We start from the raw sequence: 57671 nt of genomic DNA, 5'->3' as shown, positions 1-57671 counted from the left end.
TGACCCGCGAGTCGGTGTCGCCGAGATGCAGGCAGAACGCGTCGACCACCGACGCGCCGAGCGTGGAGACCCGCGCCCAGCGAATGTCGGCACCGTGGCGCTCGAGCACGCTCGCCAGCCGGCACAGCAGGCCGAGCCGGTCCTCGGCCCTCAGTTCGAGGATCACCTGGCCGTCCACCGGGGTGTCGAACCAGATGATCCGCGGCGGCGCCTGCGCGTACTGGACGGGCACGCCCTCGGCGCCCCGCTCGAGCGCCTGCTCGGCCAGCGACTGCTGCTCCTTCGCCTCGAGCATCGCGACCAGGTCGAGCTCGCCGGAGATTGCCCGGATCAGTTCCTGGCGCAGCAGCCCGGCCTGCGGCGGCGCACCGAACCGGGGCGCAACGGTGAACGAGTTCACCGCGGCCCCCTCGTGGCTGCCGAGGGAGGCCGAGAGCACGCGCAGCGAATGCAGCGCCAGCACGCCCGCGGCGTCCGAGAGCAGGCCCGGGGTGTCCGGTGCGACCACGGTGACGGTGTAGGTGTGCGCGCCCTCCGCGGGCTGCAACAGCACGTGCACGCCCCCGTCCGCCGCCAGCGCCGCGTGCTCCGGGTCGATCGGGTCAGGAGTCGGCAGTTGCTCGCCCGCCATCACCATCCGGCAGCGCCGGACCAGTTCCCGGATCAGCGACGACTTCCAGTCCCCCCACACACCAGGACCGGTGGCCAGCGAATCGGCCTCGGCGAGCGCATAGAGGAGTTCGAGCAGCACCGTGTCACCGCCGAGAGCCTCCGCGACCATCCGGACCGTCGCCGGGTCGTCCAGGTCGCGGCGGGTGGCGGTTTCCGGCAGCAGCAGGTGGTAGCGCACCATCGCGCTGAGCACGGCCACGTCCGAGGGCCACAGCCCGAGCCGATTGCCGATCTGATTTGCGAGCTCGGCGCCGACCAGGCTGTGATCGCCGCCGCGGCCCTTCCCGATGTCGTGCAGGAGTGCGCCGAGCACCAGCAGGTCCGGCCGCGAGACCCGGGTGGTGAACCCGCTGGCGTAGGCGGCGGTCTCGACGAGGTGCCGATCCACCGTCCACGTGTGCACCGCGTCGCGCGGCGGCAGGTCGCGGATCGCGCCCCATTCCGGCAGCAACCGACCCCAGAGGCCGGTGCGGTCGAGCGCCTCGATCACCGCGATCGTGTTCCTGCCGGATCCGAGCAGCACCAGCAGATCGTCGAGGGCCTCCTTCGGCCACGGCTCCCGCAGCTCGGGCGCGCTGTCCGAGAGCCGGTTCAACGTCGAGGCCGACATCGGCATGCCGGTCTGCGCGGCCGCGGCCGCCACCCGCATGATCAGCCCCGGGTCCTTGTTCGGCTTGGCATCGCGCGCCAGCACCACCTCACCCGCGTGCTCGACCACGCCCTCGTCCAGAGGTCGCCGCACCGGCACCCTGCGCAGCCGCGAGAGGCCGCGGCGCGGCAACGCGTTGCCCGCCGTCCGCAGCCCGACGTCGACGGAGTAGCTGATGGTGCGGGCCGAGTCGCTGAGCATCCGGGCCAGGTCGAAGCGGTCCCCTATCCGCAGGGCCGCGCCGATCTCGTCGGCGTCCTGGGCCCGGAGCTGGTCGCGGGCGCGTCCGGCCACCCGGTGCAGTTCGGTCCGCACGTCCAGCAGCCGCTCGTGCGCGAACGCCAGTCCGCCGCCAGGTGTCTGTGGGCCGAGGCCCGGCACCGCGTCGGTCAACTGCGCGATCGCCAGCGCGCTCAGCAGCTGGATGTCGCGCAGCCCGCCGCGGCCGTTCTTGATGTCCGGTTCGGCCCGGTGCGCGATCTCGCCGCTGCGTGCCCACCGCCTGCGGGCCTGCTCCACGAGTTCGTCGAAACGCGAACGGATCCCGGTGCGCCACTGCCGCCGCACCCCGCCGATCAGCAGGTTGCTCAGCTCCACATCGCCCGCGATGTGCCGGGCCTCGAGGAGACCGAGGGCGGCGGTGAGGTCCGACGACGCCACCTGCAGCGCCTGCGGGACGGTCCGCACGCTGTGGTCGAGCTTGATGTGCGCGTCCCACAACGGATACCAGAGCCGGTCGGCCACCTCGGAGACGACCGAAGGGTCCAGGTCGTCGTGCAGCAGCACCAGGTCCAGGTCGGAGTACGGCAGCAGCTCGCGGCGGCCCAGCCCGCCGACGGCGACGATCGCGAATCCGCTGTCCGGCTTGATGCCGAGCTCTGCCCCCTTGGTGGTCAGCCAGAATTCGTGCAGGTCCACCAGCGCTTGCCGGAGGGCGACCGTGTCGAGGCGGCGGCTCCGGGAACCACCGTCCAGCAACTGCTTCCGGGCACGGACCAGATCGTCGGCGGCAACAATGCCACCGGACGCGGGTGGCCCCGACCCCGCCGACGTCGCGGCGGGATCGGGGCCACCAGATCCGGACCCTGTTGGGTCAGAGCGCATCCGCGCCCCGTTCACCCGTACGTACGCGGATGACGGATTCGACGGGCGATACCCACACCTTGCCGTCTCCGATCTTCCCGGTACGAGCGGCCTCGACGATGACCTCGACGACCTTGTCCACGGCGGCGTCGTCGACGACGACCTCGACGCGCACCTTGGGCACGAAGTCGACCGAGTACTCGGCACCGCGGTACACCTCGGTGTGGCCCTTCTGACGGCCGTAGCCCTGGACCTCACTGACGGTCATTCCGAGCACCCCGGCCTGCTCCAGGCCGGTCTTGACGTCCTCGAGGGTGAACGGTTTGACGATTGCGGTGATCAGCTTCATATTTCTCATGCCTCCCTGACGGTCGAGCGCCCCGGTACCGAGCTTCCGCCGAGCGCGGCGAAATCGTATGCGTTCTCAGCGTGTTCTGCTTCGTCCACGCCGAGCGACTCGGCCTCATCGCTGGCCCGGAGGCCGATCGTGTACTTGACGATGAGCGCGACGATCGTCGTGGCGACGAGCGAGTACAGCAGAACCGCACCCGCACCGACAGCCTGACGCCACAGCTGGTCGAAGCCCCCACCATAGAACAGTCCCTTGACGCCCGCGGGCGCCTCCTCCGTCGCGACGAAGCCGATCAGCAGGGTGCCGACCAGACCACCGACGAGGTGGACACCGACGACGTCGAGCGAATCGTCGTAGCCGAAGCGGTACTTCAGGCCGACCGCGAGGGCGCAGAGGACGCCCGCGGCCACGCCGACGGCCAGCGCGCCGAGCACGTTCACCGAAGAGCAGGCGGGGGTGATGGCGACCAGACCTGCGACGATGCCGGAGGCGGCGCCGAGGGTGGTGGCGTGCCCGTCACGGATCCGCTCGACCAGCAGCCAGGACAGCATTGCGGCGCAGGTGGCGATCACCGTGGTGAGGAAGGTGGCACCGGCGATCCCGTTGGAGCCCACCGCGGATCCCGCGTTGAAGCCGAACCAGCCGAACCACAGCAGCGCCGCGCCGAGCATCACGAACGGCAGGTTGTGCGGACGGAAGGGCGTTCCCGGCCATCCCCGACGCTTGCCGAGGACGATGGCGAGGACCAGGCCGGCGATGCCGGCGTTGATGTGGACCGCGGTACCACCCGCGAAGTCGATTGCCTTGAGCTGGTTGGCGATCCAGCCGCCCTTCTCCGCGGTCACGCCGTCGAAGGCGAAGACCCAGTGCGCCACCGGGAAGTACACGATGGTGGCCCACAGGCCCGCGAACAGGAGCCAGGGGCCGAACCGGAGTCGGTCGGCGACCGCGCCCGAGATCAGGGCGACGGTGATGATCGCGAACATCGCCTGGAAGGCGACGAACACGGTTGCCGGGATGGTGCCGACCAGCGGGATGGCCACGCCTGCGCCGGTGTCGGCGTCGGCCAGGTAGGCGCCGCCGAAGATGCCCTTCAGGCCGAAGTACTGGAAGGGGTCACCGAAGAGGCCGCCCTTGTCCTCGCCGAAGGCCACCGAGTAGCCGTACAGGACCCAGAGGATGCCCACGACGCCCATCGCGCCGATGCTCATCATGATCATGTTCAGAACGCTCTTGGCCCGGACCATGCCGCCGTAGAAGAATGCGAGCCCCGGCGTCATCAGCAACACGAGCGCGGCGCTCATCAGCATCCACGCGGTGTCTCCGGTGTCCGGCGCCCCGATTGTGGGAAATTCCACGTTGAGCCTCCTCCTTCTGTCGTCCCGCTCCTTGCGGCTTTCGACTTGGTGTGAAGACTGCTGATCCGGTGTTTCAGCTGTGGCGCTGTCGTGTTTCGCTCGAGTGAACGCATCGGGGGAATGTGTTGCTTCTGCGTTTCACGAACCTGTCGCCCAAGTGAATCTCCCTGTGCGGAGGCCGAGCCGGGCGAGCCCGGGCCGCTTCGTTACTCATTCGTTAGGCGTCCTCCGACGGTCACGGGGGCGCCGAGAGGGCGCCCCCGTGACCCCCCCTCACTCCCCGGCGAGCAGCTGCTCGAGTCGGGCCATGCAGAACCCGCTGATGCTGACGTTGTCACCGAGGTTCAGGTGGGTGGACAGGCGCAGCAGCGGCACCGAGAGCAGCACCGCGCCGAGCACCTCGTTGAACAGCAGGTTCTGTACCTTCCAGCCGGTCAACTCTTCGTAGCGGGCGACGGTCTCCTCCCGCGTCGGGGTGCCGGGCAGGGTCGGATGCCCCTCGTTCTCGCTGCACGCCCAGTCCAGGAACAGCACCCAGGCCAGGTCGGCCTCATGGTCACCCAGGTACGCCATCTCCCAGTCGAGTACACCCGCGACCGACAGCTCCGGCGTGTACAGGATGTTCGACATGCGGGCATCACCCCAGACCAGCGTCACGTGCTCCGGCTCGTAGAGGTTGGCCTTGAGCCAGGCAAGGGCCCTCTCCATCACCGGGGGCAGTTCCGGCGCCGCCCAGCGCACGGCCCAGTCGAGGTAGTTCACGATCTGCTCGACCGGCTTGTCCCCGAACTTCGGCATCGCCAGGAACCCGAGCCGAAGCTCCTCGGGATCGAGCAGATGCACCTGCGCCATCGTCTCGATGCACTCCCACCACATCTTCGCCCGACCCTGCTCGTCGGCCTCGAAGTAATTGCCTGCAGTGTGGTACGACGGGAAGTCGCTGGGCGCCTCGGCATTGCCGATGCGGTCCATCACGTAGTACGGCGTGCCGAGCGGGTTGTCGTCCGCGTCGATCCACCGGACGCTGGGGACCGGGAGATCGGTCGGCGCGAGCCGCTCCGAGACCAGGTACTGGCGCCGCAGGTCGTAATCCGGGAACAGCGAGATCTCGGGCGGCCGTCGGAAGACGTACCCGGCCGATTCGTGCTCGGCGCCCTCGAGGTCGAACAGGTAGGTCTCGGTGGAGAACCCGCGTTCGGTGCGCTTCCAGTCGACGATTTTCGCGTTCTGTGCGCCCGGAATACGCTGCTGGACAATCGGTTCGAGGGCGGCCGCCAGCTCCTCCTGCGCGACCCGCTCAGCCATTGTTCTTGCCGGCTCGGTTGGCGCTCCAGTCGGTGTAGCCGTAGCGCGGGTTCACTCCCATGAACACCATCTCCACAAGGCCGTGTCCGACCTTGTCACCCATCCGGACCTCGACGAGCGTCTCGCTGAGCATGCTCACCTTGCGGATCTCGTCGACGTCGGTGATGTCGACGTCGAAGCTGTCGCTGAAGTCCTTGCCGCGGTACATGCCCGACGCGTAGCCGTTGTATTCGTCGTACCCGGCCAGACCCGGCCAGAAGTCGCACACCGGCTTGACCTCGATGACGTCGGTCGTGCGATCCGAGCGGTGCACGGTGAACGTGCCGGACTTGACGACGCGGAGGTCGTCGCGGAAGTCCAGGTCGTGCTCGACGTCGATGATCGGCAGCGGCTCCTTGCCGGAGTCGATCGGGAAGAGCACCTCGCCCTCGAACTGCCAACGCTCCCCCGTGTGGGTCTCGCGCTGTGCGAAGTGCACCACCTCGTCGTCGAACTGGAAGATGCCCATGTAATAGAGGACGCCGGCAGGCACCTCGGAGGGCTGCATGTTCCCGCCCTCGGGCAGGCTGCCGCCGCCGCCGCCGTGGCGCACGCCCCACGAGTGATCCCGGCCGAACCACCAGTTCTCGGGGTCGATCTCGATGCGCTCGCCGTCGATCTCGATCCAGCCGGTGATGGTGCCGTTCTGGTAGAACCGGCGCGCATCCTCGCGGACCCGGCCGCGGCTGCGGTGGAAGGCCGCGGTCTGCTCGTAGACCGGGAAGTCGCCGCTGAAGTCGAGCTGCAGGCTCAGGCCGTGCTCGTTGGACTCGACGGTGGAGCGCACCTTGCGCAGCGGCTCGACGATCTCGTACGTGTACGGGCCGACGCTGAACGCGTTCAGTGCCCCGGTCTGGGGGTTCAGCTCGGTGGACAGGCGGACGACGCGGGCCTGCTCGCCCTTGCGGGTGACCATGGCGTAGGCGTCGAGAACGTTGCGGTTCGGGTACTTCGCCATGCCGGTCATGATGCTGATCTCGCCGGACTTGTCGAAGCCGTACATCACGATGCGCTCGGTCCAGCGCAGGTCGCTCTGCGAGACGTGGTCGAGCGTGGTCGGGAGCTGGTGGATGAGCAGTTCGTCGTGCGGGGTGATCATGGCGAGCCCTTCGTGAATCGGATGATTCCCGAAATATAATACGGAGCATGTCGCATCGTAATGATTTCGGCGAAATCTCTCCGGTACTGTCCGCCGATGTGAGCGAACAGAGGGATCGGCAGGTTCAGCAACCGGGCGCGGGCAGGCCCCGCGACCCCGAGGTCGACAGGTCGATCCTCCAGGCCACCCGCGAGCTGCTGACGGAAACGGGCTACCAGAAGACCACCATCTCGGCGATCTCCCGGCGCGCAAAGGTTGGCACCGCCGCCATCTACCGACGCTGGGCGACCAGGGAATCGATCGTCGAGGACGCGATCTTCGGCATGCAGGACGTGGACCTGCCCACCGCGACCGGCGACCTGCACGCCGACCTGCTCGCGTGGACCAGGATGTTCCTCGACCGGATCGCGGAACCAGCGACCCGGTCGGCGATCCCCGGCCTGCTCTCGGCCTATCACCACCACGAGGGCGTCTACGAACGGCTCGTCGGCCGCGCCGAGCTGCCCGCCAGGGAGGCGATGACCGAGCTGCTCGCCTCGGCCGCGCCGGAGCGCACGGCCGAGGCCACGCAGGTCACCGCGAACGCGGTCTTCGACCTGCTGATGTCGGCCACGACCATGCGCGGGCTCACGGTCGGGCTGATCGACGCGGAGTCGTTCTGCGCCCGGACCGCGGACGCGTTGACGGTGCTCGCCGAGTCCGGGGTCTGACCCCTCGGGTCAGCCCAGCAGCGCGTCCACGAAGGCGCCCGGCTCGAACGGCGCGAGGTCGTCCGCGCCCTCCCCCAGCCCGACGAGCTTCACCGGCACCCCCAGCTCGTGCTGCACCTGGAAGACGATGCCGCCCTTCGCCGTGCCGTCGAGCTTGGTCAGCACCACTCCGGTGATGTCAACGACCTCCGCGAACACCCGGGCCTGCATCAGGCCGTTCTGGCCGACGGTGGCGTCGAGCACCAACAGCACCTCGTCGACGACGGCGCGCTTCTCCACCACGCGCTTGACCTTGCCGAGCTCGTCCATCAGCCCGGTCTTGGTGTGCAGCCGGCCTGCGGTGTCGACGATCACCACGTCCACACCGGTCTCGATGCCCTTGGTCACCGAGTCGAACGCGATCGCGGCGGGGTCACCGCCCTCGGGACCACGCACCACCTCGGCGCCCACCCGCTCGGCCCAGGTCTGCAGCTGGTCGGCGGCGGCCGCGCGGAAGGTGTCGGCGGCGCCGAGCAACACCCGGCGACCGTCCGCGACGAGCACACGCGCCAGCTTGCCGGTGCTCGTGGTCTTGCCGGTGCCGTTGACTCCGACGACCAGCAGGACGCCGGGGGTCGAATCGTGGGGCAGCGCCTTGATAGAGCGGTCGAACTCGGGGTGCAGGGCCTCGATCAGGACGGTGCGCAGCAGGGCTCGGGCGTCGGCCTCGGACTTGACGCTGCCCGCCGCCAGCTCGGAGCGCAGTCGGGTCATGATCTGCTCGGTGGTGGCGCTACCGAGGTCCGCGATCAGCAGAGTGTCCTCGATCTCCTCCCACGAGTCCTCGTCCAGGTCGCCGCCGCCGAGCAGACCCAGCAGGCTCTTGCCGACCGCGGACTGCGAGCGCGAGAGCCGGCCGCGCAGCCGGTCGAGCCGTCCCGCGGTCGGTTCGATCTCCTCCACCGGGGCGGGAACGGCAGGGGCCGGAGCGGCCGCAGGCGCCTCCTCGACGGGGGCCGGCTCGACCGGGGCGGGCGCGGCGGGGGCCGGCGGAGCGGGAGCGACCTCCGGAGCCTCCTCGACGGGGGCTTCCTCGACGGGGGCCGGCGGGGGCTCGACCGGCGCAGCCTCGACGGGCGGCGCGGGCTCGACGGGCGCAGTCTCGACGGGCGGCACCTCCGTGACCGGTTCCTCGACCGGCGGCGTCACCGGCGGCGCCTGCGGCGGGGTCGGCCGGGACACGGGTGGCGCGGTGGCCGTCGCACCCTGGCTGAAGCTGATCCCGCTCGCGGGCTTGTACCCGCCCGAACGGTCCTTCGTCTCCCCCAGTTCACCGGGCGCCGGCTGGGTGGGCTGCAGGCTGACCCGCCGCCTCCGGTACAGCGCCCAGCCCACGACGAGCGCGACGAGAAGGACGGCCACGACGGCCGCGATTGCGATCCAAGCTCCGGTAGTCACGCCCCCCATCCTTTCAGGCACCGATCCGGCGCAGAGAGGCGACGGGAGATCACCCGGTCAGCGAGCGATCGACGCCCCGCGCATCACTCCGCGACCGGCTGGGGAACGGCCAGGTTCTGCCCCCGCATGCGCTGCGAGATGACCTGCGTGATGCCGTCGCCGCGCATGCTGACGCCGTACAGCGCGTCGGCCACCTCCATGGTCGGCTTCTGGTGCGTGATGACGATCAGCTGCGACTTCTCGCGCAGCTGCTCGAACAGGCCGATCAGGCGCCGGAGGTTGGTGTCGTCGAGGGCGGCCTCCACCTCGTCCATCACATAGAAGGGGGACGGACGGGCGCGGAAGATCGCCACCAGCATCGCCACCGCGGTCAGCGACTTCTCGCCACCAGAGAGCAGCGAGAGGCGCTTGACCTTCTTGCCGGGCGGACGCGCCTCGACCTCGATGCCGGTGGTGAGCATGTCGGACGGGTCGGTCAGCACCAGCCTGCCCTCGCCGCCGGGGAACAGTTTCGCGAAGACCCCGACGAACTCGCGCTCGACGTCCTCCCATGCCTCGGTGAACACCTGCAGGATCCGGGTGTCGACGTCGGCGACCACCCCGAGCAGGTCCTTGCGCGCGGTCTTGACGTCCTCGAGCTGGGTGGACAGGAAGTTGTAGCGCTCCTCGAGGGCCGCGAACTCCTCCAGCGCAAGCGGATTGACCTTGCCCAGGGTCGCGAGGTCCCTCTCGGCCCGCTTGGCCCGCCGCTCCTGGGTGTCCCGGTCGTAGGGCATCGGCGCGGGCGCCACCACCTGTTCGCCCCGCTCGCGGGCCTGCTCGTATTCGGCCATCTCCAGGGCGGACGGCGGCAGCGGCACGTCGGGCCCGTACTCCGCGACGAGGTCGTCGAGGCCGATGCCGTGCTGCTCGGAGATGGTCTGCTCGAGCTGCTCGATGCGCAGCGCGGCCTGCGCCCTGGCGACCTCGTCGCGGTGCACGGCGTCGGTGAGCGCGGTCAGCTGGCCGGTGTACTGCCGCACCCGCTCCTTGACCGTCTCCAGTTGCTGTGTGCGTTCGGTGCGTTGCCGGGTCAACTCATCGCGGTGTGCCACGGCGGCCGCGACCACCTCCTCCAGGTGAGCCGCCACCCGCCTGCCGGACTCCGCGACGGCGGCGGCGACCGCGGCCGCGTTCTGCCGCGCGGCCATGGCCCGTTCGGCGCGGGCCCTGGCCTCGCGTTCCACCTGCGCCGCGCGCCGAAGCGAATCCGCCTTGCCGCGAACGGATTCCGCCCGTTCCTCGGCTGTCCGCAGTGTCAGGCGCGCTTCCATCTCCACGGACCGCACCTCGGCCAGCGCCGCGGCCGCGGCCTCGCGCTCGCCACTGCTGGGGTCCCCGGCCGCCGGATCGCTGTCCAGCGACTGCTCCTGCTGGGCCAGCGCGAGGCGCTCCTCCAGCTCTCGCAGCGACGCGACCGCGTCCTCGCGGCCCGTCTCCGCCGCGGTGCGTTGGCCCGCCAGCCGCTCGGACTCGGCATGCGCGGCGCGGGCCACCTGGCCGAGCCTGCCGAGCTGCTCGTAGATCGCGGACAGGGCGGCGTCGGACTCGTTGAGCGCGGCCAGGGTCTGCTCGGCGGACTCGGCGCGGTGCTCGCGTTCGGTGGTGGCCCCCGACAACGCGGCGGAGAGCTCGTCCGCGCGGCGCTCGGCGTCCGCGAGGCCCGCCGTCGACGCGTCGATGGCCGACTGCACCTCGAGGGTGGAGGGTCGCCGATCGGAGCCGCCGGTCATCCAGCCGGATCCGAGGAGGTCACCGTCCCTGGTGACCGCCCGCAGGCCGGGTCGTCCGGCGACGAGGTCCGCGGCCTCCTCCAGGGTGTCCACGACGGCCACCTCGCCGAGCAGCGCGCTCAGCGCCCCGCGCAGGTTGTCGGGGTGTTCGACCAGGTCGAGGGCGCGCTGCGCGGATCCGGGCAGCGCGGCGTCGTCCCGCGGCGACGCCTGGGTGCCGTCCCCGACCACCAGTGCGGCCCTGCCGCCGTCGGCCTCCTTCAGTGCGGCGACGGCCGACCGAGCGGCGGCCACCGTCTGTGCCGCGATGGCGTCGGCGGCGGGCCCGAGCGCGGCGGCGATCGCGACCTCGTAGCCATGCCGGATGCGGAGCATCCCGGCGAGCGGGCCGATCAATCCCTCACCGGAGCGATGTTCGATCAGCCAGGCGGCGCCGTCCTTCTGCTGCAGTCCGATCGACAGCGCCTCGATCCTGGCCCGCAGCGACGCGACCTCCTGGCCCGCGGCGCGCTCGGCGTCCTGCAGTTCGGTGACCCGGGCGGTGGCGGCTTCAAGCGCGGCGACGGCGCGTTCGTTCTGGGTGTCGAGCCCGAGTTCGCCCTCGTCGAGATCGCCGATCTGCGCCTGCACGCCTTCGAATTCCGCCTGCGCCGCATCGCCGCGGGCGCGCGCGTCCTCGATCGCCAGCGTCAGCCGCGCCACCTCGGCGTCGACGGAGTCCGCGCGGCTGCGGAGGGTGTCCACCTGACCGGAGAGCCGGGCCAGGCCCTCGCGACGGTCCGCGATGGCCCGGACGGCGGCCATGTGCGCCCGCTCGGCGGCGGCGGAGGCCTCCTCGTACTCGGTCAGCGTGTCCTTCGCGGCATCGAGGGTGGCCCTGGCCATCTCGACCGCGGCCACCAGCTCCGCCTCCTCCGCCGCGACGCGTTCGGCCTGCGCCTCGAGCTGGTCGGGGTCCTGCCCGCGGCTCGAGGTGGGTGCGCTGTCGAGGTGGCGGGCACGTTCGGCGGCGATCCTGATCGTGGCGTTGACCCGCTCGGCCAGCGCGGAGAGCTGAAACCACGTCTGCCCGGCTGCCTCGGCGCTCGGGGTCAGCCTGGCCAGGGCCTGCTCGTGGGCGCCGAGCTCCGCGGACGCCGCCTCGAGCTCGGTCTGGACGTGCTCCTGCTGGGCTCGGGCCATCGCCTCGTCCTGGGACTGCGATGCCAGCTCGGCCCGCCGGGTGACCAGGTCGTCGGCCACCAACCGAAGCCGGGCGTCGCGCAGGTCGGCCTGCACGGTCTGCGCGCGGCGCGCGACCTCGGCCTGCCTGCTCAGCGGCTTGAGCTGACGACGCAGTTCGGTCGTGAGGTCGGTCAGGCGGGCGAGGTTGGCCTGCATGGAGTCCAGCTTGCGGACGGCCTTTTCCTTGCGCTTGCGGTGCTTGAGGACGCCCGCGGCCTCCTCGATGAACGCGCGGCGGTCCTCCGGGCGGGACTCCAGGATGGCGGCCAGGCGGCCCTGACCGACGATGACGTGCATCTCCCGGCCGATACCGGAGTCGCTGAGCAGCTCCTGGACGTCCATCAACCGGCACGAGGTGCCGTTGATCTCGTACTCGCCCGCGCCGTCGCGGAACATCCGCCGGGTGATCGAGACCTCGGAGTACTCGATCGGCAGCGCGCCGTCGGAGTTGTCGATGGTGAGCGTCACCTCGGCGCGGCCGAGCGGGGGCCGGCCGGAGGTGCCGGCGAAGATGACGTCTTCCATCTTGCCGCCGCGCAGCGCCTTCGCGCCCTGCTCGCCCATCACCCAGGTGAGGGCGTCGAGAATGTTCGACTTGCCGGACCCGTTCGGTCCCACCACGCAGGTGATGCCCGGTTCGAACCGCAGAGTCGTCGCGGACGCGAAGGACTTGAACCCCTTCAGCGTCAGACTCTTGAGATGCATGGCGAATGACGTTACTGCACCGCACCGACCGAATCGGCCATTGAACGCCGTGCCGGGGCGAAGACCTGGGCCTTCGCCCGCGGCAGGGGTGAGGCCCTACCCCGATGCGCCCTGGGCCGGGGAACCAACGGTGAACCTGGCGCCGAACGGGTCGGTGATCTCCCCGGTCCGCCCGTAGGGCATGTCGGTCGGGTCGTCCGCGGCGCCTCCCGCCGCTCGCGCGGCGGCCACGGCCACGTCGGCATCGGTGACCTGGAACAGCGTGCCCCAGGCCGATGCGGGTGCCGCCGGGTCGCCCATGATGCCGCCGATCTCGTGCCCGTCCGGCCTGCGCAGAAACGTGAAGTCCATGCCCGGCAGGTCCTCGTTCCCGTCCAGCGTGAAGTCGAACACCGCGGCGTAGAAGTCGCGCGCCGGGCCGGGGTCCGGCGTCACCAGATCGTTGCGCAGCAGCGTGTTCGGCTCGTTCACCAACTCGCAGCCGACGTGTGCCTGCCCCTGCCACAGCCCGAACTGTCCGCCCGAGGGGTCTCGCACGATCGCCATCCGACCCTGCCCCATCACGTCCATCGGATCGACCAGCACGACACCGCCCGCGTCCCTGGATCGCGCGACGGTGACATCCAGGTCGTCGGTGGCCAGGTAGACGTTCCACCAGAACTCGGTCGCGTTCTCGTCGGGGTTCGGCATCAGCGCGGCGACCTTCTTCCCCCGCAACAGACACATCGTGTACCGCCCGGCCTCTTCGGGGCCGATGTCGAATTCCCAGCCGAAGACCTGCCCGTAGAACGACATCGCCCGATCCAGGTCGGGGATGCCCAGGTCGATCCAGGTGGGGGTGCCAAGCGGTTGGTTCGTCGTGACGGCGCTCATCGCTACTCCTCAACTGTCGGGTACGCCGTCGACGCTAGCCTTCGGCGCCGACACGGACCCTGCATTACTCTCCCCCGAGTGATCGATGATGTGACCAGTTCCAAGGGGCTCAGGGCGGGGGCCCTGAGCCTGACCTCCAGCGTGGTGATCGGGGTGGCCTCCGCCGGCCCCGCCTACAGCATCGCCGCCACCCTCGGCCTCGTCGTCGCGGCTGTCGGGCTGCAGGCCCCGGTGGTCGCGTTGCTCGCGTTCGTCCCGATCCTGTTCGCCGCGTTCGGCTACAAGGAGCTCAACCGCGCCGACCCGGATTGCGGCACCACCTTCGTCTGGGCCACCCGCGCGTTCGGCCCGTCCTGGGGGTGGATGGCCGGCTGGGCGATCGTCGTCGCGGACGTGCTGGTGATGGCGAGCATGGCCCAGGTCGCGGGCCAGTACACCTTCCTGCTGTTCGGCGCGGAGGGGATCGGCCGCGACGCCACCAGCGTCTGGGTGCTGCTGCTCGGGGTGGCGTTCATGGTCGCCATGACCTACCTGTGCTTTCGCGGCATCGACATCTCGGCACGCTTCCAGTCGGTGCTGCTGACGATCGAGTTCGTCGCGCTGGTGCTGTTCGCGGTGGTCGCCCTGATCCGCGTGTGGCTGGGCAATGCGGGTGCCGCGGCCCTGACCCCGCAGTGGAGCTGGTTCAACCCGTTCGAGATCGGATCCTTCTCGACGTTCGTCAACGCGATCCTGCTGATGGTGTTCATCTACTGGGGCTGGGACTCGGTGGTCTCGGTCAACGAGGAGACCGTCGACAAGCGGCGCACGCCGGGCCGCTCGGCGGTGATCTCCACGATCGTGCTGGTCGCCCTGTACGTGCTCGTCACCGTCGCGGCGCAGTCCTTCGCCGGGATCGGCGAGGAGGGAACCGGGCTGGCCAACCCCGAACACGTGGACGACATCTTCGCCGCGCTCGGGACCGCGGTGTTCGGCGAGAGCATGCTCGGGCAGATCCTGGTGCACGTCCTGCTGCTGATGATCCTGACGTCGGCGATCGCGTCGACGCAGACCACCATCCTGCCGACGGCCCGCACCACCCTGTCGATGGGCGTCTTCAAGGCGCTGCCGGACAGCTTCGCGAAGGTGCACCCCCGGTTCCTGACACCGACGGTGTCCACCCTCGCGATGGGCGCGGTGTCCGCCGGCCTCTACATCGCGTTCAACTTCGTGTCCGCGGGCAACCTGATCTTCGACTCGGTCTCCGCGATCGGGATCGCCGTCGGCTTCTACTACGGCATCACCGGTGTGTCCTGTGCGTGGCTGTACCGGGACACCCTGCGCGACGGTCCGCGCGAGCTGTGGATGCGAGGCATCCTCCCGCTCCTCGGCGGCGCGATGCTGCTGTTCTCGGCCGCATGGACGGCGGTGACCTCGTTCGCCTCGGACTACGGCGAGACCAGTTGGACGCTGCCCTTCACCCCGCACTGGCAGATCGGCGGTGTGTTCATCCTCGGTGTGGGGTCGATGCTGCTTGGCCTGCCGCTGATGTGGTGGTGGCGCGGCCGCGATCGCCGGTTCTTCGACGGCGAGATCATCGAACGCCGACTCCCCGAACCCGAGGCCCGCGACCGCGAGCCGGTCGTCTGAGGCGTCAGGTGCGCTTCGTGGGCGGCATGACCCGCTTGAGCACCTCGAACATGGGCCGCTGGTACCACGAACCGAGAATGCGCACCATGAGGTCCAGGCCGCGGGCATCGTTGCCGACGAGGACGCGCGCTCGGTTCTTCGCGACGCCGTCGAGGATGATCTCCGCCGCCTTCTCCGGGCTCATCCTCAGCAGCTTCTCGTTGTAGAGCGCGGTCTCGGCCGGGTCCTTCGTCGGGCCCGCATGCCCTGCGTTGTTGGCGACGTTGGTCTTGACGCCGCCCGGGTGCACGCACGTGACGCGCACGGGGTGTCCACCCGCGAGCATCTCCAGCCGCAACGACTCGGTGAACCCGCGCACCGCGAACTTCGCGGAGTTGTAGGCGCTCTGGCGGGGCAGGGCGAGGATGCCGTAGAGGCTGGACGTGTTGATCACGTGGCCGTCGCCCGACGCGATGAGGTGCGGCAGGAATGCCTTGGTGCCGTTGACGACTCCCCAGTAGTCGACGTCGAGGACGCGCTCGATGTCCTTGAACTCGGACTCGAGGATGGAGCCGGAAAAGGCGATGCCCGCATTGTTGTAGACCTGGTTGACGACGCCGAAATGCTCGACGACGGCGTCGGCATAGCGCAGAACCGATTCGCGCTCGGACACGTCGAGCCGGTCCGACCTCACGTCGGCACCCAGTTCCTCGAGCAGCCCGACGGTCGCGGCGAGCCCCTCCGTGTCGACGTCGGACACCGCCAGTCGCGCCCCGCGGCGAGCCAGACCGAGTGCGAGGGTTCGCCCCATGCCGGAGCCTGCGCCGGTGACGACCGCGACACGTCCGAGGAATTCACTCATGCCGCCAACCTACTCCCGGCCCGTGGGAGCGGGGACGCTACAGGATGGCGACCGCGACGATCAGACCGAGCGCGAGATGCGCGGCCGCGACGACGAGCACCTCGGGGGTGAAGCGCTCCTCGGCCAACACCTCGCCGATGTCGATGCCGGTGACGAGCTCGATGAATCGCACCGAGAACACCTGCGCGACAATCCCCAACAGCCCGAAGACGAGCGTGTAGATCAGGCCCTCGACCAGTCGGCCGGAGGAGGCGTAGATCGCCAGCACGATGATCAGCGCCATGCTCACCATGCCCGCCGACGTCACGATCGCGGCATTGGGCCTGCCCTCGCGCACCAGCGTTCGCAGGTGGCCGGGCGTGGTCCAGTCGATGGCGTAGAAGCCGAGGACCATCAGCAGCAGACCGACGATCGCGTACAGCGCGATCGCGGAGACGCCCCTGCCCAGATCGGACCAGTAATCGCTACTCAGGGCCAGCACCTCAGTCGTCATCAATCGCTCCGTTTCGGTATGCATCGGGTTCCAGGGTGCGGTCACGGCTGCGGAATCCGGTGCGGCACGAAGGCCGCGCCGTCATCGGTGATCAGCCCGGAGGTCTCGCGGATGCCGAGACCGGCGGCCGTGTCGCCGACGATCCAGGCGCCGAGAGCCGGGCGCATGCCGTCGAATTCCGGTAGCGGATCGAGCAATTGGTAGACGAAGCCCTCGTCGCCGTAGATGCCGCCGGTGGTCGTCTCCATGCCCGCGCCCACCACCGAGATGTTCGCGCCCTCCCGGCCGAGCCTGGGCTTGCGCACGTACTCGGTGAGCTCGTGCGGGTCGTCGAGATAGGCGGGCAACAGGTTCGGGTGCCCGGGATACATGCCCCACAGCACCGCCAGGATCGCCTTGTTGCTCAACAACGTCTTCCAGAGCGGCTCGACCCACATCGTCTCCGGGAGCAGCGCGAGCGCCTTCTTCCCGAAGTCGTCGTCGAGCACCCACTCCCAGGGGTACAGCTTGAACAGGGTCGAGATCGGCGCCTCTTCGAGGTCGACGAACCGGTGCAGGTCCTCGTCGTAGCCGATCTCCTCGATCGCGAGCGCAACGGTGTTCAGGCCCGCCTCCGCCGCTGTCTCCTGCAGGTACGCGACGGTGATGTTGTCCTCGCCGCTGGCATCCGCCGACGACCAGGAGAAATGCGCCTCGTGGCCGGGCAGCCGGTCGCGGATCGCTCCCCACCGCTCGACCAGCGCCTCGTGCAGCGAGTTCCACTGGTCGTCGTCGGGGTGAGTGTCCTTGAGCCAATGCCATTGCAGGATGGACGCTTCGAGCAGGGTGGTCGGTGTGTCCGCGTTGTACTCGAGCAGCTTCGCGGGACGGCGACCGTCATAGCGGAGGTCGAATCGACCGTAGACGTGCGGGTCGCCGCGACGCCAGGACTCGGCGATCGGGCCCCAGGTCCATTCCGGCAGACCGAAGTCCGCGAACCGTTCGGTGAGGATCACATGCTCGACCGCGTTGAGGCACATCGAGTGCAGCAGTTCGACATCCGCCTCGATCGCCAGGATCTCGTCCATGTCGAACTCGTAGTGCACCGACTCGTCCCAGTAGGGGCGGGCGGTGCCATCGCCGAGACGAGCCGGGGTGCCGTACACCAGGCCCTGGGATTCGACTATCTTCTGCCACCCCGGACGCGGGGTGGATCGAACTCTGCGCACGTCAGCTCCCGCCGCTGCCGGTCGACTTGCTGCCGAACCCGCCGCGTTGAATCGTGGTACCGGACTTGGTGGTGATGGTGGTGCCCTTGGGTGTGACGACGGTGCCGCCGGTCACCTTCGTGCCGACGCCGCCCGCGCTGCCGCCGTAGTAGTAGCGGTACGGCGAGCCCGCGAAGATGAACATGCCCGCCATGCCGCCGGTGCCGGGCGTCCCGGTCGTGCAGTACGACTCGTCGACCTCGACCTCGGTGTTCGGGTCGATGCAGGTGGCCTGGACCTCGTCCGAGGACAGCGCGGTGTATCCGAGCGCGACCAGTCCGACCACGCCGACCACCGCGACGCCGCCGATCAGGCCCTTCTTCCGCTTGCGTCGGCGTTCCTCGGCCTTGGCCTCGGCCTCGGCGGCCAGCCGCTCCTGCTCGGCGCGGTCCTTGCGGGCCTTGTCCCTGGCGCGCGCCTCGCCGACCGTCGGCGGACGGGGCACGGTGCTGCCGGGTTCCTGACGCCGTATCCGGCCGCCGCCGGGAGCCTGCGCGGCCTCGTCGCCTGCGCCGGACCCGTCCGTACCGCCGGTCTCGCCTGCCCCGTTCCTGTCGTCCGGTCCGCCCTGATCCGGTCCCACTCGTCCCTCCCCATCCTGTGACGTCATCGCACCGAGGTTAGCGTTCGTCGAAACCGGTGAGGTTTCCCGCGGCGTCCGACCAGCTCTCCACCACGAGATCGACCCGGCCGGGCGTCGAGCCGGACCGGAGCAGCTCCAGCAGCAGCTCGCACTGCGGCCGGGGCCCCTCGGCGATCACCAGCACCCGACCGTCCGGGCGGTTGGTGGCATGTCCAACGAGGCCGAGTTCGAGCGCCCTCGACCGCGTCCACCACCGAAACCCCACGCCCTGAACCGACCCGTGTACCCAGGCGGTCAGGCGCACCGGTTCCGGTGGGCGCATCGGAGCCCGCTCAGCTGCTCTTCGGCGGCACGAGCTTGTGCACGCTGCCGTCAAAGCTGGTGGTGTACAACGCCGCCGGATCCCAGCCGGGGCCGGATCCGAACCGGACGGAGCTCGTCAGCGGCAGATCGGAGCCGATCTCGCAGGTGGAGCCGGTGGTGGGGTCGAGCCGAACCACCTTGCCCGCGCCGTTGAGCGCCATGTAGATGTTGCCGTCGGCCCCGACGGTGAGGTCGTCGCCCGCGTTCGACGAACCGGATCCCGCGACCTTCATGGTGTGGACCGCGCCCTTGAGATCGGTCGCGTTCAGCTCCCGGATCTCGGTGTTCGAGTCAAAGGTGTTGCCGACGTAGACAGTTGCGCCGTCCGCGGACACGGCGAGGCCGTTGGCGGAGCCCAGGTCGGTACGCACCGACGCCGGGGTGCCCGGCTGTGCTGCCGGAATTCGGGTCAGACCCTGGTCGGACCCGAGGTTCCTGGTGACCAGCAGGTCACCGTTCGCCAGCTTGGCCAGCCCGTTCGGCATAGTCAGCCCCTTGGCCACGGTGGTCTGCTCGCCGGTGTCCAGGTCGAGGGACTCGACGGTGCCGTTCTTGCTGTTCGACAGGCCGGCCATCGCGTTGTTCCCGGTGGTGAACAGGATGGTGTCACCGCTGACGACGATGCCGCCCGGCCCGGTGAAGTCCGAGACCAGTGTGCCGGTCTTGCCTCCGGGGGACAGCGTGCGGATGGCTCCGTCGCCGAACAGGGTGCCCTCGGACAGCAGCATCTTTCCGCGGCCGTCGAACGCCAGGTTCTCCAGCATCCCGAATCCGCTGGCCACCTCGCTCGCCGTCCACGGCGTACACGACTGCGCGGCAGCGGTGACGGACGGCGTCGTGGTCGCGGCGGCGGGCGCGGGTGCCGAGCTCGCGGGCGTAGACGTCACCGGCGCCGCGGTCGGCGCCGCGGTGGCCGCAGGCGCGGCCGTCGCGGCCGCAGGCGCGGCCGTCGCGGTCGGCGCGACGGGTGCGGCCGTCGCGGTCGGCGCGACGGGTGCGGCCGTCGTGGTCGGCGCGGCAACTCCGGGCAACGGCGAAGTCAGTCCGGGCAGCGAGAAGGGCGGCGCGACAGCGGGCGTCGTCGTGGCCGCGGGCTCCGCGGGAGTCGGAGCAGGCTGAACGGGAGCGGGCTGGGCGACGGCGATCGGGGCACCCACGATCGCGCCGGTTGCCACCAGGGCACCGACCATCGCAACACGAGAGAGCAACATGGCGCCTATTTGATCACGAATCAGTTTCAACCGTCAGGTTCACCACGGTGCCATTTTTCAGGGTACGTCCGACCGTGCACACCTTGTCCACGGATTTGAGCACAACGGTGAGCAAACGCTCCTGTGCCTCGGCGTCGAGTTCACTGAGATCGACCTCGAGGACCTCGTCCAGCCGCGGGTACACCTCGTTCTCACGGTCCGCCGCGCCCGACACCCGGACTGTCGCGTCGTAGTTGTCCCCGAGCCTGCGCGAGAGCGGCAGGTCCGAGCTCATACCGGTGCAGGCGGCCAGCGCGATCTTGAGCAGCTCACCGGGGGTGAACACGCCGTCGACGCTCTCCGACCCGATCAGCACCTCCGCGCCGCGCGAGCTGCGGCCCGTGTAGCGGCGCGTCCCGGAGCGCTCGACCCACAACTCGGTGGACGCGGCCGGCTGGGCGGGGGTACTAGCGGAAGTCTGATCAGCCATACCCGAATCCTGCCATCCGCCGCGGTCGGCTCCGCAGGCGACATGGCGCCACTCGGCTACACCTGGAAGCGGTACCCCATCCCGGATTCGGTGATCAGATGCTTGGGCTGCGAGGGATCCCGCTCCAGCTTGCGGCGCAGCTGCGCGAGATACACACGCAGGTAGTGGGTTTCGGTGGCGTACGACGGGCCCCACACCTCGCGCAGCAATTCCTTCTGCCCGACCAGCTTGCCCTTGTTGCGCACCAGCATCTCCAGCATCCCCCACTCGGTGGGCGTCAGATGCACCTCGCGCTCGTCCTTGATCACCCGCTTCGCGGCCAGGTCGACGGTGAACGACTCGGTCACCACCACCGGCTCGCCCACATCGGTGGCCGCGGAGTGCCGCCGTACCGCGGCCCTCAGGCGTGCCAGGAACTCGTCCATGCCGAAGGGCTTGGTGACGTAGTCGTCGGCGCCCGCGTCGAGGGCCTCCACCTTGTCGGCCGAGTCGGTGCGCGCGGAGAGCACGATCACGGGGGCGGTGGACCAGCCGCGGAGCCCAGCCAGCACCTCGATGCCGTCCATGTCCGGCAGACCCAGGTCGAGCACGATCACCTCGGGGTGCTTCTCGGCGGCGGCCCGCAGCGCCGCCGCCCCGGTCGCCGCCGTGGTCACCTCGTAGCCCCGCACGCTCAGATTGATCCGCAGCGCCCGCAGGATCTGCGGTTCGTCGTCGATCACCAGCACCCGTGTCACACAGTCACCTTCCCGATCCCAGCCAAGTCCACCACCATTGTCAGCCCACCGCCCGGTGTATCCGTGGCGCTGACGCTTCCCCCCATCGCCTCGACGAAACCGCGCACCACCGACAACCCAAGGCCGACCCCGGTGGACATGTCTCGGTCGCCGAGGCGTTGGAACGAGTCGAAGATCTGATCCTCCGCACCTCGGGCGATGCCCGGGCCGGTGTCCGCAACCGTGATCAGCACCCGGTCCTTCACCGGAGCCGCCGCAATCCGCACCATCGAGTCGGGTGCGTACCGGAGCGCGTTGTCCACCAGGTTCGCCAGTACCCGCTCGAGCAGTCCACTGTCCGCCATCACCGCGTTGCCGCCGACCTCGACCTTCACCCGGTCCGGTCCAGCCCGGCCGATTCCCGGCGCGCCGATCCCGACGCCGACCAGCGCGCGATGGACCACTTCCTCGAGGTAGACCGGGCGCAGGGTCGGGCGCACCACACCCGCCGCCAGCCGCGAGGAGTCGAGCAGGTTGCCCACCAGATTGGTCAGTTGGTCGGCCGACTCTTCCACCGTGGCAAGCAGTTCCGCGGTGTCCTCCGGCGAGAACTCCACGTCGTCGCTGCGCAGGCTCGAGACCGCGGCCTTGACTGCGGCCAGCGGCGTCCGCAGGTCGTGGCTCACCGCGGACAGCAGCGAGCGCCGCAGTCGGTCCGCCTCCGCGAGGGCCTTCGCCTGGCTGGCCTCCTCGGCGAGCTCGCTCTGCCGGATCAACCCCACCGCCTGATTCGCGACGGCGAGCAGCACCCGTCGGTCGCGTGCGTGCAGTTCGTCGCCGCGCAGCGCCAGCGCGTACTCGCCGTCGCTGACCTCGCACACGGTGTCGGCCTCGTCGACCGTCGTGAGCGGGCCCGGTCCCACCGAGCTCACCACCCCGTGCCCGCGACGGATCATGCTCACCGACTGTTGGGCGTAGGTCTCCCGCACCTTCTCCAGCAGCGCGGGCAGGTCGGCGCCGCGCAGCACCGAACCGGCGAACAGGGCGAGCAGTTCCGCCTCCTTGGACGCCCGGCGCGCCTCCCTGGCCCGCTTCGCCGCCGCGTCCACCAGCACGGCCACCGCGACGGCGATCACCAGCAGCACCACCGTGGTGATGAAGTTGTCCGGCTCGGCGATCGTGAAGCTGCGAAGCGGCGGGGTGAAGAAGTAGTTGAGCAGCAGACCCGAGATCAGCGCGGACAGTGCTGCGGGCGCGACGCCGCCCAGCAGGGCGACGAGCAACACCACGATGAAGAACAGCGCGCTCTCGCCGCCCCAGCCGAAGGACCGGTTGACCGCTCCCATGACCAGCGCGGCCGCTGAGGGCACCAGGACCGCGGCGACCCAGGCCAGGATCTTGCGCGAACGCGTGCCCACCGGGGTCAGCCTGCGTGGCGTGCTCGATTCACCGTGCGTAACCATGTGCACATCGATCGAGCCGGACTGCTGCACGACGGCCGCGCCGATGCCCTCGTCGAGGATGCGGGCCCAGCGCGATCGCCTCGAGGTCCCGAGCACCAACTGGGTCGCATTGGCCGCTCGCGCGAAGTCGAGCAGGGTCGACGGCACATCGTCGCCGACCACGCTGTGCAGGCTCGCGCCGATGCTGTTCGCCAGCTTGCGCACCTTGCCCATCTCCGGTGCGGACACCCCGGCCAGCCCGTCGCCGCGCACCACGTGCACGACGATGAGCTCGGCACTCGATTTCGAGGCGATCCGGCCGGCTCGGCGCACGAGGGTCTCCGACTCCGGCCCCCCGGTGACGGCAACCACCACCCGCTCCCTGGCCTCCCAGGTGTCGGTGATCTCGTTCTCCGCACGGTACTTCGCGAGCGCCGCATCCACCTGGTCGGCGACCCACAGCAGCGCGAGCTCGCGCAACGCGGTGAGGTTTCCGCGACGGAAGTAGTTGCTCAGTGCGGCGTCCACCTTCTCCGCGGCGTAGATGTTTCCGTGGGAGAGCCTGCGGCGCAGCGCCTCCGGGGTGATGTCGACGAGCTCGACCTGGGTGGCCGCGCGCACGACGGCGTCGGGCACGGTCTCCCGTTGCGTCACCCCGGTGATCTGCTGGACGACGTCGTTGAGGCTCTCGAGGTGCTGCACGTTGAGGGTGGTGAGCACGTCGATGCCCGCCGCGAGCACCTCCTCGACGTCCTGCCATCGCTTCTCGTTGCGGCTGCCGGGGGTGTTGGTGTGAGCGAGTTCGTCGACCAGCACGAGCGCAGGCCTACGCCTGAGCACCGCGTCCACGTCGAGTTCGCCCATCGTGGTGCCGCGGTAGTCGATCAGCTTCGGCGGCACCACCTCGAGGTCACCGATCTGCGCGGCCGTGCGGGCGCGGCCGTGGGTCTCCACCACGGCCGCGACCACATCGGTGCCCCGTTCGCGACGGCGATGGGCCTCGCCGAGCATCGCGAACGTCTTGCCGACGCCGGGGGCGGCGCCCAGATAGATGCGCAGTTCACCGCGCTTGCCCTCGCCCCCGGAACCCGTACCGCTCACTCCGTCATCATCCACCAGTGGGCACGTCAGCCGCAGGAAGGCGCGGTCAGGCCAAGCGCGAGGTTCAGCTCGAGCACGTTCACCCGTTCCGCACCCAGCACGCCGAGCTGGCGGCCCTCGGTGTTCTCGTCCACGAGCTGGCGGACTCGCTCCTCGCCGAGCCCGTTCGCCGCGGCGACCCTGGGAACCTGGATCGCGGCGTACGCGGGGCTGATGTGCGGGTCGATGCCGGACCCGGAACCGGTCACTGCGTCGACAGGAACCTGATCGGGACGCACGGCCTCCCGCTCGGCGATCGCCGTGCGACGCTCGGTGATGAACGACGCCAGGATCTCGCTGCTGGGGCCCTGGTTGGTCGGCAGGGCGGTCGCAGGGTCGCCCGGTGCGAACGGGTCCTCATCGGCGACCGAACCGGTGACCCTGTTGTGGAAGAACGGATCCGGCGCGCCTGCCTCCACCTGCGGGTCCACCCCCACCCAGCGGCTGCCGACCACACATCCGTTGCTGTCGCGCACCGGCGAGCCCTCCGCTGATCCGGAACTGATCCGGCCCACCCCCCACACCGCGGCGGGGTAGATCACCCCGAGGATCACGGTGAGCGCGAGCAAGACCAGCAGGCCGGCCCACACCTGCTTCACGAAACCGATTGTGAATCGCATTCAAGCTCACCCAATCCCAGGAATAAGTCGGACGACGAGGTCGATCAGCCAGATGCCGATGAACGGCGTGATCACACCACCGAGGCCGTAGATCAACAGGTTTCGGCCCAGCAACTGCGAGGCCGAGGACGGCCGGTAGCGCACGCCCTTGAGCGCCAACGGGATCAGCGCCACGATCACCAGCGCGTTGAAGATCACCGCCGACACGATCGCCGACTGCGGCGTCGCCAGGCGCATGATGTTCAGCGTGTCCAGCTGCGGGTAGATCCCGCTGAACAGCGCGGGCAGGATGGCGAAGTACTTCGCCAGGTCGTTGGCCAGCGAGAACGTGGTCAGCGCCCCGCGGGTGATGAGCAGCTGCTTGCCGATCTCCACGACCTCGATGAGCTTGGTGGGATCCGAGTCCAGATCCACCATGTTCCCTGCCTCCTTGGCCGCGGAGGTACCGGTGTTCATCGCGACGCCGACATCGGCCTGGGCCAGCGCGGGCGCATCGTTGGTGCCGTCACCGGTCATCGCGACCAGCCGGCCACCCCGCTGCTCCTTGCGGATCAGCTCGAGCTTGTCCTCCGGGGTCGCCTCGGCCATGAAGTCGTCCACGCCTGCCTCGGCGGCGATCGCCTTGGCGGTCAACGGGTTGTCGCCGGTGATCATGACGGTGCGGATGCCCATGGCCCGCAGCTCGGCGAACCGCTCGGCGATGCCCGGCTTGACCACGTCGGAGAGCTCGATGACACCGAGCACCCTCGGGCTCCCCGCCTCGACCACGGCCACCACGAGCGGCGTGCCGCCGACCTGGGCGATCTCGTTGACCGTGTCGGTCACGGCCGGGGCCGCACTGCCGCCCTGCGTCCGCACCCAGGACAGTGCTGCGTCGCTGGCGCCCTTGCGGATCTGCGATCCGTTGAGGTCGAGTCCGCTCATCCGGGTCTGAGCCGTGAACGGCACGAACTCGCCGAGCTTCTCCGCCTCCGACGGGTCCGGGTCGAGCCCGAAGTCCTTGGCACACAACTCCACGATGCTGCGACCCTCGGGCGTCCCGTCCGCAAGGCTGGACAGCCGTGCGGCTTCCGCGAGTTCCCCCGCGGTGACCCCGGGAGCGGGATGCAGGGCGGTTGCCCTGCGGTTGCCGTAGGTGATGGTGCCGGTCTTGTCCATCAGCAGCGTGTCGATGTCGCCTGCCGCCTCGACCGCGCGGCCGGACATGGCCAGCACGTTGCGTTGCACCAGTCGGTCCATGCCCGCGATGCCGATGGCGGAGAGCAACGCGCCGATGGTCGTCGGGATGAGGCAGACGAGCAGCGCGATCAGCTTGATCGGGTCCTGCTCCTGGCCCGCGTACATGCCCATCGGCCCGATGGCGACCACGGCCAGCATGAAGATGATGGTCAGCGAGGCCAGCAGGATGTTCAGCGCGATCTCGTTGGGCGTCTTCTGCCGCGCGGCGCCCTCGACCAGGGCGATCATCCGGTCCACGAACGAGTGCCCCGGCGCCGCGGTGATCTCGACGACGATCCGGTCGGACAGCACGATGGTGCCGCCGGTCACCGCGCAGCGGTCGCCGCCGGACTCGCGGACCACGGGCGCGGATTCGCCGGTGATCGCCGACTCGTCCACCGTGGCGATGCCCTCGACGACGTCGCCGTCACCGGGGATCACCTCGCCCGCGACCACGACCACCCGATCGCCGACCACCAGGTCCGCGCCCGGGATCGACTCGATCGCGCCACTATCCGTGATGCGGTGAGCGGTGGTGTCCTGCTTGACCTTCCGCAGGCTTGCCGCCTGCGCCTTGCCGCGGCCCTCGGCGACGGACTCGGCCAGGTTCGCGAAGAGCACCGTGAACCACAGCCAGGCCGCGACCACCCAGGAGAACACCGACGGGTCGGCGATCGCCATCACCGTGGTGACCACCGAGCCGACGAGCACCACGAACATGACGGGGTTGCGCGCGAGGTGACGCGGGTCGAGCTTGCGGACCGCGCCTGGCAGCGCCGTGAGCAGCTGCTTCGGGCTGAAGATCCCGCCCTGCACCCGGTGCTGGTTGTGCTGCTCGTCCTGCGTGTCTTCCCCGGATCGCGGGGTGACGCCGGGACGTTCGGTGGTGTTCACACTCATTGCAGAGCCTCCGCGATCGGGCCCAGAGCCAGGGCCGGGAAGAATGTCAGCGCCGCGACCAGGACGACGGTGCCGGTGAGGAGTCCGGCGAACATCGGGCCCGCGGTGGGCAGGGTGCCCGCGCCCGGCTCCGTCTTCTTCTGCGACGCCAGGGATCCGGCGAGCGCGAGTACGAAGATGATCGGCAGGAAGCGTCCGAGCAGCATGCAGACGCCGAGCGAGGACTGGAACCAGTCGCTCGTCACGGTCAGGCCACCGAAGGCGCTGCCGTTGTTGTTCGAGGCCGAGGCGAACGCGTAGAGCACCTCGGAGAAACCGTGGATGGATCCGGGCGTGCCCGGATCGCCGCTGTTGCCCTGGTATCCGGTGGTGGACGACAGGATCACGGTGATGCCGGTGCCGATGAGCACCAGCGCGGGCATCACGAGCACCGAAAGCGCCGCCAGGGTGATCTCCCGCTGCCCCAGCTTCTTGCCGAGGTACTCGGGGGTCCGGCCGACGAGCAGTCCACCGACGAACACGGCGATCAGCGCCAACACGAGGATGCCGTACAGGCCGGTGCCGACGCCGCCGGGTGCGATCTCGCCGAGCAGCATGTTCAGCATCACCGCGCCGCCGCCGAGCGGCGACATGCTGTCGTGCGCGGCATTGACCGCGCCGGTGGAGGTTCCGGTGGTGCTGACCGCGAACAAAGCGGTGCCGGGGATCCCGAATCGGACCTCCTTGCCCTCCATCATTGCGCCCGCCGCGGTGGCGGCGACGCCGCGCTGACCGGACTCGGCGGCGAGGGTCACGGCGAGCAGGCCGCCCCAGAGGAGGCCCATCACGGCCAGTAGGGTCAGGCCCTGCTTGCGGTCGCCGACCATGGTGCCGAAGGTGCGGGTGAGCGAGACCGGGATGAGCAGGATCGCGATGATCTCGACGATATTGCTCAGCGGGGTCGGGTTCTCGAAGGGGTGAGCCGAGTTCGCCGCGAGGATGCCGCCACCGTTGGTGCCCAATTCCTTGATGGCCTCCTGCGAGGCCACCGGCGCGAGCGCATTGGTGACGGAGTTCCCGTCGAGGCCGGTCGAGGTGAAGCCGGAGTCGAAGGACTGGATCACGCCCTGGCTCAAGAGGATCAGCGCGATGATGAACGAGATGGGGAGCAGGATCCGGATGCAGCCACGGGTCAGGTCCACCCAGAAGTTGCCGATCTCGCCGCCGCGGGAGACACGGACGAAGCCGCGGATCAGCGCGGCCGCAACGGCCATACCTACGGCCGCGGACACGAAGTTCTGCACGGCCAGGCCGATCGGCTGGGTCAGGTTGGTCATCGTGGTCTCGGGCGCGTACGACTGCCAGTTGGTGTTGGCCACGAACGATGCGGCGGTGTTGAACGCCATTGCCGGGCTCACCCCGGACAGGTCACCGCTGAGCGGCAGCACGCCCTGGACGCGCTGCAGGAAGTAGAGGAAGAGCACGCTCGCGGCCGAGAAGCCGAGCAGGCTCCCGGCGTAGCCGTACCAGGTCTGGTCGGTGCGGGCGTTGATGCGGCAGAGCCGGTACAGGACCGTCTCGATGCGCAGATCCCCGGAACGGAGATCGGTGTCGGTGGTGTAGACCTTGGCCATGTAGTCACCGACGGGGACATACAGAATCGCTAGCACGGCGATCACCAGTGCTATCTGCAGTCCCGCAGCAAGCGCGGGATTCATGTGTCAGAACCTCTCGGGGTCAAGAAGCGCGATCAGCAGGTAGATCACGAGGGCCGCCGCGATGGCGATCAGGATGACGCTGAGCGTCCCGCCGGCGGTCACTGCGCACGCTTTGTCTGCAACCCGCGCAGCACCAGCGCGCAGAGGCTGAAGGTGCCGATGATGAGCGCCACGTAGGCCAGATCAGCCATGACAGTTCCTTTTCGAAAGTCTCACGCGCGCCGTCCATCGGCGTGCGCCGTCCCCGTTTTCGGGCACAGTGCAGCGTGCTCCCGGACGAGGGCGAATAGGGACTTCCTTACGGCTCGCTAACGCCGCCACCTGGGCTGTTGACGCCTTCTTTACGCGCTTGCGCCTGTGCGCGCGTCGCACCCCAACAGGGGTACAACGCGCGCACAGTTCCGTGGCGGTCAGACGACAGCGGTCTCCCCCGCGAGCCGACCGACCGACGCGGGCACCGGGGTGTCCCCGTCCACCCAGGGCGCCGGAATCGGTGCGCCCGCCACGGTCCGCAGCGGCACGACGCCCGCCCAGGCATCGCCGACTCGGTTGGGTTCGCTCGGCGGGGCGTTGCGTACCTTGACCGTCCACCCGCCCGCGCTGATCGGCAACGCGATGGTCAGCGTGGCCGCGAGCTCCTTCTTGGTGTGGCCGCGCACCTCGGCACTCCGTCCCGGGATCAGGGCGTCCGAGAGTGCGTTCAGCGCGTCGGCGGACTCATCCCGCGTGAGCGCGATCAGGTGCCCGCGCACCACGGCGGATCGGTAGTTGGCCGAGGAGTTGAAGAGGTTGTCCGCCACCACGATTCCGTCGAGCAGGGCAACGCAGAGCGCGGCGGGTGCGCCCGACGCGACCTGGCGTAGTGCCCCGGCGCCGGTGGACCCGTGCAGAATGATCCGGTCGCCGTCCCTGGCATAGAGCATCGGAACCGCCCACGGCATGCCGTCGACGACGGTGGCGAGGGTGCCCACCGCCGCTGCATCGAGCACGGCGTCGAGCTGGGTTCGGTCGAGCATCGAGCGTTCGGGGTGCCTGGTGATTGTGTCCACCCCACCAGCCTCGTCACATTCTGGCGCGGCCAACAGGTCCAGAATTGCCAATCTGCATAGTCCAGTATTCTCCGAGCATGGCCCGCCACCCCCGCGACGTCCAACTGACGCTGACGCTGCCTCCCACCGGCGCCGCTCTCCGGCACCGCATCTCGGAGGCGATCATCGACGCGATCCGGCTCGGCCGGCTACACCCCGGCGACGCACTGCCGCCGACCAGGGCGCTCGCCGCCGAGCTGGGCGTGTCCAGGGCAGGCGTGGTCGAGGCCTACGACGAACTCTGCGCGGCCGGATATGCGTGCGCGCGGCCGGGATCCGGGACCCTGATCGCGCCTGGGGCCGATGCCGCGGCCGCCGCGGGTGCCGGCTCCCACGTGTCGGACCGCCCGACGCCGGTCCCGGACACCGGCCCGACACCGACAGCCCCGACCTGGGACCTCACCCCGGGCTGCCCGGACACCGGCCTCATCTCCCCCGACGACTGGCGGCGCGCCTGGCGGGCGGCCGCGGCGGCACCGATCCGCCCGCGCTCGCCCGGCTCGACCGGCCATCCGGTGCTGCGCCACGCGCTGGCCCTGCACCTGCGCCGCACCCGCGGGATTCTCGCCCACCCGGACGAACTGGTGGTCGTCCCCGGTGTCGACTCCGCGCTGCGCACCCTCGCCGCGGCCGCGGACCTGGCCGGCAGGGACGTCGCCTTCGAGGAGCCGGGGTACCGCAACGCCCGCCGGACACTCGAGCTGTCCGGGGCCCGCCCGCGGCCGATCGCGGTCGATGCCGACGGTCTCGACCCGGCGGCGCTCCGCGAGACCGATGCCGCCGTGTATTGCACTCCGGCGCACCAGTATCCGCTCGGCGCCCGGATGCCGGTCGCCCGTCGCGCCGGGCTGGTGGGGCGGGCGGCCGCCTCCGGGACGCTGATCATCGAGGACGACTACGACGGCGAGTTCCGCTACGACGTCTCCGCACTGCCTGCCCTGCGCAGCATCGAGGGCGGACGCGAGCACGTCGCCTACCTCGGCACCGCGTCGAAGATCCTCTCGCCCTCGATCCGCCTTGCCTGGCTGCTCCCCCCGCCCGCCCTGCTCCAGCGGGTGCACGAATCGCTGCGCCGCACCGGCGAGAACTGCTGCGGGGTCACCGGACTCGCACTGGCCCACTTCATCGAATCCGGCGCCCTGACCCGGCACCTCGCCCGGGCCTCGCGCACCTACTCGGCGCGGCGGGCCGCCCTGGTCGGTGCACTCCGGAGCCGCCCAACCCTGATGGACCGGCCGGGGGTCGACCTCGCGGGCATCGAGGCCGGGCTGCACGTGGTGCTGCGCCTGCCGGACCACGCCGACGACGACGCCATCGCAACCGAACTCGGCACCAGGGGCATCGCGGTGCCCGGCCTGGGTCCCTACCGCACCGACGCGGCGGGTCCACGGGGCCTGATGTTCGGATACGCGCAGTTACCCGAGACCCAGGCCGACGCCGTCGCCGGTGCGATCGCGGAGGTGGTCGGCAGGCATCTCGCCCGCTGACTCACGGCTGCTCATCCGGCTCCTGCTCGAGGACCTTCTCCAGGAAGTCCTTGAGCTCCTGGATCGCCGACGCGCCGGGGATGGCGCTGAGACTGGCGAGGGCCGCGTTCAGCGCGGCCAGGAGGGTTCGAAAGATCCGCCGCCCGATCGTCCCGCCGCCGCGGACGACCCCCATCACCTCGCTGCGGCCTGCCAGCTCGATCACCGCGAGCTTGAAATCACGCATGGCGCCGTCCCAGCCCGCCGATCCCAACGCGTCGATCACGGTGTCGGCGGGGAACTCCCGGCTCTCGCCGCTGAGCGCGCGGAGCGCCTCCGCCCCCTGATTCGCCACGAGTTGTTCGACAGCCGAGGCGAACCGGCGTCGGAGATCCTCGTCGGGCAGCACGGCGCGCTCCGCACCGCTGTCGTCACCGACGGCCGCGTCCGGTTGCGCCGACCAGCGCAACACCAGCAGCACATCGTCGACGAGCTGGCGCACGATGAGCATGTCGTCGTAGTCGGCCACGAGACCTCCTCGCCGAAGGACACCCGTCAGTGTGCGCGTCGCGGGTCGGGGTCTACAAGCCTCGCGGCCGTGGCTGGCACTTCGGGCAGCTGTAGGAGGACCTGTTCATGAACTTCTCCCGCCGGATGGGCGCACCACAGCGCGGGCACGGACGGTCCTCGCGGCCGTAGGCGGACAGCGACCGGTCGAAGTACCCGGACTCCCCGTTCACGTTCACGTACAGCGCGTCGAACGAGGTACCGCCCTGCGCCAGCGCCTCGCTCATCACCTCGGTGACCGAGCCGAGCAGCAGGCGCACCTGTGGGCGGGTCAGCCGGTCAGCAGGTCTGTTCCCGTGGATCCCGGTGCGCCACAACGCCTCGTCGGCGTAGATGTTGCCAACCCCGGACAGTACCGTCTGATCCAGGATCACCCGCTTGATCTCGGATCCCTTCGCCCGGATCGCGGCGACGACCGAATCCGCGTCGAACAACGGGTCCAGCGGGTCCCGCGCGATGTGGGCCACCGGCTCGGGCAATGCCGTCCCGTCCACGTCGACGATCGGCGCCAATGCCCAGCCGCCGAAGGTGCGCTGGTCGACAAACCGCAACTGTGACCCGCTGTCCAGATTCGCCAGGATGCGCAGATGCTTCTCGCGCGGCGCGGCCGGCGGCTGCACCAGCATCTGGCCGCTCATCCCGAGGTGCACCACCACGGCGAGGTCGCCGGGCGCCAACTCGAGCCAGAGGTACTTGCCGCGACGGCTGGCGCCGACGACCCCGAGACCGGCAAGCTGCGCCGCGAGATCGTCACCGCCGAGAAGGTGCCTGCGGACAGCACGGGGATGCAGGACCTCGACGGCATCGATCCGGGAACCGACGACGTGGGCCTCGAGCCCGCGCCGGACCACCTCGACCTCGGGCAGCTCCGGCACGGCGTCAGCCGACCTGGTCGGAGTCGTCCTCCGAGAGGGACTTCCAGGCGGTGCTGGCCGCCTTCTGCTCGGCTTCCTTCTTCGACCGTCCGACACCGACGCCGAGCGCATCCCCCGCGACCAGCACGGTCGCGGTGAACTCCTTGTCGTGATCGGGCCCGGTCGCACTGATCTCGTAGACCGGCACGCCCGCGCCACGCTCCGCGGTCAGCTCCTGCAGGCTGGTCTTCCAGTCGAGACCCGCGCCCAGCTTGGGTGCGCGCTCGAGGAGGTCACCGAACAGCGAGAGCACGACGGTCCGCGCCGTGTCGATGCCGTGCTGCAGGTGCACGGCACCGAGCAGCGACTCCATGCCGTCCGCCAGGATGCTCGCCTTGCCGCGGCCCCCGGTCATCTCCTCGCCCTTGCCGAGCAGGAGATGGGCACCGAGACCACCCTCACCGAGATCGCGTGCGACCTCCGCGAGTGCGTGCATGTTGACGATGCTGGCCCTGATCTTGGCCAGCTCACCCTCGGACTTCTCCGGATGCGCGACGTAGAGCTTCTCGGTGATGGTCAGGCCGAGCACCGAGTCGCCCAGGAACTCGAGCCGCTCATTGGTCGGCAACCCGCCGTTCTCGTACGCATACGAGCGGTGGGTCAGCGCCAGCGTGAGCAGCGGTTCGTCCAGGACAACGCCAAGAGCGGCGAGGAGGGAATCATGATCCCCCTCGCCGCCGGCGGGTGCTGCGTTGCTACTTGTCACTGCGCGACTAGACCGCAGCGGTGACCTGACGACCCTTGTAGGTGCCGCAGGACGGGCACGCAATGTGGGGCAGGGTCTTCTCGCCACAGCCACGGTTCGGGCAGGTGATGAGGGTGGGCACAGTGGTCTTCCACTGGCTGCGACGCGACCTGGTGTTGGACCGCGACATCTTGCGCTTGGGGACAGCCACTTCTACTTCTCCTCGGCTTCAGTGTTCACACGACTCTTGCTGGGCTGGGATGATGCATCCTCAGCGTCGAACTTCCCCGCGAGGGCAGCCCAGCGAGGATCCAGTATCTCATGTCCATGCCCAGATTCTGCAATCGCCAGACGAACCCCACATTCGGGGCACAGTCCCTGGCAATCTTCGCTGCACAATGGCTGCAGCGGAAGCGCTAGCCCGGCCGCATTCACGATGACCGGTTCGAGATCGATCAGGTCATCGACGATGCGGTAGATCTCATCTTCTTCGGTGGTCGCCTCGGTGGTGCTGTTCGGGTACGCGAACAGCTCGGTGAGGTAGAGGTCGAGCTCGGCGTCGAACGGTTCGAGGCAGCGCGAGCACTCCCCCTCGGTGGCCGCCCGGACGGTGCCGGTGACCAGCACGCCCTCCGAGACGGACTCAAGCCGGAGGTCGAGTGCGACGTCACCGCCGACCGGCACCGCGATCATGTCGAGGCCGATACGGGAGGCGGCGGGCACCGTGCGGGTGACCGTGGTCATCGACCCGGGACGGCGCCCCAGACTGAGGATGTCCAGCACAAGACCGCCCTCGTGAAGACGGGGCGAACCGGAACGATGCGAGGACACGCGAATACTCTTTCGTCAGCGAAGAAGGGGATGGGCAACCACTCAACGGTACGCGATGGGGTGCCCCAATGGAAAATCTGCAGCAGGCGACCCTCGGCTACCGGTGACGGCTCGACCGGCTGGGTCGCTCGTCGGGCTCGTCGTAGTCGGGGATCCCGGAGCCGGTCCGCAGTTGCTGGCGGCCGCGGCCAACGGAGCGGATGGTCCCGCTGAGGAACTCCTCGAACTCGGCGAGCTTGCCGTCCACGTACAGGTCGCATTCGCCCCGCAACCGGTCCGATTCGGCGTGCGCGGAATCGATGACCCGAGCCGACTCCGAGTGCGCGGCCTGCACGACCTCGGTCTGCGACACCAGCCGCTCCTGCTCGGCGCGGCCGTCCGCGACCGACCGCTCGTGTGCGGCGCGGCCGGATTCGACCAGGCGCTCCGCCTCGGCCGCGGCCTGCCCGGTGAGGCTGTCGTATTCGTGCTGCCCCTCGGCGATGGTCCGGTCCGCCTCCTCGCGCGCGTCGGCGACGAGTTCATCGGCGTGTGCCTGCGCCTCGGAGACCATCCGGTCGGCCTTCGCCTTGGCGTCGGCGAGGATCCGGTCGGCGTTGTCCCGCGATTCGGCGAGGGTGGCCGCCGCCTCGGCGTCCGCGCTCGAGACCGCCTGCTCGGCGTGCGCGCGGGCGTCGCCGACCAGCTTGTCGCGGTGGTCGAGCACGTCCTGCGCGTCGTCGAGCTCGCCCGGGATCGCCTCACGGACGTCATCGAGGAGTTCGAGGACGTCGCCGCGGGGCACCACGCACCCGGCCGTCATCGGGACACCGCGCGCCTCTTCCACGATCGCGACGAGCTCGTCGAGCGCCTCGAATACCCGGTACACGCCAAACCCCAATCGTCGACGACGGCTTACGAGACCAGTCTGCCCGTCGCGCCGCTCACCGGCGCGCCGCCACGCCCAGTGTGTCGAGGATCAACCGTTACGCGGTCGGCCCCGCGGCGCGCTCCGCCAGCCGGGCCAGCAGCCGCTCGTGCACCTTCGCGGGCAGCATGTCCGCGACGTCACCGCCGTAGGTCGCCACCTCCTTGACCAGCGAGCTGGAGAGGTAGCTGTAGCGCGGGTTCGTCGCGATGAAGAGGGTGTCGACGCCGGTGAGCTTGTGGTTCATCTGCGCCATCTGCAGCTCGTAGTCGAAGTCGTTGGCGCCGCGCAGGCCCTTGACGATCGCGCTGGCCCCATTCGCCTTCGCATAGTCGACGAGGAGTCCCTGCCAGGAGTCGACCCGGACGTTCGGCAGGTCCGCGACGGCCTCGCGCAGCATCTCGAGGCGTTCGTCGATGCTGAACAGCCCCTTCTTGTTCTTGTTGATCATCACCGTGACGATGACCTCGTCGAACTGAACCGCCACCCGGCCGATCACGTCGAGGTGACCGTTGGTGATGGGATCGAAGGACCCGGGGCAGACCGCACTGCTCATGACTGCAGACCGTAACAGGCGATCTCGATCCGGGTCTCGCCATACTTACGCACCCGGTCGGCCGACAGTCCGGACGGCCACACGGTCGCGGGCGATCGCGAGGACCGTTCGAGGACGACCAGCGAATCCTCCCCGATCCAGCCCCCGTCGACGAGCGCGCCAAGCACCGATCCGACCTCGTCCTCGCCCATCGCGTACGGCGGGTCGATGAAGACCAGGTCGTACTCGCGATCGGGCGTGCCCGCGACGACCGCGGCCACCGGCGACGACCGCACGAGCGCGCCCGGCAACCCGAGTGTCGCCACGTTCTCGCGCGCCACCGCGGCCGCCTTCGCGTCCGATTCGACCAGCACCACGTGCTCGGCGCCCCGCGAGAGTGCCTCCAAGCCAAGCGCTCCCGACCCCGCGAACAGGTCGAGCACGGCGGCGCCGTCGAGATGCATCCGGGCGTCGAGCGAACTGAACAGCGCCTCGCGCACACGCTCCGAGGTGGGCCGGGTGCCCTTCGGCGGGACCCGGAGCCGGCGCCCACCCGCGGCGCCGGCGACGATCCGGGTCACTGCGGCCCGTCCTCCTCCGTCGACACCACGGAGATCACGGTCAGCAGGTCGCCGCCCTCGACCTGCTGCACCGGGGTGATCGCGAGCCTGCTCACGACGCCACCGCGGGTTGCGGTGATCGCCGCCTCCATCTTCATCGCCTCGATCGTCGCGACGGTGTCGCCCGCAGCGACCTTCTGTCCCTCCGCCACGACGAGGGTGACGACGCCCGCGAACGGCGCGGCCACGTGGCCGGGGTTGCCCCGGTCCGCCTTCTCCGCGGCGGGGACCTCGCTGGCGATCGAGCGGTCGCGCACCGACACCGGCCGCAGCTGGCCGTTGAGGATGCACATCACCGTGCGCATGCCGCGCTCGTCGGGTTCGGAGATCGCCTCCAGCCCGATGAGCAGCTCGACACCGGGGGCCAGCGTGACCCGGTGTTCCTCGCCGCGGCGCAGTCCGTAGAAGAACTGGTTCGCCGACAGCCGCGAGGTGTCGCCGTACTTCTCGCGGTGCTCGAGGAACTCGCGGGTCGGGCCGGGGAACAGCAGCCGGTTCAGGGTGCCGCGGCGCTCGGCAGGAGAACCGTCGAGTCCGGCCTGGTCGTCCGCGGTCAACGGCGTCTCGGGCTTGGCTTCGCCGCGGCCCTCGAGCGCCCTGGTGCGGAACGGCTCCGGCCAGCCGCCTGCCGGGTTGCCCAGTTCGCCGCGCAGGAACCCGATCACCGATTCCGGGATGTCGTATCCGGCGGGGTTCTCCGCGAACTCGTCCGTCGACACGCCCGAGCCGACGAGGTGCAGCGCGAGGTCGCCGACCACCTTGGAGGACGGGGTCACCTTCACCAGGCGGCCGAGCATCCGGTCCGCAGCCGCGTACTTCGCCTCGACCTCCTCGAACTGGTCGCCCAGCCCGAGCGCGATGGCCTGCTGGCGCAGGTTCGACAGCTGACCGCCGGGGATCTCGTGCGTGTAGACGCGACCGGTGGGGGCGGGCAGCCCGGACTCGAACGGCGCGTACACCTTTCGCAGCGCCTCCCAGTACGGCTCGAGGTCGCACACGGCCTGCAGATCCAGGCCGGTGTCCCGCGCCGAATGGGCGGTGGCCGCGACGATCGCCGACAACGCGGGCTGGCTGGTGGTGCCCGCCAGCGCCGCGCTCGCGCCGTCGACGGCGTCGGCTCCCGCCTGCCACGCCGCCAGGTAGGTGGCCAGCTGGCCGCCGGGGGTGTCGTGGGTGTGCACGTGCACCGGCAGGTCGAAGTTGCTGCGCAACGCCGACACCAGGGTCGCGGCCGCCGGTGCCCGCAGCAGTCCGGCCATGTCCTTGATGGCCAGCACGTGGGCGCCCGCGTCGACGATCTGCTCGGCCAGCTTCAGGTAGTAGTCGAGGGTGTAGAGGTCCTCGTTCGGGTTCGACAGGTCACCGGTGTAGCTCATCGCGACCTCGGCGACGGCGGTGCCGGTCTCGCGGACCGCGTCGATGGCCGGCCGCATCTGGTCGACGTTGTTGAGCGCGTCGAAGATCCGGAAGATGTCCACGCCCGTCGAGGTGGCCTCGCGCACGAACGCGCGGGTGACCGACTCGGGGTAGGGCGTGTAACCGACGGTGTTGCGGCCGCGCAGCAGCATCTGCAGGCAGATGTTCGGCATCGCCTCGCGCAGCGCGGCCAGCCGCTCCCACGGGTCCTCGTGCAGGAAGCGCAGCGCGACGTCGTAGGTCGCGCCGCCCCAGGCCTCCACCGACAGCAGCTCGGGGGTCATCCTGGCGACGTGACCGGCGACGTCGAGCAGGCCTCCGGTGCGCACCCGGGTCGCCAGCAGGGACTGGTGCGCGTCGCGGAAGGTGGTGTCGGTGACACCGAGCGCGTCCTGTGCACGCAGCGCGGCGGCGAAGCCCTCGGGCCCGAGCTCGATCAGTCGCTGCTTCGAGCCGGCGGGCGGCGGCGTGGTCAGGTCGATCTTGGGCAGCTTGTCGCGCGCGTAGACCGTGGTCGGGCGCTCGCCGTGCGGCTTGTTTACGGTCACGTCGGCGAGGTAGGTCAGGATCTTGGTGCCGCGGTCGGCCGACGCCCTCGAGGTGAGCAGTTGTGGGCGCTCCTCGATGAACGAGGTCGTCACGTTGCCCGCGCGGAAGTCGGGGTCATCGAGGACGGCCTGCAGGAACGGGATGTTGGTGGCGACGCCGCGGATCCGGAACTCGGTCACCGCCCGGCGCGCCCTTGCGACGGCTGCGGGCAGGTCCCGGCCGCGACAGGTGAGCTTGACGAGCATCGAGTCGAAGTAGGCGCCGACCTCGGCGCCCAGGTTCGCGCCGCCGTCGAGGCGTACGCCTGCACCGCCGGGGGTGCGGTACGCGGTGATCCGGCCGGTGTCGGGACGGAACCCGTTGGCCGGGTCCTCGGTGGTGATGCGGAGCTGCAGCGCCGCGCCGCGGAGCTTGATCGAATCCTGGGACAGGCCCAGATCGGCAAGCGTCTCGCCGGAGGCGATCCGCAGCTGCGCCTGCACCAGGTCCACGTCCGTCACCTCCTCGGTGACGGTGTGCTCGACCTGGATGCGCGGGTTCATCTCGATGAACACGTGGTTGCCGCGGGTGTCGAGGAGGAACTCGACGGTGCCCGCGCAGCTGTAGTTGATCTCCTTGGCGAACGCGACCGCGTCGGCGCAGATCCGCGCGCGCAGTTCCTCCGGGAGGTTCGGCGCGGGCGCCAGCTCGATCACCTTCTGGTGTCGTCGCTGCACGCTGCAGTCGCGCTCGAACAGGTGGATCACGTTGCCCTGACCGTCGGCCAGGATCTGCACCTCGATGTGGCGCGGGTCGACGACGGCCTGCTCGAGGAACACGGTGGCGTCACCGAAGGCGGACTCCGCCTCGCGGGCCGCGGCCTCGATCGCCTCGCGCAGCTGGGCGCGCTCGGCGACCCGGCGCATGCCGCGGCCACCGCCGCCTGCGACCGCCTTGACGAACAGCGGGAACTGCATGGACTCGGCGGCGGCGAGCAGCTCGTCCACGTCGGCGGACGGCGCCGACGAGGAGAGCACGGGGAGGCCTGCCGCCTTCGCGGCGGCGATCGCGCGGGCCTTGTTGCCGGTGAGCTCGAGCACCTCCGCGGACGGGCCGACGAAGGTGATGCCCTCGGCGGCACAGGCCGCGGCCAGGTCCGGGTTCTCGGAGAGGAAGCCGTAGCCGGGGTAGATGGCGTCGGCGCCGGACTTCTTCGCAGCCGCGACGATCTCGGCGATCGACAGGTAGGCCCGGACCGGGTGCCCCTCCTCCCCGATCTGGTAACTCTCGTCGGCCTTCAGACGGTGGACCGAGTTGCGGTCCTCGTACGGAAAGACAGCTACGGTCCCCGCGCCCAGCTCGTAGGAGGCGCGGAATGCCCTGATCGCGATTTCCCCGCGATTGGCAACCAAAACTTTAGAGAACATTGCTGAAAATTACCCTTGCTCTCGTACCGCTCGCCGGACGGTGTCCTAGCATCCGGGAAATTCCCGCATACTCGACCCGCTGTAACGATGCAGTACGCTACCGGCCCCCACCTCACAGGGATACGGCACCCACCGTGAGCTGCGGATATACGACTCGATCACAACTCTTTCGCAGGGTTCGCAGATGGCCCGAACGGCGGGCGAACACCCCCGCAGCGAGCTGGTCGACCGCTCCCGGTCTGCCTCATATACTCGTCAGTGCAATCGGTCCGCCCGGTGTGGTCATGAGGAGCCCCGAAGTCCCCGCCCGGCGTCGAAGCACGTCTCCCTTGCCTATGAGGAGAGAGGTGTGAGAGGGAACCCGGTGAGAATCCGGGACTGTCCCGCAGCGGTATGCAGGAACGACCGCCGTCACCATGCACTGGACTTCGCGTCTGGGAAGCGACGGCCACTAGGACCGGTGTCGATCACCGGGCGCCTGCGAGTCCGAAGACCTGCCGACTGCGTCGGGCACGCCGTGCCCGACGGTCCACCGCCTCGTGGAATGGGCGAGTAGATCGGATCGCCGTTGACTGCTGCCCGCACGCGGGCGCCACCTGGGCTCGGTCCGTGCTCTCGTCTGCCGGTGGTGGCCACCCCGCTGTCAGCAACTGGAGAACACCGTGACATCCACCTTCACCGCAACCGTGCTGGGCTCCCCGCGCATCGGTCCCCGCCGCGAACTCAAGAGGGCCGTCGAGTCCTTCTGGGCCGGCAGTCTCGACGCCTCCGCGCTCGATGCCGTCGCACGGGACCTACGCACACAGATCTGGACCGAACTGCGCGACGCCGGGATCGATTCCGTTCCGGTCAACGTCTTCTCGTACTACGACCAGATGCTCGACACCGCCGCGATGCTCGGCGCCCTGCCGGAGCGGGTCGCCGGCGAGTCGACGGCTCTGGATCGCTATTTCGCGGCCGCCCGCGGCACCGCCACCGTCACCCCACTCGAGATGACGAAGTGGTTCGACACGAACTACCACTACCTGGTCCCCGAGATCAGCTCCTCGACCCGGTTCACCCTCGACCCGTCGAAGGTGCTGGGCGAGGTCGAGGCGGCGCAGGCCCTCGGCATCGCCGCGCGACCGGTGCTGATCGGGCCGGTCACCTTCCTGCTCCTGTCGAAGGCGATCGACTCCGAGTCCTCCCTCCTCTCCCGGGTCGGGGAGCTGCTCCCGCTGTACTCCGCGCTGCTCGGGCGGCTGGCGGACGCAGGCGTCGAGTGGGTTCAGATCGACGAACCAGCGCTGGTCGCCGATCGCACGGAGTCCGAGATCGCCACCGCTGGCGAGGTGTACCGGTCGCTGTCCGCGCTCGAGCATCGGCCCGCGATCCTGCTCGCCTCCTACTTCGGCGACCTCGGCGCCGCCCTGCCCGCGCTGGCGAAGACCGACATCGAGGGTCTGGCGGTCGACCTCGTCGCGGGCGACCAGGAGGCGCTGGCCGGAATCCCCGAACTCGCGGGCAAGCACCTCGTCGCCGGGATCGTCGACGGGCGGAACATCTGGCGCAACGACCTGGCCGCATCCCTGACGACGCTCGAAACCCTGCGCGGAAGCGTGGCTTCGGTCGCGGTCTCCACCTCCTGCTCCCTGCTGCACGTGCCGTACTCGCTCGAGAGCGAGAGCGAACTCGACGACGCCCTGCGGTCCTGGCTGGCCTTCGGCTCCGAGAAGGTGCGCGAGGTCATCACCCTCGCCACCGGCCTGCGTTCCGGTCGCGAGGCCGTCGGCGAGGAGCTGGCGCAGGCGGCGTCCGCGAAGGCCACCAGGGCGGCCGATCGACGGCTGCACGACTACGCGATCCGGGCGCGATTGACCGGTCTGAAGGCGTCCGACGGCGGGCGGCGTCCCGCCGCGGAGCGGCGCGAGGTGCAGGCTGCCGTCCTGCCGCTACCGCAGCTGCCCACCACCACGATCGGCTCGTACCCGCAGACGACCGCCATCCGGGTGGCCAGGGCCGCGCTGCGGAAGGGCGAGATCGACGAGGCCGACTACCTGCGCCGGATGCGCGGCGAGGTGGCCGATGTCATCGCCCTCCAGGAACAGCTGGGTCTGGACGTGCTGGTGCACGGCGAACCCGAGCGCAACGACATGGTGCAGTACTTCGCCGAACAGCTCGACGGCTTCTTCGCCACAGCCAACGGTTGGGTGCAGTCCTACGGGACCCGCTGCGTGCGACCGCCGATCCTGTACGGCGATGTCCGCCGGCCGCGCCCGATGACGGTCGACTGGACCTCGTACGCACAGTCACTGACGCCGCGGCCGGTCAAGGGCATGCTCACCGGGCCGGTCACCATCCTGGCGTGGTCGTTTGTCCGGGACGACCAGCCGCTGTCCGAGTCGGCCGACCAGGTGGCGCTGGCGATCCGCGACGAGACCGTCGACCTCGAAAGAGCGGGGGCGCAGGTGATCCAGGTGGACGAACCCGCGCTGCGTGAGCTGTTGCCGCTGCGGTCGGCGGATCAACCCGCCTACCTGGACTGGTCGGTCGGCGCGTTCCGGCTTGCCACCTCCGGGGTCGCCGACGCGACCTCGATTCACACCCACCTGTGCTACTCGGAATTCGGCGAGGTGATCGGGGCGATCGCCGGTCTGGATGCCGACGTCACCTCGATCGAGGCGGCGCGCTCGCACATGGAGGTCCTCGACGATCTCAACGCGGTCGGATTCGATCTCGGTGTCGGTCCGGGCGTCTACGACATCCACTCCCCCAGGGTGCCCTCGGTCGCGGAGATCGCCGACTCGCTGCGTGCCGCGCTGAAGGCTGTTCCTGCGGAGCGGCTGTGGGTCAACCCCGACTGCGGCCTGAAGACCCGTGGCCGGGCCGAGGTCGAGGCGTCCCTGCGCAACCTCGTCGCCGCGACCGCACTGGTCCGGGCCGAGCTCTAGGCCGGCGCCGCACCTGCGCTCGCCCCGGGCGGGCGTGGGTGCGGCTACGCGTGCGGGTACGGCAGGTGCCCGCTGCTGTTCTCGTTCACCAGGACCGACCGCCCCAACTGCGGGAATGCCCGTTGCGCGCAGGCGGGGCGGTCGCACACCTTGCACCCCGCGCCGATCGGCACGATCGTGGCCGGGTCGTCGGTCTGGATTCCGTGCGAGTACACCATCCGATCGGCGTAGGCGATGTCGCAGCCGAGCCCGATCGCGAAGTTGCGTTCGGGGGCCAGATAGCCGAGGCCGCCGCTGTGCGTGGTCCGGGCCACCCACAGGTAGGTGCGCCCGTCAGGCATCTTCGCCACCTGCGTGTGGATCCGGCCCGGGTTGGCGAAGGCCTCGTGGACCACCCACAACGGGCAGCTCCCACCCACCCGGGAGAAGTGAAAGGCGGTGGCGGACTGCCGTTTGGAGATGTTCCCGGCGCGATCGGTGCGGACGAAGAAGAACGGCACCCCGCGCTGGCGGTGCCGCTGCAGCGTGGACAGCCGGTGACAGATGGTCTCGAAGCCGACCTCGAACATCAGGCTGAGCAGGTCGATGTCATAGCGCAGCGATTCGGCCGAGTCCAGGAACTGGCTGTACGGCAGGATCAGCGCGCCGGCGAAGTAGTGCGCCAACCCGATCCGCGCCAGCGCCGCGGACTCGGCGCTCAGCGAATCATCCTCCGCGACAATAGAGTCGATCGCCTCTGCCTGCGTCAGGAAGGCCAGCTGCATCGCGATCTGGAAGGCGCGCTGACCCGCTGTCAGCCGCCGCGCGAGGGTGAGGGTCGACTTCTTCGCGTCGAAGAAACGCTTGGGACCCAACTGATCCGGTTCATCGGTCCGGATCCGCACCGTCACGCCGTGCCGATCGCGCATCAGCCTCGCGAGCTGCAGATCGAGCGCGCCGATGGTCAGCTCGTTGCGGGTGAACATCTGCTCCGCGGCGTCGTCGAGCCGGGCGATGTGGTTGCGGCGATCGTAGAAGAAATCGCGAACCTCCTCGTACGGCATCGGAACGCGCGCAGAGCCGGCCGGGGCCTCCCCGGACAGCTGCGCCGAGAACTGGTCCAGCTGATCGGTCGCCGCGTGCAGGCGACGGTGCAGCGTCACCAGGGTTCGGCCCACCGCGGGCATGCGGGCCACCAACTCGTCCAGCTCCGCGAGCGAGACGTCGCCGGACTCGGACGTCTCCGCCAGCGCCTGGTGGACATCGGCGACCAGGCGGGCGTCGGAGTCCGCCGCAAAGAACTGGACGTCGAGATCGAACTCGGAGTTGAGCTTGAGGAGCACCGGCACCGTGAGCGGGCGCTGGTCGTTCTCGAGCTGGTTCACGTAGCTCGGCGAGAGTCCCAGCGTCTTGGCGAGCGCCAGCTGCGAGAGGTGCCGCTCCTCACGGAGCCGCCGCAGCCGGGCACCGGCGTACATCTTCTTCATCGATCTCCTCCTCGCTGGCCCCGTGAGAATACCGCGCACCCATTCACAAGATTCGCAAGATCATCGGTCAGCTTACGCAAAAATAGGCAAGTGCAACGTATTTCGTAGGCCTCACCCGATGCGTAGCGTGCGAATGAACAGCAGGCCAGGCATCACAACGGAGGATTGATGAAGACACATCTCGTACGCACGCACCGGTCCGCGGAGGAGTTCCCCAAGCCCGAGCACCTGGCCTGGCAGATCGCCGAGGTCGCCACCGACGCGGTCGAGGTCCCCGCCGCCACCTCCGAGATGATCGTCAACCGGATCATCGACAACGCGGCAGTGGCGGCGGCCTCTCTCGCCCGCCGCCCGGTGGCCAACGCCCGCGCCCAGGCGCGGTCGCATCCGTACGGTCCCGGATCGACGGTGTTCGGGATCGGCGGCACCTTCTCCCCCGAGTGGGCCGCGTGGGCCAACGGCGTCGCGGTCCGCGAGCTCGACTTCCACGACACCTTCCTGGCCGCCGAGTACTCGCATCCAGGAGACAACATCCCGCCGATCCTCGCCGTCGCCCAGCACACGGGTCGTAGCGGCGCCGATCTGGTCCGCGGGCTGGCCACGGGCTACGAGATCCAGGTGGACCTGGTGCGCGCGATCTGCCTGCACGAGCACAAGATCGACCACGTCGCGCATCTCGGCCCCTCCGCCGCCGCGGGCATCGGCACCCTGCTGGGCCTGGACACCGAGACGGTGTACCAGGCCGTCGGCCAGGCGCTGCACACCACCACCGCGACGCGTCAGTCCCGCAAGGGCGAGATCTCCAGCTGGAAGGCCTACGCACCGGCGTTCGCCGGCAAGATGGCCGTCGAGGCCGTGGACCGCGCGATGCGCGGCGAGAGCGCCCCATCACCGATCTGGGAGGGCGAGGACGGCGTCATCGCCTGGCTGCTCGGCGGACCGAAGGCCGAGTACCAGGTTCCGCTGCCCGGACCGGGCGAGGCCAAGCGCGCGATCCTGGACACCTACACCAAGGAGCACTCGGCGGAGTACCAGAGCCAGGCGCCGATCGACCTGGCCCGCCGGATGCGTGGCCGGATCGGCGATCTGGATCAGATCGCCTCGATCGTCCTGCACACGAGCCACCACACGCATGTGGTGATCGGTACCGGCTCGAACGATCCGCAGAAGTTCGACCCCACCGCGTCCCGGGAGACCCTCGACCACTCGGTGATGTACATCTTCGCCGTCGCCCTGCAGGACGGCACGTGGCATCACGAGCGGTCGTACGCGCCCGAGCGCGCGCAACGTCCGGACACCATCGAGCTGTGGAAGAAGATCTCCACGGCCGAGGACCCGGAGTGGACCCGCCGCTACCACTCGACCGACCCGGACGAGAAGGCCTTCGGCGCCCGCGCCGAGGTGACACTGAAGAGCGGCGAGGTGATCGTCGACGAGCTCGCGATCGCCGACGCACATCCGTTGGGCGCGCACCCGTTCGCGCGGGACCAGTACATCGCCAAATTCCACACGCTCGCCGTGGGCGTCGTCGCCCCAGACGAGCAGGACCGCTTCCTGGACGCCGCGCAGCGCACCCCCGACCTGAAGTCCGGCGAGCTGAACCAGCTCACGTTCACCGTCGCCGAGGACGTGCTCGCCCACGCACCGACGTCGCCGAAGGGGCTGTTCTGATGTCGGGCCTCATCGCTGCCGCGACCTCCGCCTCCGACAAGCGGATCGCGTTTCGGCGCGGGCTCACGTCGGGTTCGATCCAGCGCCTGCCCGGGGCGTTCAATCCCCTGGTGGCCAAGCTGATCCAGGAGATAGGCTTCGAGGGCGTCTACGTATCAGGTGCCGTCGTCTCCGCCGACCTCGCGCTGCCCGACATCGGACTGACCACATTGACCGAGGTGGCCGAGCGGGGCAGGCAGATCGCCCGCGTCACCGACCTGCCCGTGCTGATCGACGCGGACACCGGATTCGGCGAGCCGATGAGTGCGGCCCGCACGGTCACCCTGCTCGAGGACGCGGGGATCGCGGGCTGCCACCTCGAGGACCAGGTCAACCCGAAGCGGTGCGGACACCTCGACGGCAAGGCCGTGGTGCCGACCGCCGAGATGGTGCGGCGCCTGCGGGCCGCGGTATCGGCGCGGCGTGATCCGACCTTTGTGATCTGCGCGCGCACTGATGCCGCCGGCATCAGTGACACGACCGCGTCCGGCAAAGGCGGAATCTACGACGCGATCGAGCGGGCCAAGGCCTACGCGGACGCGGGCGCCGACCTGATCTTCACCGAGGCCCTGCACACCGAGGCCGAGTTCGAGAAGTTCCGCGCGGCCGTGGAGATCCCGTTGCTGGCGAACATGACCGAGTTCGGCAAGTCCGAACTCATCCCGGCGAAGACGCTCGAGGAGATCGGCTACAACGCGGTGATCTACCCGGTCACCACGCTGCGGCTGGCGATGTTCGCGGCCGAGCAGGGCCTTCGCGAGATCCACGCCGAGGGAACCCAATCCGGGCTGCTCGACAGGATGCAACACCGGAGCCGTCTCTACGAACTGCTCGAGTACGAGCGCTACAACGAATTCGACAGCGGCATCTTCAACTTCCGCATTGAGGAGAGTGGCTCATGACCGAGGCGATCCCGACCATCTACAAGGGCCTCGCGGGCGTCGTCGTCGACACCACCGCGATCTCCAAGGTGGTCCCCGAGACCAACTCGCTGACCTACCGCGGGTACGCGGTGCAGGACCTCGCGGCGCACTGCAGTTTCGAGGAGGTCGCGTACCTGCTCTGGCACGGAGAACTCCCCACGCCCGCGCAGCTGGAGCTGATGTGCCAGCGCGAACGAGCGGCGCGCCGGGTCGACCGCTCGCTACTGTCGCTGCTGTCGAAGATGCCCGACAACTGTCACCCCATGGACGTCGTGCGCACCGCGATCAGCTACCTCGGCGCGGAAGACCCTGCGGAGGAGGACAACTCGCCCGAGGAGAACCTCGCGAAGGCACTGCGGATGACGGCGGTGCTCCCGACGATCGTCGCGGCCGACTTCCGGCGCAGGCGCGGGCTCGATCCGATCGCACCGCACTCACACCGGGGTTTCGCGGAGAACTTCCTCAACATGTGCTTCGGCGCCGTCCCCGACCCGGCGATCGTGCGGGCCTTCGAGGTGTCGCTGATCCTGTACGCGGAGCACAGCTTCAACGCCTCGACCTTCGCCGCGCGGGTGGTCACCTCGACGCTCTCGGACATCTACAGCGCGGTGACCGCCGCGATCGGCGCCCTCAAGGGCCCGCTGCACGGCGGCGCCAACGAGGCCGTCATGCACGACATGCTCGAGATCGCCACCCCCGACCGCGCCGAGGAGTGGATGCTCGCCAAGCTCGCCGCCAAGGAGAAGGTGATGGGCTTCGGGCACCGGGTCTACAAGAACGGCGATTCACGGGTGCCGACGATGAGATCCGCGCTGGCCGATGTCGCCGCTCAGACCGGCGGCGAGAACTGGGTGCAGATATACGAGATCCTCGAGAAGACGATGGTCGGCGCGACGGGCATCAAGCCGAACCTCGACTTCCCGACCGGGCCCGCGTACTACCTGATGGGTTTCGACGTGGAGATGTTCACGCCGATCTTCGTGATGAGCCGGATCACCGGGTGGACCGCGCACATCATCGAGCAGAGCGGCTCCAACGCACTGATCCGTCCGCTGAGTCAGTACTCGGGGGTGCCGCAGCGCACGGTCGTCGCCTGAGTCCGGGGTCAGCAGGCTCGCAGGGCACCGCGCAACGCCTCGGCGGACGCCCTGTCGATGGGCAACCTGTACTGCCGTAGCACCGAGGTGTAGCGATGCGCGTAGTCGCAGCGGAAGGCCTCGTTCGGCGGCATCCAGCTGGCGGGGGTGTGCGAGGCCTTGGCGAAGTTGGCCTCGCCCGACACCGCGATGAGGTTCGCGGGGTCGTTCGCGAACCTCGCCCGCAGTTCCGGGGTCCAGGTGCTCGCGCCCATGTCCCAGGCGAGGGCCAGCGAGACGATGTGGTCGATCTGGACCGCGTTGCTGGTGTCCTGCCCGTGTTGGAACGCGATGACGGCGCCGCTGTACAGGTCGTGCAGGGTGCCGCTCCGGACCCCCCACGGACAGCGCCATATGTCGAAGTTCACCCGGTCCACCAGGTCCCGCTCGGTAGGCCGCGGTCAAAGGGTTGCCGACATTGCCAGTGAACAGCCTGCCGGTTCGCGAGGCTGATCACTGACCGCGACAGCGACGGTGTGGTGCAGATCTGGTTCCAAGGCATGAATCCTGATCTCGACGACCAGGCGCCTGCCCATGTACTTAGACATGGTGACCCCGTAGTGGACTTGCCACGAGTACTGGCTGCAGCCCGGGAGTTTGTGGCGTCAGCCCACCCAGAACCGCCTGACCGGCGCCGTCTTTAGCCGCCGGGCCTTGCAAGTCGGTCCCCTTACTCCTGGCTGGGCCAGATGCCCCTCCGCGAGCTGCGGTGGATTCACCTCGGTAGCCGTGGGCTCCAGTGTTTCGGTCATCACCGATCTCGCCGCCAGGCTCATGCCGGCATGTCACACCAAAACCGGATCCACCGTTATCCCGATAGTTCCGTCGCGACTGGTCTGCGTCGAGTGTCATCGATGGGTCGCAGGATCCGTCGCGATCGCGGGCGGCGATATCCTGGGGGCACATCATTCAGAAGTGAGTGCAGTTGAACATTCAAGGGTTGTGCTCTCCGGGTGCTGTGTTCGAGACCTACGTGGCGACGGAGTGAGCGGGGCACTCCGATGGCCGACCGTGATCCGCTCGAAACTCAGCGTGCCGTGGCCCCAACGGTCACGGCAGAGCTGAGCGCGTCCGCTCTCATCGCTCGATTCGGAGATCGAAAATCAACCAGTGGGCAGGATAGTGCCGCACACCGACAAGAAGACTCACCCCGAACTCGGCATCGACAGGACGGAGCACCTTCCCTATCGAGCTAGCCGTGACTAGCGAACTGCCGGTCGGCAGCCAGCACCTGCGGTTCCTTTTGCTCATGCCCCTGGCTGGGAACCACAACTTGAATCTCGTCCTCCGGACGTTGCCGTGACAGGCCCCTTTACGCACCAAGCGGCCCATTGCTGTCCGCGCCGCAACCACGGGAGACTTCGTTGGAAGCTCGATCTCGGTGAGAGCCTTGGTCAACACGTCTGCAGCGCCCCATCCGCAGTATCTGGAGTTCGTCCAGATCTGTGTGATAAGGGCCATCCTTAAATGTGACTACCGACTGGTCGGCCTATCCAATCCGCTTGCAGCCCTGAATGAACCGCCATTGGCGAACACCCCTCCACCCCATCCAGTCCATTCCAGGGCTCATCCATGGCTCCGCGTCCAGCGCGTTCAAGGGTCTTCACCCGAAATGCCCGTTTGGGTTCACCCATGAGCACGCGTCGACGATCCCGACGCTGGACCGCCCTACTACCCGAGGGAACCAGTCTCCCCTATGCCGTCCCCGTCCAAGAGGCCGGTGTAGGTGATCGGGTTCACCAGGTGGCGCGTGTGCATAGTTCGCCTATCTGGGTGACCACGCTATCGGTGTGCGGGTCGAGCCAGACGGGTGTTCCGTCGATCTGCCGCGGCCTCAGCAGATGGCGACCACGCGAGGGCCACTGGACGAAGTCGTAACCGGCCAACTCAGTCTGGGCCGTATCCGCGACCCACACCGCTGCCTCGCAGAAGGAAGCATCTATCGACAGGCCATGGCACAAGCCGAACCCGCTGATGCCAGCCGTTCCATTCCAGCCGATCGTGACCGCGTACTCGGCGCCGACGGACAGTTCCCACACCAGCCGATCAGGCCGGACGTCACGTCCGTAGCGCAGACAACGTAGGTCTCGGGCGACCGCCACGACAGCATCCACCCACGCGCCGGGCGGGTCGAGTCGCATCCCTAGGCTCTCGCAGTAGTCGGGCTTGTCAACGACCACTGCGAAGCGCCACACCAGGCGATCCTCGCTCCCGAAATCGAAGTTCGACATGACCACCACTGTGGCAGGTCGGACATCCGGCTGCCGAAGGGAACGGCGACCGTCGCGGTTCACGTCCAACGACGCCATCCGACGAAATGCAGGCGAACTTCGCTGTATGTCGAAAGGTCTCATCGCCCCAACGACGATGCACGGCGCATCGGTCGCTACCGTGCACAGGTGGCCGATCGATTTCAGTTGGTGCCTGCGGTGTATGTGCTGTTCCGGCGGCATTGCGGTGAACGTGAGCAGGTGCTGCTTCAGTTACGGGACGGCACCGGTTACCTGGACGGCCATTGGGCGCACGCCGCTGCGGGACACATCGAGCTAGGCGAGTCCGTCGTCGAAGCCGCAGTTCGCGAGGTTGCCGAGGAGCTCGGAATCGCTGTTGATCCTGCCGACCTCGTGCCGCTGACCACTCTGCATCGCCAGCAGAGCCCCGGCACCGACTACAAGGACCATCGCGTGGACTTCTTCCTTGAGTGCCGCAGCTGGTCACACGAGCCGCAGTTGATGGAGCCAGACAAGGCTGCAGCCCTGCAATGGTGGCACCTGGACGAACTCCCGACGCCAATGGTCCCGCACGAAGCATTCGTACTCGAAGCGCTCCACGGCGACCGGCTTGCACCGATTCACTCCATCGGCTTCTGAACCGGGAGTCCGATTGACGGCACTGGACGTCGAGAGGCCCGGTGGGCGAGCGGTGCCTAACCGAGAACCGAGCCTGCCCTCCACGCCAAACCGCTCATCACTGGACTCAGAAGACTGACCGGCGGCCGAGTCCTGTTGACGTCCGTCGGCCAGGGCGTGCGACCGGACTCGGCTCGGGATCGGCTCTGTACCCCTTACCTCAGTCTGCCTCAGAAGATTGGAACTCATCCAGATTTGTGTGATCTGGAGCATCCCTCAAGTGTGATTACCGACTGGTCAACCTATCCAATCCGTATGTAGCCCAGCACGACCCGCCATTGGTGAACACCCCTGAAAGGCGGTGGCGGACTGCCGCTTGGAGATGTTCCCGGCGCGATCGGTTCGGACGAAGAAGAAGGGCACCCCGCGATGGCGGTGCCGCTGCAGCGTGGACAGCCGGTGACAGATGGTCTCGAAGCCGACCTCGAACTTCAGGCTCAGCAGGTCGATTTCGTAGCGCAGCGATTCGGCCGAGTCCAGGAACTGGCTGTACGGCAGGATCAGCGCGCCTGCGAAGTAGTGCGCCAATCCGATCGGCGCCAGCGCGGCGGATTGAAGTACCGCTTCGGCTACGACGATTCGCTCGACGTCGACGGCGCCGTCTTCGGTCTCCACGTCCGCGGGCACGATGCCGTAGACGTAGGTGCCGGTGGGGTGCGGCTCCGCAGGCGCATCGGCGGCCTTGTTGGACGTGGACATCACGTGTCCTCTCGGCTGGATTTACGCGCACTCGCTCGCCTTCAGGTTCCTCGTCTCCGCCACCGAGGAGGTCGCCGAGTTTGTCGCCGGCGTCCTCGAGCGCGCCCCTGGTTTTCGACCTGGCACCGCCTTCGGTCACGGACCCCACCAGATCCGTCAGGCCCTTGGGCTCGCTGCCGATCTCGAGCCGGTTTACCGCCTCCGCGAATCGCAGATACGTGTCGACACTGGCGACGACGACGCGGGCGTCGATCGTCAGCAGTTCGATGCCGACCAGCGAGACCCGCACGTACGCGTCGATGATCATGCCTTTGTCGAGGATGGTGTCGATGACGTCGGCGAGGCTGCTCGAACTGGGCCCACCGGTGGTCATCGTGAGGCTCCTTGCTTTGACCCGGCGGACTGCACGGCCGCGGTCTTGCGTGGGCGGCCTCGGCGTTTCGGCGGCGGCTCGTCCTCCTCCTCCTCCTCCTCCTCAGCGGCGCCCTCGTCCTCCTCGACTGCGTCCTCGTCCTCGGCTTCCTCGCCCGTGTCCATTTCGTATTCGTCCTGCTCTGGCTCGACCACCTCGCCGTACCGGATTTCCCCGGGCCAGCCCTCGACGTCGTCGGGATGTAGGACAGTGCTTGTCATGACATGGCGTTGGAAGTTCTTCAGCTCCAAGCGCATCCGCCGACCCTGGGCTCGCCAGATGTTTCCGGTCTTTTCGAAGAAGCCCTGCGGGTGAAACTCGAGCACGACGAGGACGCGGGTGAGGATCGATCTTGTCTGCCGATGGCGCCTCGTCCCGGTGGGCGCGATGCGTAGGGCGGTGCGCAGTCCCACCCGTCGCCCGGTGTTTACGTCAGCGGGCACCGGGAACGATGGGCGGAATTTCAGTTCGGAGGCCGTTTCCGGCGCATCATCGGAGGTCGCACGCAGGAATCGGTCGGGCAGGGCGAGTTTGTGGATGGTCCGCAGCGTCAGAAGGTATTGCCGTGCCAGCGACCCGGTGGTGTACGGCAGGTCGTACTTTTCGCACAAGGCGCGCACCTTGGCGGAGATCCCCGCATAGCGGTTGCTGGGGAGGTCGGGAAACAGGTGATGTTCGATCTGGTAGCAGAGGTTGCCGCTCAGGAACGCCAACACCGGGCCGGCGTGGAAGTTCGCGGCGCCGAGCATCTGACGCAGATACCATTCCGCCCGGCTCTCGTCCTCGAGTTCCGTGAGGGTGAATTTCTCGGCTCCGTCGGGAAAGTGCCCGCAGAAGATCACCACGTACGCCCACACGTTCCGCAGCAGGTTAGCGGTCAGGTTTGCCGTGAGGGTTCTTCGCCAGCGGCGTCCGCTGAGGGCGGGGATGAGCAGGTAGTCCTTTCCCGTCTGTCGGGCGATCTTCCCAATCAATTTTCTGCGATGCGCCGATTTCTCGGCGTCTGTGTCGGCGCGGGCCTGTTCGGAATACAGGTCGTGCAGGGCGATGCCCCATTCGAATGTCACCGCCAACAACAGGTTTCGTACCGGTTGCAACAGATTGTCGAGCCTCCATGGCTGGTCGCGGGTGATCCTGATGACGCCGTAGCCGAGGTCATCGTCCATCCCGACAACGTTGCTGAACACGTGGTGGCGGTAGTTGTGGGAGTAACGCCAGTGCGACGACAGCCCGACCATGTCCCATTCCCAGGTGCTGGAGTGGATTTCCGGGTCGTTCATCCAGTCCCACTGCCCGTGACAGACGTTGTGGCCGATCTCCATGTTCTCCACACTCTTGGCCACACCGAGCGCCGTCGCCCCGAGAATCCACCCTGCCGGCGACCTACTACCGTGGATCACCAACCGGGCCGCCGTATCGAGCAGCCGTTGGAAGGCAATGGTGCGGCGGATATATCTGGCGTCCTTCTCGCCGAGCGACTCAGTGACGTCTTGCCGGAGACTGTCAAGTTCGGAGCGCAGCGCCTCGACGTCGTCAGCGGTGAGGTGCGCATATTCCTTGATGTCGGAGATCGCCATGCGTCTGCTCCACACTCCGGATCTTCACCCCCACCGCGAAACATCGCGGCGCGGGCGGGACCGGTGGATACAACTCGGACTACGGGTCAGTAGTAGTGGCGTCGGCCCGCCACAGCGTGGCCGGTCATGCCCATGATCTCGAGCGCCACGCCGATGACGATAAGGGCGACCCCGATGTACAACAGGACGGGAATGCTGGCAACCGCGCCGATGATGGCGAGGATGATACCGAGAATGAACATGACGTCGACCTAATTTCGGGAGAGAGACTGGGGATGGGATATCGAACGGCGTGAGCGCGGGTCAGTGTTTGAAGGCGTGCTTGATCTTCTGTCCCGCTTGCTTGAGCTTGTCTCCGGTTTGCTTAGCGTTGCCCTTTGCCTGGTCTGCGCGCCCCTCTGCCTCCATGCGTTCGTTTCCGAGAGCCTTACCGACCGTCTTCTTGGCTGCACCCTCTGCGGTTTCAGCCTTGTGCCGAAGCTTCTTCCCGATGCTCATGGCGGTACTTCTTCTCTGTTGGGTGATCGGCCCGCGGGCGGGGCCGAGGGTTGTTCGCATCTGTGCGGCGACAGTGTGCGAAGTCGTGGCGGCCCCCATCGGGTGGTTCATCCCGAGGGGCCGCAGGTCGATTGCTTCCATTGGAGGGCCCTCAAACTTCGGGTTTCCCGCCTGACGCCTGGACCAAACCCGTCTCATCGACGGTGTGGTTTCAACACACCAACGGCCCGGTCTTCCGAGGCCCGCGCCCGTGTGGTGGGCGAGTTCCGCAGCCTGCTATTCGCCGCCAGCGAAACTACCGATGATCACGCTCGCTAGCGCAACACCTTTACGACGCAGGTGAACGCCCGGGCCGGATCTCGGCCGGGTTGAAAGTCGCCGAATAACCTCTTTTCATGCACCTGAACCAACAACCCAGAAGTGGTCCACCAGGCAGTTCATTGCGGCGGCGAATGGGCATGATCCCGACATTGCTGTGCCATTCTTCCGCTGGGTATCCCCATCGTGAGGCTTGCCCGCCGCCTCTGCACCCTTGCCGGGACGGTCATGCACCGCTCCTGAACAACGTCCCCTCTGCACTCTGAACTGCTGCTTCGTCAACGAAGCGAAGCTAGCCCGTTTCGGCGGTTTGCACTCGGCTGCCTGCGGGCATAGCGGTAGCAGGACGTATTGACGAGATCCGGCTGAGCGCCCGTCTCACACAACAATCGGGAGATGTCATGGTGAAAACGTTGTTCTTCGCATCGGGGGCGGCCGTTGGCTTCGTTCTGGGAACCCGGGCTGGCAGGCAAACCTACGAGAAGATGAGGGATCAGTCCGTCGAACTTTGGCACAACCCCGCCGTGAAGGAGAAGGTGAGCGACGCAACAGAGACCGTGAAGGATAAGGCCCCGAAGCTGCAGCAGAAGGTCGGTGCCCTGGCGAAGAAGGCTACCCACCACGGCGCTGACGGCGCTGACACGAGCGCGATCACCGCCTCCACCGCCGGCGCGCCGCTGGAAGAAGCTACGACCCCGACTCCGGCGGCGGAACCGACCGTTTCACCGCCGATGGGCGGCAAGCGCACCCCCTGAGCAGCCATACGGCGCGGCATGGTGTGGGGGCCCGTCCACGCGGACCGCGCGATCCGCAGTTGACTTGGGTATCCGCAAGGGCGGCCGAAAAGGCCAGTCGTCCCGGAGGGGCAAACGAGGAGGTTCGGTGATGTCACGGTCTCGGCTCGCGAGTGCTCTCCCTGTCCAGAAGGCTGCACTCGTGTTCGCGTTGGTGTTCGTGACTGTCAGGCTGCTCGGTTTTGTGCCGAGCGTGACGACCGACACGCACCGCTCGGCGCGCAAGCAACCGAATACCTCACAACGGTCCAGTTCGAAAAGAGGGGCTGCGACATGTAGTGGTGGCGGGTCCGGCTGCCCCTCACGGACGTTCGCGACGAGATCGTGACCAGAGGCCTGCCGCTCGCCGAACATTTCAGCCGACCGGGCGTATGGCGTCCTTTGCCCCAACCGACCACCGAATCCGGAGGGGTAAACCCAGCCGCGCCGCGGATGGAGCAACGGGAGGTCACCGTCGTCGGCGTTTGCGCTCGCATCTGATGGGGCATACCTGCGTCATGCGCAATCTGTGGACAGGATGGTCATCGGCGCCGCTACGGGAGCCGCCATCGGTGCGATCGTCGACGGAAGCAGGCGGGCGGGACTCGTTGCAGTCAAGGCCGGCCACACTGTCACCCAGGCTGTCAAGGAGCACGTCCCCGAGGCCAGAGAACGGCTGCAGAAGATTGACCTGCCCGGCAAGGCACACGAGATTCTCGACCGCGCTGCCGAGTCGCAGGCCGCTGAAGCAACGCAGCACGCGGCCCAGAACCTGGCGGACTCTGCGAAACACGCCGCCGGGACGGCTTCGAGCCACTTGTATCACCACGATGCCGCCGACGAGCAATGACATCGAATCCCGCCGAGCACCGTTAGACATCGCCGGGATTGGGTATCCAGGCCCTGGCCGCGTTGCACGCGGCTCACTGTCCGCGAACCCGCGGCAAGATCAGCGAGTGCAAAGGAGACACAATGGGCGCCGTCGACAAGGCGAAGAACAAGGCCGAAGAGGTAGCAGGAAAGGCCAAGGAGAAGGTCGGAGAGGCCACCGGAGACAAGGACACTGAGGCCGAGGGCCGCAAGGACCAAGCCAAAGGCAACCTCAAGCAGGCCGGCGAGAAGGTCAAGGACGCCTTCAAGGACTGACCCGACCCAATGTTGACGCCCGCTCGTGGGCCGACGAGCGGGCGGGGGCACGGGGTGCCAGCCGCCATGAACGCAAGGTCATTGTCGTGCGCTGCTGGCGAATTGGCTGATCCCAAGGCGTGCATCAATGGACCTTTTTGCCAATTGTCCCCGGGCGCGCGCTGCTGCTCGTCGCCACCGAAATCGCCGGATGGATCTAGCCCACCGTCCTGAATCAAGCCGAGAGAGTTCAATCAACGGGACCAGGAGCGTTCAAGTGAACGACAAAACTGGAAGGCAAGAAGAGCCACAGTCCGAGCGAGGCGAACCAGGCTCGCGTGGCATGCCCTCGCCAGGCGCGTCCGAAGGCGCTGGGCGACGATCTGGCGCGATCGAGGACCACGATCTGCCGTCCACCGATCCAGATCAACCAGACGCGCCCGAACCCCTGTACACCACCGAGATTGGCGACGCGGATCCGGTCGTCCCGCCCTATGAGGGCAGAACCGGCCAGTCCGACGCAGGCGGCTCTCAGCGGCACTCGACCGATCCCACAGGCTCTTCCGCCACGCCGAGGAGCTCCGGGGGCGACGCCTGACGACGAAGAACCCCAACATCCAGACTCGACCGATGACACCGAACGGAGTGTCGGTCCGGCCCATCAATCCGGGCGTGTCACGGGTCGAGGATCAATCCTGACCGATCCGGATCCGACGTCCGGTCCACACCGGGAGGATCGCCGCCGTGAGCGATAGCGTCACTGACTCCGCCGCGGAACGGGTAGCGCAGAATAGTGTCTTCGAGCGGTTCGCCCGCGCGGGATACGTCACCAGCGGCCTCGTCCACCTCATCATCGGCTACATCGCCATCCGGCTCGCCCTCGGCGGGGGCGGCGCGGCCGACCAGTCCGGTGCGCTGGCCGAGTTGGCGAGCAAGCCGGGCGGTGTGCTCGCGCTGTGGGTAGCCACCGTCGCGTTCGCGGCGATGGCGCTCTGGCGTCTTGCCGAAACGATATTCGGACGTTCGACCGATCCGAAAGACCAAGACCCCATGTCCGAGGTCTTTGACCGCGGCAAAGCCCTCGCCCTGGCGGTCGTCTACCTCGCATTCGCCTACTCCACCTTGGAATTCACGCGCGGGCGCGGAAAGTCCACCGGGCAACAGGACGCGGGAATCAGTGCGCACATGATGCAATCCGCGGCAGGCACCGTGGCCCTCGTAGCGGCCGGGTTAGTGATCGTGGCGGTCGGCGGATATCACGTCTACAAGGGCGCGAGCCAGAACTTCCTCGAGGACCTCCACGGCGCGCCCAGCAATGTCGTGAGAACACTGGGGATCGCCGGCTACGTCGCGAAGGGACTCGTTCTCGCCGAGGTGGGGGTGCTCGTCGTCGTGGCCGCGATCGTGTCGGATCCGAACCGGGCGACCGGACTCGACGGCGCGCTGAAATCGCTTCTGAGCCAACCCTTCGGGCCCGTGCTCGTCGTCGTTGCGGGTCTCGGGCTCATCACCTACGGCCTGTATAGCTTCGCCATGGCCCGGTACACCAAGATGTGACCACCAACCAAGGTGCCCGCGGGGCCAGGCGAACCTCGCCGACCGTGGAGTGACGGCCGTTCATGATCGGGATGGCAGCGCGATCCCCCGAGGTGAGGTCATACAGCGCGTAGCGCCCCGATGGCGCCCGACCGTGGCCGCCGACCAGGGAAGTATGCCGCCTAGGACTTCTCCAGGTACTCGATCTTCTCGGCGTCGATCGCGGCGGTCACCATCGAGGCCAAGCCAGGATGCCGGGCCAGGTCCGGATCGGCGTCGATCACCGCGCGCGAGAACTCGCGCGCGGCGACGATCACGTCCTCGTGGTCGAGCAGCGAGAGCAACCGGAGGGTGGTGGTGCTGCCGGATTGCGCGGCGCCGAGCACGTCGCCCTCGCGCCGCTGGGCGAGGTCGAGCTGGGCGAGCTCGAAGCCGTCGTTCGTGCCCGCCACCGCGGTCAGTCGTTCGAACGGCGGTGAGCCGGGCTTGGTGTCCGTGATGAGCAGGCACAGTCCCTGGTGGGCGCCACGACCCACCCGGCCGCGGAGCTGGTGGAGCTGACTGACGCCGAACCGGTCCGCATCCTTGAGCACCATCACGGTCGCGTTCGGCACGTCCACGCCGACCTCGACCACGGTGGTGCACACCAGCACGTCGATCAGTCCCGCGGTGAAATCGCGCATCACCGCGTCCTTCTCGTCCGCGGGCAACCGGCCGTGCAGCAAGCCGACCCGCAGATCGGACAGCGGACCGAACCGCAGCTCCTCGAACAGCGCCAGCGCCGCCGTCGTGGGCTGCTCCTTCGCGTCGGGGGCGTCGTCGCCCTCG

At 68.7% G+C, this 57671-nt stretch carries 50 protein-coding genes, 3 pseudogenes and 1 riboswitch (2 of these 54 only partly in view); of the genes and pseudogenes, 13 read left to right on the top strand and 40 right to left on the bottom strand.

Annotation, left to right across the window (positions count from 1 at the left end):
• The 5 genes from ABIC28_RS04410 to ABIC28_RS04390 form a co-directional block, all read right to left on the bottom strand.
• Positions 1-2425, bottom strand: the 5' portion of a protein-coding gene (locus ABIC28_RS04410; protein ID WP_354577681.1) for a [protein-PII] uridylyltransferase. It extends 104 nt beyond the left edge of the window; only the first 2425 of its 2529 coding nucleotides appear in the window; it begins with the start codon at positions 2423-2425; its stop codon lies beyond the left edge, outside the window.
• Positions 2415-2753 carry a P-II family nitrogen regulator gene (locus tag ABIC28_RS04405; RefSeq protein WP_005240467.1) on the bottom strand — a complete coding sequence of 113 codons (339 nt, stop codon included), beginning with the start codon at positions 2751-2753 and terminating at the stop codon, positions 2415-2417. The genes ABIC28_RS04410 and ABIC28_RS04405 overlap by 11 nt, the downstream gene beginning before the upstream one ends.
• 5 nt (positions 2754-2758) lie before the next feature.
• Complete coding sequence (locus ABIC28_RS04400) at positions 2759-4066, bottom strand: ammonium transporter (RefSeq protein ID WP_179800619.1); 1308 nt, start codon at positions 4064-4066, stop codon at positions 2759-2761.
• A 321-nt stretch (positions 4067-4387) separates the two neighbouring features.
• Positions 4388-5419 (bottom strand): phosphotransferase family protein, encoded by a 1032-nt coding sequence (locus tag ABIC28_RS04395; RefSeq protein WP_097212665.1) that lies wholly within the window; start codon positions 5417-5419, stop codon positions 4388-4390.
• A complete protein-coding gene (locus ABIC28_RS04390) occupies positions 5412-6557 on the bottom strand; it encodes an Rv3169 family protein (protein ID WP_269588231.1) in 1146 nt (381 codons plus the stop codon). Before ABIC28_RS04390 ends, ABIC28_RS04395 begins: the two co-directional genes overlap by 8 nt.
• Positions 6558-6655: 98 nt before the next feature.
• On the opposite strand from ABIC28_RS04390, the gene ABIC28_RS04385 reads away from it, so the two are divergent.
• A complete protein-coding gene (locus tag ABIC28_RS04385; protein ID WP_257017549.1) occupies positions 6656-7267 on the top strand; it encodes a TetR/AcrR family transcriptional regulator in 612 nt (203 codons plus the stop codon).
• Positions 7268-7276: 9 nt separating this feature from the next.
• Here ABIC28_RS04385 and ftsY read toward each other — a convergent pair whose 3' ends face one another.
• The 3 genes from ftsY to ABIC28_RS04370 all read right to left on the bottom strand — a co-directional run bounded on the left by ftsY (position 7277) and on the right by ABIC28_RS04370 (position 13278).
• Positions 7277-8704: a signal recognition particle-docking protein FtsY gene (gene ftsY, locus ABIC28_RS04380; RefSeq protein WP_354577678.1), complete on the bottom strand. Its 1428-nt coding sequence runs from the start codon at positions 8702-8704 to the stop codon at positions 7277-7279.
• Positions 8705-8787: 83 nt separating this feature from the next.
• Positions 8788-12405 carry a chromosome segregation protein SMC gene (gene smc / locus ABIC28_RS04375; protein ID WP_354577676.1) on the bottom strand — a complete coding sequence of 1206 codons (3618 nt, stop codon included), beginning with the start codon at positions 12403-12405 and terminating at the stop codon, positions 8788-8790.
• Between the two features lie 96 nt (positions 12406-12501).
• Positions 12502-13278: a VOC family protein gene (locus ABIC28_RS04370; RefSeq protein ID WP_209925901.1), complete on the bottom strand. Its 777-nt coding sequence runs from the start codon at positions 13276-13278 to the stop codon at positions 12502-12504.
• 78 nt (positions 13279-13356) lie between these two features.
• On the opposite strand from ABIC28_RS04370, the gene ABIC28_RS04365 reads away from it, so the two are divergent.
• Positions 13357-14907: an APC family permease gene (locus ABIC28_RS04365; RefSeq protein WP_354577673.1), complete on the top strand. Its 1551-nt coding sequence runs from the start codon at positions 13357-13359 to the stop codon at positions 14905-14907.
• A gap of 4 nt (positions 14908-14911) precedes the next feature.
• Here the strand turns inward: ABIC28_RS04365 and ABIC28_RS04360 are convergent, their stop codons facing one another.
• The 6 genes from ABIC28_RS04360 to ABIC28_RS04335 all read right to left on the bottom strand — a co-directional run bounded on the left by ABIC28_RS04360 (position 14912) and on the right by ABIC28_RS04335 (position 19216).
• Positions 14912-15748 (bottom strand): SDR family NAD(P)-dependent oxidoreductase, encoded by an 837-nt coding sequence (locus ABIC28_RS04360; RefSeq protein ID WP_354577671.1) that lies wholly within the window; start codon positions 15746-15748, stop codon positions 14912-14914.
• 37 nt (positions 15749-15785) lie between these two features.
• On the bottom strand, positions 15786-16241 hold the full coding sequence (locus ABIC28_RS04355; protein ID WP_097212659.1) for a DUF350 domain-containing protein: 456 nt from the start codon (positions 16239-16241) through the stop codon (positions 15786-15788).
• A gap of 41 nt (positions 16242-16282) precedes the next feature.
• Positions 16283-17449: a glutathionylspermidine synthase family protein gene (locus ABIC28_RS04350; protein WP_097212658.1), complete on the bottom strand. Its 1167-nt coding sequence runs from the start codon at positions 17447-17449 to the stop codon at positions 16283-16285.
• A 1-nt stretch (position 17450) separates the two neighbouring features.
• The gene (locus ABIC28_RS04345; protein ID WP_097212791.1) at positions 17451-17960 is read right to left on the bottom strand and encodes a hypothetical protein; all 510 of its coding nucleotides are present in this window, start codon (positions 17958-17960) and stop codon (positions 17451-17453) included.
• Between the two features lie 148 nt (positions 17961-18108).
• Positions 18109-18393: an acylphosphatase gene (locus ABIC28_RS04340; protein WP_097212657.1), complete on the bottom strand. Its 285-nt coding sequence runs from the start codon at positions 18391-18393 to the stop codon at positions 18109-18111.
• Positions 18394-18403: 10 nt separating this feature from the next.
• On the bottom strand, positions 18404-19216 hold the full coding sequence (locus ABIC28_RS04335; RefSeq protein WP_354577668.1) for an SMP-30/gluconolactonase/LRE family protein: 813 nt from the start codon (positions 19214-19216) through the stop codon (positions 18404-18406).
• 40 nt (positions 19217-19256) lie between these two features.
• Between ABIC28_RS04335 and ABIC28_RS04330 the strand changes: the two genes are divergently transcribed.
• Positions 19257-19553 (top strand): hypothetical protein, encoded by a 297-nt coding sequence (locus ABIC28_RS04330; RefSeq protein WP_354577666.1) that lies wholly within the window; start codon positions 19257-19259, stop codon positions 19551-19553.
• A 105-nt stretch (positions 19554-19658) separates the two neighbouring features.
• Here the strand turns inward: ABIC28_RS04330 and ABIC28_RS04325 are convergent, their stop codons facing one another.
• The 8 genes from ABIC28_RS04325 to ABIC28_RS04290 form a co-directional block, all read right to left on the bottom strand.
• Positions 19659-20114, bottom strand: coding sequence for an OsmC family protein (locus tag ABIC28_RS04325; protein ID WP_269588238.1), 456 nt, complete (start codon positions 20112-20114; stop codon positions 19659-19661).
• Between the two features lie 56 nt (positions 20115-20170).
• Positions 20171-20851: a response regulator gene (locus ABIC28_RS04320; protein ID WP_027499265.1), complete on the bottom strand. Its 681-nt coding sequence runs from the start codon at positions 20849-20851 to the stop codon at positions 20171-20173.
• Complete coding sequence (locus ABIC28_RS04315; RefSeq protein WP_269588239.1) at positions 20848-23373, bottom strand: sensor histidine kinase; 2526 nt, start codon at positions 23371-23373, stop codon at positions 20848-20850. Before ABIC28_RS04315 ends, ABIC28_RS04320 begins: the two co-directional genes overlap by 4 nt.
• A 26-nt stretch (positions 23374-23399) precedes the next feature.
• A complete protein-coding gene (locus tag ABIC28_RS04310; protein ID WP_269588240.1) occupies positions 23400-24032 on the bottom strand; it encodes a potassium-transporting ATPase subunit C in 633 nt (210 codons plus the stop codon).
• A 6-nt stretch (positions 24033-24038) separates the two neighbouring features.
• Positions 24039-26150, bottom strand: a complete 2112-nt coding sequence (gene kdpB, locus ABIC28_RS04305; RefSeq protein ID WP_354577662.1) for a potassium-transporting ATPase subunit KdpB — start codon at positions 26148-26150, stop codon at positions 24039-24041.
• On the bottom strand, positions 26147-27847 hold the full coding sequence (kdpA, locus tag ABIC28_RS04300) for a potassium-transporting ATPase subunit KdpA (RefSeq protein ID WP_354577660.1): 1701 nt from the start codon (positions 27845-27847) through the stop codon (positions 26147-26149). The genes kdpB and kdpA overlap by 4 nt, the downstream gene beginning before the upstream one ends.
• Positions 27848-27850: 3 nt before the next feature.
• Positions 27851-27949: a K(+)-transporting ATPase subunit F gene (gene kdpF, locus ABIC28_RS04295; RefSeq protein ID WP_099459055.1), complete on the bottom strand. Its 99-nt coding sequence runs from the start codon at positions 27947-27949 to the stop codon at positions 27851-27853.
• 308 nt (positions 27950-28257) lie between these two features.
• Entirely contained in the window at positions 28258-28896 is a 639-nt protein-coding gene (locus ABIC28_RS04290; protein ID WP_269588243.1) for a pyridoxamine 5'-phosphate oxidase family protein, read from the bottom strand.
• A 77-nt stretch (positions 28897-28973) separates the two neighbouring features.
• Here ABIC28_RS04290 and pdxR point away from each other — a divergent pair, with 77 nt between their 5' ends.
• The gene (pdxR, locus tag ABIC28_RS04285) at positions 28974-30422 is read left to right on the top strand and encodes a MocR-like pyridoxine biosynthesis transcription factor PdxR (RefSeq protein ID WP_354577657.1); all 1449 of its coding nucleotides are present in this window, start codon (positions 28974-28976) and stop codon (positions 30420-30422) included.
• Position 30423: 1 nt separating this feature from the next.
• Here pdxR and ABIC28_RS04280 read toward each other — a convergent pair whose 3' ends face one another.
• From ABIC28_RS04280 to ABIC28_RS04240, 9 genes are all read right to left on the bottom strand, one after another.
• Positions 30424-30930 carry a hypothetical protein gene (locus tag ABIC28_RS04280; RefSeq protein ID WP_354577655.1) on the bottom strand — a complete coding sequence of 169 codons (507 nt, stop codon included), beginning with the start codon at positions 30928-30930 and terminating at the stop codon, positions 30424-30426.
• Between the two features lie 52 nt (positions 30931-30982).
• The gene (mutM, locus tag ABIC28_RS04275) at positions 30983-31843 is read right to left on the bottom strand and encodes a bifunctional DNA-formamidopyrimidine glycosylase/DNA-(apurinic or apyrimidinic site) lyase (protein ID WP_097212650.1); all 861 of its coding nucleotides are present in this window, start codon (positions 31841-31843) and stop codon (positions 30983-30985) included.
• Between the two features lie 4 nt (positions 31844-31847).
• Complete coding sequence (gene rnc, locus ABIC28_RS04270) at positions 31848-32588, bottom strand: ribonuclease III (protein ID WP_097212649.1); 741 nt, start codon at positions 32586-32588, stop codon at positions 31848-31850.
• A gap of 7 nt (positions 32589-32595) precedes the next feature.
• Positions 32596-32778 (bottom strand): 50S ribosomal protein L32, encoded by a 183-nt coding sequence (gene rpmF, locus ABIC28_RS04265; protein WP_077041191.1) that lies wholly within the window; start codon positions 32776-32778, stop codon positions 32596-32598.
• A gap of 2 nt (positions 32779-32780) precedes the next feature.
• Positions 32781-33350 (bottom strand): YceD family protein, encoded by a 570-nt coding sequence (locus ABIC28_RS04260; protein WP_257017545.1) that lies wholly within the window; start codon positions 33348-33350, stop codon positions 32781-32783.
• Between the two features lie 145 nt (positions 33351-33495).
• A complete protein-coding gene (locus ABIC28_RS04255; protein ID WP_077041189.1) occupies positions 33496-34266 on the bottom strand; it encodes a polarized growth protein Scy-related protein in 771 nt (256 codons plus the stop codon).
• Positions 34267-34363: 97 nt separating this feature from the next.
• The gene (gene coaD / locus ABIC28_RS04250) at positions 34364-34861 is read right to left on the bottom strand and encodes a pantetheine-phosphate adenylyltransferase (protein ID WP_097212648.1); all 498 of its coding nucleotides are present in this window, start codon (positions 34859-34861) and stop codon (positions 34364-34366) included.
• Positions 34858-35421 carry a 16S rRNA (guanine(966)-N(2))-methyltransferase RsmD gene (gene rsmD / locus ABIC28_RS04245; RefSeq protein WP_354577651.1) on the bottom strand — a complete coding sequence of 188 codons (564 nt, stop codon included), beginning with the start codon at positions 35419-35421 and terminating at the stop codon, positions 34858-34860. The genes coaD and rsmD overlap by 4 nt, the downstream gene beginning before the upstream one ends.
• A complete protein-coding gene (locus tag ABIC28_RS04240) occupies positions 35418-38831 on the bottom strand; it encodes a pyruvate carboxylase (protein ID WP_269588246.1) in 3414 nt (1137 codons plus the stop codon). The genes rsmD and ABIC28_RS04240 overlap by 4 nt, the downstream gene beginning before the upstream one ends.
• A gap of 303 nt (positions 38832-39134) precedes the next feature.
• Positions 39135-39347: riboswitch (cobalamin riboswitch) on the top strand.
• Positions 39348-39493: 146 nt separating this feature from the next.
• Here ABIC28_RS04240 and metE point away from each other — a divergent pair.
• Positions 39494-41761: a 5-methyltetrahydropteroyltriglutamate--homocysteine S-methyltransferase gene (gene metE, locus ABIC28_RS04235; RefSeq protein WP_354577648.1), complete on the top strand. Its 2268-nt coding sequence runs from the start codon at positions 39494-39496 to the stop codon at positions 41759-41761.
• A 44-nt stretch (positions 41762-41805) separates the two neighbouring features.
• Here the strand turns inward: metE and ABIC28_RS04230 are convergent, their stop codons facing one another.
• On the bottom strand, positions 41806-43227 hold the full coding sequence (locus tag ABIC28_RS04230; RefSeq protein ID WP_354577645.1) for a short-chain fatty acyl-CoA regulator family protein: 1422 nt from the start codon (positions 43225-43227) through the stop codon (positions 41806-41808).
• 168 nt (positions 43228-43395) lie between these two features.
• Between ABIC28_RS04230 and prpD the strand changes: the two genes are divergently transcribed.
• From prpD to ABIC28_RS04215, 3 genes are read left to right on the top strand one after another with little or no spacing between them, the layout of a single operon-like run.
• A complete protein-coding gene (gene prpD / locus ABIC28_RS04225; RefSeq protein WP_354577643.1) occupies positions 43396-44898 on the top strand; it encodes a 2-methylcitrate dehydratase PrpD in 1503 nt (500 codons plus the stop codon).
• Positions 44898-45839 (top strand): methylisocitrate lyase, encoded by a 942-nt coding sequence (prpB, locus tag ABIC28_RS04220; RefSeq protein WP_354577641.1) that lies wholly within the window; start codon positions 44898-44900, stop codon positions 45837-45839. Before prpD ends, prpB begins: the two co-directional genes overlap by 1 nt.
• Positions 45836-46957, top strand: coding sequence for a bifunctional 2-methylcitrate synthase/citrate synthase (locus ABIC28_RS04215; protein WP_354577639.1), 1122 nt, complete (start codon positions 45836-45838; stop codon positions 46955-46957). The genes prpB and ABIC28_RS04215 overlap by 4 nt, the downstream gene beginning before the upstream one ends.
• A gap of 8 nt (positions 46958-46965) precedes the next feature.
• Here the strand turns inward: ABIC28_RS04215 and ABIC28_RS04210 are convergent, their stop codons facing one another.
• Both ABIC28_RS04210 and ABIC28_RS04205 read right to left on the bottom strand, forming a co-directional pair.
• On the bottom strand, positions 46966-47364 hold the full coding sequence (locus ABIC28_RS04210) for an HNH endonuclease family protein (protein ID WP_354577637.1): 399 nt from the start codon (positions 47362-47364) through the stop codon (positions 46966-46968).
• Between the two features lie 1368 nt (positions 47365-48732).
• On the bottom strand, positions 48733-49227 hold the full coding sequence (locus ABIC28_RS04205; protein WP_354577635.1) for a hypothetical protein: 495 nt from the start codon (positions 49225-49227) through the stop codon (positions 48733-48735).
• A gap of 168 nt (positions 49228-49395) precedes the next feature.
• On the opposite strand from ABIC28_RS04205, the gene ABIC28_RS04200 reads away from it, so the two are divergent.
• Complete coding sequence (locus ABIC28_RS04200) at positions 49396-49866, top strand: NUDIX hydrolase (protein WP_354577633.1); 471 nt, start codon at positions 49396-49398, stop codon at positions 49864-49866.
• Between the two features lie 333 nt (positions 49867-50199).
• Here the strand turns inward: ABIC28_RS04200 and ABIC28_RS04195 are convergent.
• From ABIC28_RS04195 to ABIC28_RS04175, 5 genes and pseudogenes are all read right to left on the bottom strand, one after another.
• A pseudogene (locus ABIC28_RS04195) lies at positions 50200-50460 on the bottom strand (short-chain fatty acyl-CoA regulator family protein); the annotation flags it as partial.
• A gap of 118 nt (positions 50461-50578) precedes the next feature.
• Positions 50579-50977 (bottom strand): annotated as a pseudogene (gene gvpJ / locus ABIC28_RS04190) (gas vesicle protein GvpJ); the annotation flags it as partial.
• Between the two features lie 428 nt (positions 50978-51405).
• Positions 51406-52593 (bottom strand): annotated as a pseudogene (locus ABIC28_RS04185) (fatty acid desaturase family protein); the annotation flags it as partial.
• An 86-nt stretch (positions 52594-52679) separates the two neighbouring features.
• Complete coding sequence (locus tag ABIC28_RS04180) at positions 52680-52835, bottom strand: DUF6131 family protein (RefSeq protein ID WP_097212643.1); 156 nt, start codon at positions 52833-52835, stop codon at positions 52680-52682.
• Positions 52836-52896: 61 nt separating this feature from the next.
• On the bottom strand, positions 52897-53091 hold the full coding sequence (locus ABIC28_RS04175) for a CsbD family protein (protein ID WP_097212787.1): 195 nt from the start codon (positions 53089-53091) through the stop codon (positions 52897-52899).
• Positions 53092-53810: 719 nt separating this feature from the next.
• Between ABIC28_RS04175 and ABIC28_RS04170 the strand changes: the two genes are divergently transcribed.
• The 4 genes from ABIC28_RS04170 (at position 53811) to ABIC28_RS04155 (ending at position 56864) form a co-directional block, all read left to right on the top strand.
• Complete coding sequence (locus ABIC28_RS04170; RefSeq protein WP_354577630.1) at positions 53811-54164, top strand: YtxH domain-containing protein; 354 nt, start codon at positions 53811-53813, stop codon at positions 54162-54164.
• Positions 54165-54720: 556 nt separating this feature from the next.
• On the top strand, positions 54721-55032 hold the full coding sequence (locus ABIC28_RS04165) for a hypothetical protein (protein ID WP_269588249.1): 312 nt from the start codon (positions 54721-54723) through the stop codon (positions 55030-55032).
• A gap of 122 nt (positions 55033-55154) precedes the next feature.
• A complete protein-coding gene (locus ABIC28_RS04160; RefSeq protein WP_097212640.1) occupies positions 55155-55328 on the top strand; it encodes a CsbD family protein in 174 nt (57 codons plus the stop codon).
• Between the two features lie 723 nt (positions 55329-56051).
• The gene (locus ABIC28_RS04155) at positions 56052-56864 is read left to right on the top strand and encodes a DUF1206 domain-containing protein (protein WP_097212639.1); all 813 of its coding nucleotides are present in this window, start codon (positions 56052-56054) and stop codon (positions 56862-56864) included.
• Positions 56865-57025: 161 nt separating this feature from the next.
• On the opposite strand, the gene recG is transcribed toward ABIC28_RS04155, so the two are convergent.
• Positions 57026-57671, bottom strand: partial view of an ATP-dependent DNA helicase RecG gene (recG, locus tag ABIC28_RS04150; protein ID WP_354577627.1) — the 3' end only. The gene runs 1595 nt beyond the window's last position; the window shows 646 of its 2241 coding nt (coding positions 1596-2241); its start codon lies beyond the right edge, outside the window; its stop codon occupies positions 57026-57028.

Source organism: Rhodococcus sp. PvR044 (assembly GCF_040548995.1).
Classification (GTDB): Bacteria; Actinomycetota; Actinomycetes; order Mycobacteriales; family Mycobacteriaceae; genus Rhodococcus_G; species Rhodococcus_G oryzae.
This window is presented reverse-complemented; position numbering and strand designations above follow the sequence as displayed.

Coding starts and splice junctions, on each gene's coding strand:
- ABIC28_RS04405 (WP_005240467.1), bottom strand. CDS start 2,753: ATGAAGCTGATCACCGCAATCGTCAAACCGTTCACCCTCGAGGACGTC.
- ABIC28_RS04400 (WP_179800619.1), bottom strand. CDS start 4,066: ATGCTGATGAGCGCCGCGCTCGTGTTGCTGATGACGCCGGGGCTCGCA.
- ABIC28_RS04395 (WP_097212665.1), bottom strand. CDS start 5,419: ATGGCTGAGCGGGTCGCGCAGGAGGAGCTGGCGGCCGCCCTCGAACCG.
- ABIC28_RS04390 (WP_269588231.1), bottom strand. CDS start 6,557: ATGATCACCCCGCACGACGAACTGCTCATCCACCAGCTCCCGACCACG.
- smc (WP_354577676.1), bottom strand. CDS start 12,405: ATGCATCTCAAGAGTCTGACGCTGAAGGGGTTCAAGTCCTTCGCGTCC.
- ABIC28_RS04370 (WP_209925901.1), bottom strand. CDS start 13,278: ATGAGCGCCGTCACGACGAACCAACCGCTTGGCACCCCCACCTGGATC.
- ABIC28_RS04360 (WP_354577671.1), bottom strand. CDS start 15,748: ATGAGTGAATTCCTCGGACGTGTCGCGGTCGTCACCGGCGCAGGCTCC.
- ABIC28_RS04355 (WP_097212659.1), bottom strand. CDS start 16,241: ATGACGACTGAGGTGCTGGCCCTGAGTAGCGATTACTGGTCCGATCTG.
- ABIC28_RS04340 (WP_097212657.1), bottom strand. CDS start 18,393: ATGCGCCCACCGGAACCGGTGCGCCTGACCGCCTGGGTACACGGGTCG.
- ABIC28_RS04325 (WP_269588238.1), bottom strand. CDS start 20,114: ATGGCTGATCAGACTTCCGCTAGTACCCCCGCCCAGCCGGCCGCGTCC.
- ABIC28_RS04310 (WP_269588240.1), bottom strand. CDS start 24,032: ATGCGATTCACAATCGGTTTCGTGAAGCAGGTGTGGGCCGGCCTGCTG.
- kdpB (WP_354577662.1), bottom strand. CDS start 26,150: ATGAGTGTGAACACCACCGAACGTCCCGGCGTCACCCCGCGATCCGGG.
- kdpA (WP_354577660.1), bottom strand. CDS start 27,847: ATGAATCCCGCGCTTGCTGCGGGACTGCAGATAGCACTGGTGATCGCC.
- pdxR (WP_354577657.1), top strand. CDS start 28,974: ATGGCCCGCCACCCCCGCGACGTCCAACTGACGCTGACGCTGCCTCCC.
- coaD (WP_097212648.1), bottom strand. CDS start 34,861: ATGAGCAGTGCGGTCTGCCCCGGGTCCTTCGATCCCATCACCAACGGT.
- ABIC28_RS04240 (WP_269588246.1), bottom strand. CDS start 38,831: ATGTTCTCTAAAGTTTTGGTTGCCAATCGCGGGGAAATCGCGATCAGG.
- ABIC28_RS04230 (WP_354577645.1), bottom strand. CDS start 43,227: ATGAAGAAGATGTACGCCGGTGCCCGGCTGCGGCGGCTCCGTGAGGAG.
- prpD (WP_354577643.1), top strand. CDS start 43,396: ATGAAGACACATCTCGTACGCACGCACCGGTCCGCGGAGGAGTTCCCC.
- prpB (WP_354577641.1), top strand. CDS start 44,898: ATGTCGGGCCTCATCGCTGCCGCGACCTCCGCCTCCGACAAGCGGATC.
- ABIC28_RS04215 (WP_354577639.1), top strand. CDS start 45,836: ATGACCGAGGCGATCCCGACCATCTACAAGGGCCTCGCGGGCGTCGTC.
- ABIC28_RS04205 (WP_354577635.1), bottom strand. CDS start 49,227: ATGTCGAACTTCGATTTCGGGAGCGAGGATCGCCTGGTGTGGCGCTTC.
- ABIC28_RS04180 (WP_097212643.1), bottom strand. CDS start 52,835: ATGTTCATTCTCGGTATCATCCTCGCCATCATCGGCGCGGTTGCCAGC.
- ABIC28_RS04175 (WP_097212787.1), bottom strand. CDS start 53,091: ATGAGCATCGGGAAGAAGCTTCGGCACAAGGCTGAAACCGCAGAGGGT.
- ABIC28_RS04170 (WP_354577630.1), top strand. CDS start 53,811: ATGGTGAAAACGTTGTTCTTCGCATCGGGGGCGGCCGTTGGCTTCGTT.
- ABIC28_RS04165 (WP_269588249.1), top strand. CDS start 54,721: ATGGTCATCGGCGCCGCTACGGGAGCCGCCATCGGTGCGATCGTCGAC.
- ABIC28_RS04160 (WP_097212640.1), top strand. CDS start 55,155: ATGGGCGCCGTCGACAAGGCGAAGAACAAGGCCGAAGAGGTAGCAGGA.